General features: G+C 63.5%; 29 protein-coding genes and 1 pseudogene. 15 read left to right on the forward strand and 15 right to left on the reverse strand.

The window, feature by feature from the left end; translation table 11 throughout:
• Together ACFCU0_RS07560 and ACFCU0_RS07565 are read right to left on the reverse strand one after the other, a co-directional pair.
• Nucleotides 1–224, reverse strand: a pseudogene (locus ACFCU0_RS07560) (flavin reductase); the annotation flags it as partial.
• 260 nt (nucleotides 225–484) lie between these two features.
• Nucleotides 485–1,837: a sensor histidine kinase gene (locus ACFCU0_RS07565; protein WP_434973058.1), complete on the reverse strand. Its 1,353-nt coding sequence runs from the start codon at nucleotides 1,835–1,837 to the stop codon at nucleotides 485–487.
• Nucleotides 1,838–1,967: 130 nt separating this feature from the next.
• Here ACFCU0_RS07565 and ACFCU0_RS07570 point away from each other — a divergent pair, with 130 nt between their 5' ends.
• Nucleotides 1,968–2,336, forward strand: a complete 369-nt coding sequence (locus tag ACFCU0_RS07570) for a four helix bundle protein (RefSeq protein WP_434973086.1) — start codon at nucleotides 1,968–1,970, stop codon at nucleotides 2,334–2,336.
• Between the two features lie 30 nt (nucleotides 2,337–2,366).
• On the opposite strand, the gene ACFCU0_RS07575 is transcribed toward ACFCU0_RS07570, so the two are convergent.
• On the reverse strand, nucleotides 2,367–3,839 hold the full coding sequence (locus ACFCU0_RS07575; protein ID WP_434973059.1) for a sigma-54-dependent transcriptional regulator: 1,473 nt from the start codon (nucleotides 3,837–3,839) through the stop codon (nucleotides 2,367–2,369).
• 392 nt (nucleotides 3,840–4,231) lie between these two features.
• On the opposite strand from ACFCU0_RS07575, the gene ACFCU0_RS07580 reads away from it, so the two are divergent.
• Both ACFCU0_RS07580 and ACFCU0_RS07585 read left to right on the forward strand, forming a co-directional pair.
• Nucleotides 4,232–5,668 (forward strand): efflux RND transporter periplasmic adaptor subunit, encoded by a 1,437-nt coding sequence (locus tag ACFCU0_RS07580; RefSeq protein WP_434973060.1) that lies wholly within the window; start codon nucleotides 4,232–4,234, stop codon nucleotides 5,666–5,668.
• Nucleotides 5,669–5,724: 56 nt separating this feature from the next.
• The gene (locus ACFCU0_RS07585; protein ID WP_434973061.1) at nucleotides 5,725–8,145 is read left to right on the forward strand and encodes an ABC transporter permease; all 2,421 of its coding nucleotides are present in this window, start codon (nucleotides 5,725–5,727) and stop codon (nucleotides 8,143–8,145) included.
• A gap of 61 nt (nucleotides 8,146–8,206) precedes the next feature.
• Here ACFCU0_RS07585 and ACFCU0_RS07590 read toward each other — a convergent pair whose 3' ends face one another.
• Nucleotides 8,207–8,569 carry a four helix bundle protein gene (locus ACFCU0_RS07590; protein ID WP_434973062.1) on the reverse strand — a complete coding sequence of 121 codons (363 nt, stop codon included), beginning with the start codon at nucleotides 8,567–8,569 and terminating at the stop codon, nucleotides 8,207–8,209.
• Nucleotides 8,570–8,630: 61 nt separating this feature from the next.
• Between ACFCU0_RS07590 and ACFCU0_RS07595 the strand changes: the two genes are divergently transcribed.
• The 6 genes from ACFCU0_RS07595 to ACFCU0_RS07620 all read left to right on the forward strand — a co-directional run bounded on the left by ACFCU0_RS07595 (nucleotide 8,631) and on the right by ACFCU0_RS07620 (nucleotide 16,322).
• Nucleotides 8,631–9,332: an ABC transporter ATP-binding protein gene (locus ACFCU0_RS07595; protein WP_434973063.1), complete on the forward strand. Its 702-nt coding sequence runs from the start codon at nucleotides 8,631–8,633 to the stop codon at nucleotides 9,330–9,332.
• 220 nt (nucleotides 9,333–9,552) lie between these two features.
• The gene (locus ACFCU0_RS07600) at nucleotides 9,553–10,263 is read left to right on the forward strand and encodes a DUF4097 family beta strand repeat-containing protein (RefSeq protein WP_434973064.1); all 711 of its coding nucleotides are present in this window, start codon (nucleotides 9,553–9,555) and stop codon (nucleotides 10,261–10,263) included.
• Between the two features lie 219 nt (nucleotides 10,264–10,482).
• Nucleotides 10,483–12,900 (forward strand): FtsX-like permease family protein, encoded by a 2,418-nt coding sequence (locus ACFCU0_RS07605; RefSeq protein WP_434973065.1) that lies wholly within the window; start codon nucleotides 10,483–10,485, stop codon nucleotides 12,898–12,900.
• Nucleotides 12,901–13,112: 212 nt separating this feature from the next.
• Nucleotides 13,113–14,504, forward strand: a complete 1,392-nt coding sequence (locus tag ACFCU0_RS07610) for a nicotinate phosphoribosyltransferase (RefSeq protein WP_434973066.1) — start codon at nucleotides 13,113–13,115, stop codon at nucleotides 14,502–14,504.
• A 187-nt stretch (nucleotides 14,505–14,691) separates the two neighbouring features.
• The gene (locus ACFCU0_RS07615; protein ID WP_434973067.1) at nucleotides 14,692–15,696 is read left to right on the forward strand and encodes a Gfo/Idh/MocA family protein; all 1,005 of its coding nucleotides are present in this window, start codon (nucleotides 14,692–14,694) and stop codon (nucleotides 15,694–15,696) included.
• Nucleotides 15,697–16,046: 350 nt separating this feature from the next.
• Nucleotides 16,047–16,322 carry a hypothetical protein gene (locus ACFCU0_RS07620; protein ID WP_434973068.1) on the forward strand — a complete coding sequence of 92 codons (276 nt, stop codon included), beginning with the start codon at nucleotides 16,047–16,049 and terminating at the stop codon, nucleotides 16,320–16,322.
• A 163-nt stretch (nucleotides 16,323–16,485) separates the two neighbouring features.
• Here ACFCU0_RS07620 and gghA read toward each other — a convergent pair whose 3' ends face one another.
• The 7 genes from gghA to ACFCU0_RS07655 form a co-directional block, all read right to left on the reverse strand.
• On the reverse strand, nucleotides 16,486–18,861 hold the full coding sequence (gghA, locus tag ACFCU0_RS07625; RefSeq protein WP_434973069.1) for a glucosylglycerol hydrolase: 2,376 nt from the start codon (nucleotides 18,859–18,861) through the stop codon (nucleotides 16,486–16,488).
• Nucleotides 18,862–19,071: 210 nt separating this feature from the next.
• Nucleotides 19,072–20,691, reverse strand: coding sequence for a sodium:solute symporter (locus ACFCU0_RS07630; RefSeq protein ID WP_434973070.1), 1,620 nt, complete (start codon nucleotides 20,689–20,691; stop codon nucleotides 19,072–19,074).
• 282 nt (nucleotides 20,692–20,973) lie between these two features.
• The gene (locus tag ACFCU0_RS07635) at nucleotides 20,974–24,048 is read right to left on the reverse strand and encodes a TonB-dependent receptor domain-containing protein (RefSeq protein WP_434973071.1); all 3,075 of its coding nucleotides are present in this window, start codon (nucleotides 24,046–24,048) and stop codon (nucleotides 20,974–20,976) included.
• A gap of 234 nt (nucleotides 24,049–24,282) precedes the next feature.
• Nucleotides 24,283–25,431: a FecR family protein gene (locus tag ACFCU0_RS07640; protein ID WP_434973072.1), complete on the reverse strand. Its 1,149-nt coding sequence runs from the start codon at nucleotides 25,429–25,431 to the stop codon at nucleotides 24,283–24,285.
• Nucleotides 25,432–25,755: 324 nt separating this feature from the next.
• Complete coding sequence (locus ACFCU0_RS07645) at nucleotides 25,756–26,367, reverse strand: RNA polymerase sigma factor (RefSeq protein WP_434973073.1); 612 nt, start codon at nucleotides 26,365–26,367, stop codon at nucleotides 25,756–25,758.
• A 160-nt stretch (nucleotides 26,368–26,527) separates the two neighbouring features.
• Nucleotides 26,528–29,410, reverse strand: coding sequence for a PAS domain S-box protein (locus ACFCU0_RS07650; RefSeq protein ID WP_434973074.1), 2,883 nt, complete (start codon nucleotides 29,408–29,410; stop codon nucleotides 26,528–26,530).
• A gap of 379 nt (nucleotides 29,411–29,789) precedes the next feature.
• Nucleotides 29,790–30,107: an ArsR/SmtB family transcription factor gene (locus ACFCU0_RS07655; RefSeq protein ID WP_434973075.1), complete on the reverse strand. Its 318-nt coding sequence runs from the start codon at nucleotides 30,105–30,107 to the stop codon at nucleotides 29,790–29,792.
• Between the two features lie 361 nt (nucleotides 30,108–30,468).
• On the opposite strand from ACFCU0_RS07655, the gene ACFCU0_RS07660 reads away from it, so the two are divergent.
• From ACFCU0_RS07660 to ACFCU0_RS07685, 6 genes are all read left to right on the forward strand, one after another.
• Nucleotides 30,469–30,690: a hypothetical protein gene (locus ACFCU0_RS07660; RefSeq protein ID WP_434973076.1), complete on the forward strand. Its 222-nt coding sequence runs from the start codon at nucleotides 30,469–30,471 to the stop codon at nucleotides 30,688–30,690.
• 50 nt (nucleotides 30,691–30,740) lie between these two features.
• The gene (locus ACFCU0_RS07665; protein WP_434973077.1) at nucleotides 30,741–30,962 is read left to right on the forward strand and encodes a hypothetical protein; all 222 of its coding nucleotides are present in this window, start codon (nucleotides 30,741–30,743) and stop codon (nucleotides 30,960–30,962) included.
• 48 nt (nucleotides 30,963–31,010) lie between these two features.
• Nucleotides 31,011–32,564 (forward strand): cbb3-type cytochrome c oxidase subunit I, encoded by a 1,554-nt coding sequence (locus ACFCU0_RS07670; protein WP_434973078.1) that lies wholly within the window; start codon nucleotides 31,011–31,013, stop codon nucleotides 32,562–32,564.
• Between the two features lie 103 nt (nucleotides 32,565–32,667).
• A complete protein-coding gene (locus ACFCU0_RS07675) occupies nucleotides 32,668–33,264 on the forward strand; it encodes a cbb3-type cytochrome c oxidase subunit II (protein ID WP_434973079.1) in 597 nt (198 codons plus the stop codon).
• A 51-nt stretch (nucleotides 33,265–33,315) separates the two neighbouring features.
• Nucleotides 33,316–34,119: a c-type cytochrome gene (locus ACFCU0_RS07680; RefSeq protein WP_434973080.1), complete on the forward strand. Its 804-nt coding sequence runs from the start codon at nucleotides 33,316–33,318 to the stop codon at nucleotides 34,117–34,119.
• A gap of 53 nt (nucleotides 34,120–34,172) precedes the next feature.
• The gene (locus ACFCU0_RS07685; RefSeq protein ID WP_434973081.1) at nucleotides 34,173–36,323 is read left to right on the forward strand and encodes a heavy metal translocating P-type ATPase; all 2,151 of its coding nucleotides are present in this window, start codon (nucleotides 34,173–34,175) and stop codon (nucleotides 36,321–36,323) included.
• 52 nt (nucleotides 36,324–36,375) lie between these two features.
• Here ACFCU0_RS07685 and ACFCU0_RS07690 read toward each other — a convergent pair whose 3' ends face one another.
• The 4 genes from ACFCU0_RS07690 to proS form a co-directional block, all read right to left on the reverse strand.
• Nucleotides 36,376–38,880, reverse strand: coding sequence for a TonB-dependent receptor (locus ACFCU0_RS07690; protein WP_434973082.1), 2,505 nt, complete (start codon nucleotides 38,878–38,880; stop codon nucleotides 36,376–36,378).
• Between the two features lie 272 nt (nucleotides 38,881–39,152).
• The gene (locus tag ACFCU0_RS07695; protein WP_434973083.1) at nucleotides 39,153–40,733 is read right to left on the reverse strand and encodes a DUF3667 domain-containing protein; all 1,581 of its coding nucleotides are present in this window, start codon (nucleotides 40,731–40,733) and stop codon (nucleotides 39,153–39,155) included.
• 161 nt (nucleotides 40,734–40,894) lie between these two features.
• The gene (locus ACFCU0_RS07700) at nucleotides 40,895–41,785 is read right to left on the reverse strand and encodes a DUF3667 domain-containing protein (RefSeq protein WP_434973084.1); all 891 of its coding nucleotides are present in this window, start codon (nucleotides 41,783–41,785) and stop codon (nucleotides 40,895–40,897) included.
• Nucleotides 41,786–42,119: 334 nt separating this feature from the next.
• Complete coding sequence (proS, locus tag ACFCU0_RS07705) at nucleotides 42,120–43,592, reverse strand: proline--tRNA ligase (protein ID WP_434973085.1); 1,473 nt, start codon at nucleotides 43,590–43,592, stop codon at nucleotides 42,120–42,122.
• Nucleotides 43,593–43,626: the final 34 nt, after the last annotated feature.

A 43,626-nucleotide genomic window follows, 5' to 3' on the forward strand; every position in this document is an offset into this window, starting at 1 on the left:
GTGTGCTTGGCGTTTCGCATCGTCTTGTGCCGCGGCGTGCAGACGAAACCGAAGTAGTCGCGCCACCCCATCGGCATCGCCATGTGCTTCGGCGCGAGATTGACGGTGCCCTCCTCGTCCGTCGTGCCGATCACGACGAGTGGGGCCACCATGTGAAATCGATCCCAGAACGGCTGCTCCGGATCGAGCGTGACAATCGAATCGCGGGTCGAAGGCGTGTCCATGAGGCCAGCGGTTGATGAGGCGAAAACGGAAAGAGTGAAACGCCGGGTGCGTCGTCCTGGTCCGGACGTGGGGGTAAGGGGAGAAAGGACGAGAGGGAGAAAGGGAGAAGGGGAGACTGGACGATTGCCCGGTTCCTCAACGTCCGGCATGACCGTGACGACCGGCCGACCGCCCCATCCTCAATGCGCAATCCCCAATCCGTAAAACCCAACGAACCAACGATGCAACGAACAAACGATCCAACGAACCAACGAACAACCTAAAACCGAAGCGTGAAGGCGGTTTCGACGTCAGGCTCTGAGCGAACGGTGAGGGTGCCGCCGTGGAGGCGCATGATCTGCCGGGAAAGGCTGAGGCCGATGCCGGAGCCGTCCTCTTTGGTGGTGAAGAAGGGGACGAAGATGCGTTCCTGAACGTCTGGTGCAATCCCGGGGCCGTTGTCGGCGATCTGGAGGACCGGTCGGGAGCGTCGGTCGATCCGCGCCCTCATCTCAATCCGCGCGCCGTCGCGGCCCTCTACGGCTTGCATCGCGTTCAGGGTCAGGTTGATCAGCACCTGCTCGATCAGCTCCGGGTCGGCCGTGAACTCCAGCGGGTCGGGATGGACCTGAATGTCGCATTCCAGGTCATGCTCCTCGATCTGGACGCGAAGGAGGCGTCGCACGTTTTCGAACATGTCTCCCGCTTCCAGCACCTCGAAGGTCGGGTTCGGGATCTTGGTGAAGCTGCGGTAGGAGTCGACGAACGAGATAAGTCCTTTGGAGCGGCGCTCGATCGTTTCGACGGCTTCTCGTGCGTCCGCGGTCACCTCCCCCGGTTGGTCCTCTGGGTCGGCCCCGTCTCCGGCAGGCACATCGGCGAGCAGCCGGTGTGCGGTGGAGGCAAGGGAGGAGATCGGTGCGACGGAGTTCATGATCTCGTGCGTGAGGACACGCGTGAGCTGCTGCCACGCTTCCATTTCCTTCTCTTCGAGCTCGTTACGCAGGTCCTGGATGGTGGCGATCGCGTGGGCTTCGTCGCGCAGCCGGAAGCGACTGACGCTCACCGACAGCTGCATCGTCCGGTCGTCCTCCGTCACCCGCACCATCGCCTGCCGACCGGGCTCCAGCGTCCGCAGATGATCGACCAGCTTGGGGCTCAGGTCCGTCAGCGCGTCCACGTTGCGAATGGGCCCGGTGCGGAGGAGGCGACGTGCCGCCCGGTTCATGAGCTCGACCGTTCCATCGTCGCGAAACGAGATCAGCGGGATGCCGATGTGCTGGACCACGTTCTCGAGGTAGCGCACCTGTTCCTCCTTCTCGGCCCGGATCCGCCGAAACTCCCCAGTCACGTCCCGGAAGGCATCGCGCAGGTGGTCAAACAGCGGTCCGCGCCCGTCCGAGGTGAAGCCCTGCGAGAAATCCGCATAGCGCACCGATTCCAGAAAGCGCGTCAGGTCCCGCGCCATTTTTTCCACGTACCGGATGAGCCGCCAGGCCAGGTACACCGCCGTCAGCACCGCCACGAGCGCCAGCTCATACACCTGCGCCTCGACCGCCAGCCAATACGCCCCCCCGAGCACCACCACAATCGCCACCAGCCGGACGATGATTTGAAGTCGGAAGCGTTTCATGGCGGCGAGGTTTGAGGTTTGGGGTTCGTGGTCAGGGTCAGCGAAAAGTGGTGCTCGATTGGAATATTTATTTGTAATATTGTATACTTACACTTATAAATTCGACAGTGACTGTGTAATTTAAGGTGTGATGTGCAATCGTAAAATTGCGAGCTACCGTGATCTGGATGTTTGGAAGCGAGGGATGAGGCTCGTTTCAGACATCTATCATCTGACGGTATCATTTCCACAACCAGAGAAATACGGCCTTGTATCCCAGATGCGGCGGTCAGTCGTCTCCGTGCCTTCCAATATCGCGGAAGGGTGGGGTCAAAAAACGGCACGTCACTACGTCCACCATCTCCGATTGGCACGGTCGTCCGTTTTTGAAACCGAGACTCAGGTCCTCATTTCGATGCACCTTGGATATATTGAGCACGCAGTAGGAGAAAAGATTCTCCGCGATACAGATATCGAGAGCCGAATGCTCATGAACCTTATAAAGTCGATCGAGTCGTAACCCCAAACCCCACTACCCAAACCCCGAACCTCACAGCCCGTACTTCTCGATCCGGCGGTAGAGGGCTTTGCGGGAGATGCCGAGTTCTTCGGCGGCGCGGCTGATGTTGCCGCCGTGCTTGGAGAGGGCCTTCCGGACGGCGGCCTGCTCGATGTCGTCGAGGTTGAGCGTGTCGACGCCGAGGGTGGCGCTGGACGGGCGCGGACTGTTGGGGGCGCTGAAGACGATGTCGGACGGCGCGAGGATGCGTCCCTCGGACATGATCACGGCACGCTCCATGGTGTGCTTGAGCTCGCGAACGTTGCCGGGCCAATGGTAGCCCTTGAGTTTCTGGCACGCCCGGTCGTTCACGCCGTCCACGTCGGTGTCGTAGCGGTCGGCATATTCCTCGAGATAGTGTCGGGCCAGAAGGACGATGTCGTCACCACGGTCTCGAAGCGGGGGAAGCTGAATTTCCACCGTGTTGATCCGGTACAGCAGGTCCTGCCGGAAGTCGCCGTTCTGGGTATCCTCGTAGATGGGCTGGTTGGTAGCTGAGATCAGACGAATGTCGACGCTGCGCGGGTCCGTTTCACCCACCCGCGTGATCTCCCGGCGCTGGAGTGCGGTCAATAGCTTCGCCTGGAGCGGCATCGGGATGTTGCCGATCTCATCGAGAAAGAGCGTGCCGCCGTCGGCCGCTTCAAAGCGTCCGGTGCGGTCCTCATCGGCCCCCGTGAAGGAGCCTTTCACGTGTCCGAACAGCTCGGACTCGAACAGGCTCTCGCTGAGTGCCCCGAGGTCGGTGCTGACGAACGCACCGTCTTTCCGCGGCGAGCGGCGATGAACCGCCCGGGCGACGAGCTCCTTCCCCGTCCCATTCTCGCCAAGAACCAGCACGTTGGCATCCGTTCGTGCCACCTTCTCAATGGTCCGGTACACCTCCTGCATGGCCGGGCTGTCCCCGATGATCTCGTCAAAGTCGCCCGGAGACGGTTCGTCGACAGCATCCCGTTGCGTGCCCCGTTTAGGCTTACGTGTCTTTGTCGGGGGATCATCTTGCGCTTCCTGCCGGCGGGCGGCATCGCGGGAACGGCGCAGCTTGATGGCGGCCTGCACGCTGGCGACCAGGTCGGCGTCGTTCCAGGGCTTGACGATGAAGTCGGCCGCTCCCTCTTTCATGGCGCGGACGGCCTTCTCGACGCCCCCATACGCGGTGATCATGACGACGACCGCACCGGGGTCTTTCTGGAGAATGCGCTGAAGCCAGAGAAAGCCCTCGCGCCCGCTGGAGGCGTCCTGCGTAAAGTTCATGTCGAGCAGGATCGTGTCGTAGGTCTGCTCCTCGAGCATGGCGGGGATGGCGCCGGGATCCGTGGCGGTGTGCACCTCTGACACGAACGTTTTGAGCAGAAGCCGGAGGGCGGTCAGGACGTCGCGCTTGTCATCGACGATCAGGATGCGGCCCTGGTCGGTCTCGGTGCGTGGGGTGGACGCGTCGGAGGGCATGACGGAGGAAGGCATGGGCGGACGTACAGTACAGTGCAGGGAGCCCGGGAAATGGGCGGGAGACGTTGCGGGACGTCTCGCGCTCTATCGCTTGCGATCCCGCGCGTGTGTTATGATACAGACAGTGTACAGAACGAAAAGCATTCCAGCGCAATCGAATGGGACGGAAGGTCGCCGAGGCCGCGTGAGCAGCGGTACGGGCGGGACGCGACCCACGTGAACGGGCGCTAACGCACGTACACTGTGCGCAATCGCACAGTCGGAACCGCCGCACCCGTGATCAGACTCCATGAACGGTGGTGTCGTGGCGTGGAACTCCCTTTGCAATTCCATTTCGCGACCATCCGAACGAGACCTCGCCGCCTCGAGATGCCCGGCGCCTCGTCTCTCACAAACCGCTTCGTTCCATGACCGATACGTCGTCTTCTGAATCGTCCGGGTCGCCGGACCGCCGTAATAGCCCGCTGTTGAGCACCGGCCGCCGCACGCAGGAAAGCGGCGATGGGGGCTCGGGCGACGGTGCCCCGAACAACGGGCCTGCCGACCCTACTCCGTCCGGGTCCGGGGGCACCACGGGGGAAGGCGTGGATCGGCGGATCGAGAAGAAACTCATCACCCCGCGTCGTGTCGTTCTGGCGACGATAGCGCTACTGGCAGTCGCCGGTCTGGCCTACCTGGTCTGGACGACGGCAACGGGCGGTCAGGCGTTGAACGTGGACCGCGAGAAGATCACGATTTCGGCCGTGGAGCGTGGACCCTTCCAGGAGTTCATCAGCGTGACGGCGACGGTCCGTCCCGAGCGAACCGTGTACCTGGATGCCGTCGAGGGCGGGCGCGTGGAAGAACTGTACGTGCGGGAGGGCGCCATGGTCGAAGCCGGCCAGCCCATTCTCCGCCTGTCCAACAACGATTTACGGCTCAGCGTCTTGAACAGCGAGGCGCAGGTAGCGGAGCAGCAGAGCAATATGGAGCAGCTGAAGCTGCAGATGGAACAGCAAAGCCTCTCCCTCCAGCAACAGCTCGCCCAGATGGAGTATCAGATCAGCCGTCTATCCCGAGAGTTTGCCCGTCAGGAGCGGCTGTATGGGAAAAACCTGATCTCTCAGGAGGAATACCTGAATACGAAGGACGAGCTGAATTATCAGCAGCGCCGGCTGGACCTGACCCGTTCCGCCTACGTGCAGGACTCGCTGGCACAGCAAAGTCGTCTGGCGAACATGCGACAGACGGAGCAACGGTTGCAGCGCAACTACGACGTGCTGCGCGAGTCGATGAGCAATTTGCGGGTGACGGCGCCGATCAGCGGGCAGCTTACGGCCCTGGACGCTGAAATCGGCCAGATCATCAATTCCGGTGCACGACTCGGGCAGGTCGACAAGGTCGACAGCTACAAGCTTCGAGCGCAGATCGATGAGTTTTATATCGAGCGGGTGCGTCGCGGCCAGGTGGCGACGACGCAGGCGATTGGTGGAACCGAGTACGCGATGGAAGTCACACGCGTCTATCCCGAGGTCGAAAGCGGTCAGTTTGAAGTGGACCTTCGGTTTACCGAGAACGCGCCCTCGAATGCGGTCCGCCGCGGCCAGTCGATCCGCCTCAAGCTGGAACTGGGCAGTCCGGAAGAGGCGATCCTGCTGTCACGCGGCGGCTTCTACCAGTCGACCGGGGGCAACTGGGCCTTCGTGTTGACGGAGGGCGGGGACGAGGCCGTACGCCGCGAGATCCGTCTCGGCCGACAGAACCCCAATCACTTCGAGGTCCAGAGCGGCCTCCAGCCCGGCGATCGCGTCGTCACCTCCAGCTACGATACCTTCGGGGAGGCCGATCGCCTCGTGCTCGACTAAGTTCTGTCGCCCTCATTGCCCCCTGTTTTCTCATCGCCTCAATCCGCCCGCCTCCCATGCTTAGGAGCTACTTCCTCGTCGCCGTACGATCACTGCGCCGGCACGCCGGCTTTACGACGCTGAACGTACTCGGCCTCGCTGCCGGACTTGCATGCGCCATTCTCATCGGATTGTGGGTGGACGACGAGCTCTCCTACGACGACTTTCACCCGAAGGCCGAACGTACCTACCGGGTTCTCAACACGTTCGACATGCCGCAGGTGAAAGCGACCCTCGCCCACGGGCCGGCCACTCTGGCCCCGACGCTGGCTTCCGGATACACACGCGTAGAGAACGTTGTACGCCTGAACGCTCGCGAAATGACCGTGGGCGTCGACGACCGGGAGGTGATTCAACCGGACATCCTCTTCGCCGACCACGACTTCTTCGAGGTGTTCGGGATGTCGGTCACCCGCGGGTCTGCCCGGCTGGACGCCCCCCGTACCGTCCTGCTTACGCCCAGCGCGGTGAAAGCGTATTTCCCGGACGACCCCGACCCGATCGGGCAAACGATCCGGATCGACGGAACGCCGGTGGAGGTGACCGGCATGGTGGAAGCCGCTCCGAAAAACACGCATCTCGACTACGCGCTGATCGTGTCCACGACCACGCTGTCGTTACGGGAGAACAGCTGGGGGTACAACGACTGGGTCACGTACGTCACCCTGCAACCAGGAATATCGGAGGCTGATTTTGAGCGAACCCTCCGACAGGTGTCCATCGAACACCTTCCAACCCTCGCCGCCCTTGAAGCCCCAAAGGCTGCTGACGACCTGCCGCAGTACTTCCACCTTCAGCCGCTGACAGGCATCCACCTGGGTGTTGGGGCGCCAGCCCTCGAGACCGGCGGCGGGACCGGCAACGTGACCTACGTTTACCTGTTCGTCGCCCTCGCCGTCTTCGTACTTCTGCTGGCCTGCATCAATTTTATGAATCTGTCGACGGCTCGGTCAAGCGAGCGTGCCAACGAGGTCGGCGTTCGCAAGTCGATGGGCGCCGGGCGCTCGCAACTGGCGGGACAATTTCTCGGGGAGTCGTTGCTGACGAGTGCCGCGGCCCTCGCGGTCGCGCTCGGCCTCTGCAGCCTGGTGCTTCCCCTCTTCGGCGATCTGGCGGGCAAGTCCCTTCCGATGTCGGCGCTCTTCGCTCCGTCGCACGTGGTCGTATACGTTGGTATGGTATTGATCGTCGGTCTCGTGGCCGGCGCGTACCCGGCGATCGTTCTGAGCAACTACAAACCCGTGGAAACGCTGCGGGGGCACGCGAAGAGCTCCCACGGGAGCTCGATGCTACGTAAAGCCCTCGTCGTTTTTCAGTTCACCATCTCCATCGCGCTCATCGCCGGGACGGCGACCGTGCATCGGCAGGTCGCGTTTCTCCAAACCAAAGGGCTTGGGTTCGACGAGGAGAACGTGATGATTGTAGAGCAAGCTCGCGGACTTGCGGGACCGATGCGCACGCCGGCCGACAACGATGCCTTCCAACGGCGCCTCGACAGCTTTCAACGGGAAATTGACCAGCTTGTAGGGGTTGAGACCGCCACCGCCAGTTACTCGCTGCCCGGCACGTTTTTCTTAAACTCGCTCTTCCCGCTCGACGCACCCGAAGCGGAAGGCCGCAATTTGGATTACAGCTTCGTTGGGTACGACTACGTGGAAACGCTTGACCTATCGATGGCGGCTGGACGCGACTTCTCGCGGGACGTCGCGACAGACACCGCCGCTGTGATGATCAACGAGGCAGGGGCGAGAAGGTACGGATTCTCACCGGCAAACGCTGTCGGGAGATCCATCCGCTACGGCGATCGATCCTTGGAAATCGTCGGCGTCGTGGAAGACTTCCACTATGAGTCGCTCCACACCGACATCTATCCGCTACTTCTCTTTCACCGGTCGATCCGCGCGCCGCAGTACATCGCCGTGCGCGTCGCCGCCGGAGACGAAGCGGCCACGGTGAACGCGGTGCGGCAGACGTGGCAGTCGTTCTCGGATCATCCGTTCGAATACTCGTTCCTCGCCGATGACCTTGCGGCGCAGTACGAGAGCGAGGCGCGGCTGGGGCGGCTGTTTCTCGGATTCGCCGGTCTCTCGATCTTGATCGCTTCCCTCGGACTGTTTGGGCTCGCTGCTTATGCGACGCGTCAGCGGACCCGAGAAGTCGGCATTCGAAAAGCTCTGGGCGCGAGCGGTCGGTCGATCGTCGCGCTACTCTCACGCGACTTCCTTCTTCTCGTCGGACTGGCGTTTCTACTGGCCGCTCCGGTGGCCTACCTCGGCATGGACCGATGGCTGCAAACGTTTGCCTACCGAACCGACGTCGGTATCGTCCTCCTCGGCTTCGCCGGCGGCCTCGCCATGCTCATCGCGATACTCACCGTAAGTACCCAGGCCTGGCGCGCCGCCAGAACGAACCCGGCGACAGCGCTGAGGATGGAGTAGGGGGTTAATTTCGTGGGTCGCCCGTGGTCGGTTGTTGGTTGGATAGGAGCGACCGTTTCCGCTAACCGACCGAGCGCAGATAGGCGTTTAGCATCGGTGGCAGCTTCTCCATTAGGGGTTTCAACGCATCAACATCTTCTGAACGCAGCAATCCCCGGTGATGGCAGCGATGAATCCAGTACTTTGTCTCATACAGCGAGCCACGCGCGATGTAGATGAACCGGCGGTTATCGGCCTCAGACCCTCTACCCGCGCCTTCCGCAAGATTCGCCCCGATGCTATCAACCGACCGAACGAGTTGCCGCCCCATGGTCTGTCGCTCAAACCGGGGCCAGCGTTTCACGAGGTCCCAGGCAATATCCGAAAGCTCTACAGCGAGCTGATACACCACCAGGTTTTCGAAACCTGTTTTCGTGCGATTCATCGCGCCACCGTAAACACGTCATAATCCGACACACTACAACCTACATACAACAAACAAAATAATGATCAAAACAGAAGGACTGAAGAAGATATACCGCGCCGAGGAAGTCGAAACCATCGCCCTGAACGGTGTTGGGCTTCACATTGAGTCGGGCGAGTTCGTGTCGATTATGGGTCCGTCCGGCTGCGGGAAGTCGACCCTGCTGAACATTCTCGGACTGCTGGATACGCCGAGCGAAGGATCGCACGTCTTCGATGGCGAGGACGTCTCCGGATTTTCGGAGCGGCAGCGTGCCAAGCGCCGCAAGGGCAACATCGGGTTCGTGTTTCAGAGCTTTAACCTGATCGACGAGTTGACGGTCTACGAGAACGTGGAACTCCCGCTGCTCTACCTGAACACGCCGTCCGCCGAGCGACGGGAGCGCGTGGAGGCCGCCCTCGACCGTGTCCAGATGACGCACCGGAAGGGGCATTTCCCGCAGCAGTTGTCCGGGGGGCAGCAGCAGCGCGTCGCCGTTGCCCGCGCGGTCGTCGCCGACCCCAAGCTGATCCTCGCCGATGAGCCGACCGGGAACCTCGATTCCACGAACGGAACGCAGGTGATGAATCTGCTCGCCGACCTCAACGAGGCCGGTACGACCATTGTGATGGTGACGCACTCGCCGGCCGACGCCGAGTACAGCGGACGCACCATCCATCTCTTCGACGGCAAGGTCGTGAGCGAGAACTTTATCGCGCAGGAGTACGCGGCCCATACGCAGTGACGCTCGCCGTCGTGCGGTATCGCCCGCCGGTGTGCGTTCCCGCACGCCCCGATCCTGCCCTCATCGCCATCAGACGCCGTTCGCGGGCACCGTCCGGTCCGGCATATGGATTGAGTTGGGTGCCAATGAATATCGCAAACGATCTTTCGGCAGCACGCTCCTCCCGCCGCGGCGGTGCACGCCTCGTTCACGGAATTCCTCCTCGTTTCCCAGCCGATCCATGACGCGCATTCCCGCCTTCATCGTCGCCGTTCTTGCTCTGTCGCTGTGCCTCTTCTCTGAGGCTGTCGCACAACCGATCACAGCAGATCAGGAGGAGACGTGCGAACCGACCGACGCCTCCAACTTTTACTACCCGAACGACGGGGAAGAGGCCGCGTGCATAACGCGGACGTATACGCAGCCTGCGCCGGACACGCTCCTTTTCCGCCAGACGGCCTACGACGATGTTGTCGTGGGGGCCGGAGACGGAGAGCAGATGACCATCACGATGGACGCGGTGACGCGCAATGCGTCGAAATCTGACGCGGTAGCGGATCTGGCCGAGGTGGGCCTGAAGCACGTCGACGGTGTCTACCAGCCCACAGGGCCGGACGGTGATGCGGCCGGCTGGTGGTCCGCCAGGTTCACCATCCAGGTCCCGCCTCAGACCTCCCTCGCCATCGAGTCGAAGAATGGCGCTATCGTCGTCCGCGGCGTGCAGGGTGGCCATCACCTTCAGTCGAAAGACGGTGACATTATTTTCGACCTGCCCAGAGCGGCCAACATTGAGCTTCTCGCGCAAACGGACCATGGGGACCTCAGCATTGGCTTTCCCGTGGTGGTCGAAGGATCCGTCAACAACCGGATCCAGACGTCAGTGGGTAACGGCGGCCCCACCGTTCGCCTGATCAGTAAGAATGGCGATGTTAAGATCGATCGCATAGAGTGAGGTGGCAACCGCTCCTGGACTGCTCCGACGAGATCGGTCGCCATTCGGACGTCGCGGCCGCAGGAATAGTCACAGTCGGCCGGCATGCTCCCCCCTTCGGACGGATTGACAATCTGTGGACGTACCCACGTGTCCGTAACTACGCGTTGCCGGTTTGCGTGATGAAATCCCTGCGCCGACGTGGCAACGGCGCTCCGTTCTCTGATCCGAGGTCTCCTCATGTTGCGCAACTATTTAAAGATTGCCGGCCGGGCGGTACAGCGGCGGCCGGGGCCGACGCTCATCAACGTTTTTGGACTCACGGTTGGGCTGGCGGTCTGCCTCCTGATCGGGCTCTGGGTAAACCAAGAGCTGAGCTACGACCGCTTCCACCCGAACGCGGAGAGGATCTATCGTCTTGGCCTGGATCTGAAAATGCAGGATCAAGAGCTGAAGGGACCGATCACCGCCGCCCCCCTCGGCCCCGCGCTGCTGGACAACGTGCCGGAGGTGCAGAAGGCGACGCGGTTCATTTACGATGCCGATGTGGGATTCCAGGTGGAGGCCGACGAATTTCCCGACACGCGCGTCATCTGGGCCGATACGTCGTTTTTCGACGTATTCGCCGGCTTCGACGTCCTGCATGGATCCCTCGATCGTGCCCTCGATGGGGACGAAGTGATCGTTCTCACGGCCGAAACGGCTCGCCGTCTGTACGGGCGAACGGATGTTGTCGGTGAAACCGCCGATCTGAACGGTTCCGTCCAGGAGGTCACGGCGGTCATCCGGGATCCTCCACGAACGACGCACCTTGCGTTCGATGCGGTGGGCTCCATGGAGATCAGCGCGCAGATGCAGGACATGTGGGTGTCGAACAACTACTACACCTACATTCAGCTCACCGCCGGCGCCACCGAAGGGACGCTTCAGCCGAAGCTCGACGAGATGGTGACGACGTTCGTCGCGCCGCAGGTGAAGCAGTTCCTCGGCGTCAGCATGGAGGAGATGATTGGAGGCGGAGCACGCTACCGGTACTACACCATGCCGATGACCGACATTCATCTGCACTCGAACACGGCGTACGAATTCCGTCCCAACGGGTCGATCACCTACGTCTACACGTTTTCGGCCATTGCGCTCTTCATCCTGATTCTGGCCTGCATCAACTTCATGAATCTGGCAACCGCCCGGGCGTCGGAGCGAGCCACCGAAGTTGGGGTGCGCAAGGCGCTGGGGGCGGGCCGATCGCAGCTGGCTGCCCAGTTTCTCGGGGAGGCGATGATCATGACCACGGTGGCAACCGTCGCGGCTGTCGTTGTCGCTCTGGCCAGCCTTCCACTGTTCAACAGCATCGCAGCGACGGATCTGTACGTGTCCGACGTCCTTCAGGTAGAGGTCGTCCTCGGCAGTTTGCTGATCATCCTGGGGGTCGGGCTGTTCGCCGGCAGCTATCCCGCGTTCGCGCTGTCGCGTTTTCAGCCGGCACAGGTACTGAAAACAGACGATCGCCACAGCTCCGGCGGACACGGACGCCGGCTCCGGCAGGGACTTGTTATCCTGCAGTTCGCCGTTTCTATCGCGCTTATCGCCGGCACGCTGATCGTTCGAGATCAGTTCGACTACGTGCAGACCAAACGACTGGGGCTGGAGAAAGAGCAGGTTGCCGTCATCAATCGGGCCTGGTCGCTGCGATTCGATCAGCCTCGCTTCGTCGAGCGCGTCCGCAAGATTCCCGGGGTCGTCGCCGCCGGGGCCGGTGCAGGGATCTTTCGCACCGAAGGCACCAGCAACACACTCTTCCTTCCGGATGACGCGCCGATCAGTGAGGCGCAGACGATCAACTACATGACGGTAGGCTACGGTCTCGACGAGGCGCTCGATCTGAACGTCGTCGCCGGCCGCAGCTTCAAAGACGGACGCATGACGGATTCTTCGGCCGTTGTGATCAATCAAGCACTGGCTGGTCGGTTCGGGTGGTCGGATCCCGTGGGTCGCCGGCTGCGGGAGCCGTCGCCCGACGGCTCGGAAACGGAGTGGACGGTTATCGGCGTCGTCGAGGACTTTCACTATCAGTCGATGCACTACGAGGTGCAGCCACTCATTTTGCAGCCTCGCCGATGGGCCGAGCGCGTCTATGTCCGTCTCGCACCGGGGGATCCAGTTCCGGTCCTCGATAGATTGCGGACCTACTGGGCCGAGCTGAATCCGGAGAACCCCTTCCAGTACAGCTTCCTGGATCAGAGCTACGCCAGCTTGCACCGCGACACGCAGCGCACCGGGCGCCTGTTTACCATCTTCGCCGGCGTTGCGGTGTTGATCGCATGCCTCGGTCTTTTCGGCCTGGCGACGTACACCACGCAGCGCCGAACGCGGGAAATCGGCATTCGGAAAGCGCTGGGAGCCTCCGTCCCACAGATCGTGACGCTGCTATCGCGTGAGTTTCTCGTGCTGGTGATTCTCGCCTTCACGGTGGCGCTCCCCGTGGCGTACCTCGCGATGGATGGCTGGCTCTCCGACTTCGCCTATCGCGTCACCGTGGGGCCTTGGATATTCATTCTGTCCGGGGGTCTGGCACTGATCGTCGCGCTCATTACGGTCGGCTACCACGCCGTCCGAGCCGCTCGCGTCGAGCCGACGCAGAGTCTCCGAGGGGAGTGAAGCGAGTGGGATTGTGGGTTGCGAAATTCGAATCGTGAAGGGAATTTCTCGTTGCCGCGGCGGACTCTCTCAACCCGGCGTACTGGATCCCGACCTCTTCAACAGACGCCGCGAAGCAACGAAGTGTTGAGTTGGCGGGGAGCCGGTAAACTGGAGCCGGGGCAGGCAGTACGAGCCGGTCCACGCCCGCCCATCACGACTTCGCGACGCGTATGCCCTTCACCGATCAGTTGCGTGCCGACACGGCCCCGCTCTATACGGATCTGTACCAGTTGACGATGCTGCAGGCCTACTGGGCGGAGGAGATGCACGCCGACGCCGTGTTCGATCTCTTCGTGCGCCGGCTGAAGCACCGCAACGTTCTCCTCGCCTGCGGCCTCGAGCAGGCCCTGGAGTACCTGGAGTCGCTGTCCTTCTCGGACGAAGCCGTCGCCTACCTCGCGGATCAGGGCTCGTTCGATGACGCGTTTCTCGAATGGCTTCGCGACTTCTCGTTTACGGGTGATGTCTACGCCGTGCCGGAAGGGACGCCGGTATTTCCCGACGAGCCCATCGTGGAGGTCGTCGCCCCCATCGGGGAAGCGCAGCTTGCGGAAACCTATCTCCTAAATCAGATCACGTTTCAGACCGGAGCCGCCTCGAAGGCCCTGCGGGTGGTCCAGGCGGCGACGGCCGACGGCACGGATCGCCTTGTCGCCGACTTCGGGATGCGCCGGATGCATGGAACGGATGCAGCCATGAAAGGAGCGCGCGCTATGTACATCGCAGGCGTGGGCGCCACCTCCAACGTGGCTGCCGGGCAGGCGTACGGCATTCCCGTTACCGGGACCATGGCGCACAGTTACGTCGAAGCCCACGATGCGGAAATGGACGCCTTCCGCAACTTCACCCGGCAATACCCGGACACGATCCTCCTGGTGGACACGTACGACACCATGGAGGGCATTGAAAAGGTCGTCGAGCTGTCCCGCGAGTGGGGCGACGACTTCCAGGTCCGCGGCGTCCGTCTCGACTCCGGAGATCTCGCAGACCTCGCCCGGACGGCGCGTGAGCGCCTCGATGCGGCCGGTTTAGAGGACGTGATGATTTTCGCCAGCAGCAGCCTTGACGAGCACAGGATCGCCGAGTTGCTGGATCGCGGCGCCCCGATCGACGGGTTCGGCGTCGGCACACGCATGGGAACGATGGCGGATCAGCCCTACCTCGACAGCGCCTATAAGCTGTCCGGTTACGACGGCGAGCCGCGCATGAAGCTCGCAACCGACAAGTCGAATCTGCCCGGTCGGAAGCAGGTGATCCGGCGGTTCGAGCAGGGCCGCGCGGCCGAGGATATCATCTGCACCGCGGAAGAAGCACCGTCGACGGACGGGACACCGCTGCTGTCGCTCGTGATGAAAAACGGCACCCGCACCGACACCGGCCGCCCCTGCTCTCTGGACGACATACGCGAAGACGCCGCCCGCCAGATGTCGGCGTTTCCGGAACACATCCAGCGTATCGAGCCGAGCGAAATGCCGTATCCTGTTCGCATCAGCGAAGCGCTCGCCGATCGTCGGGATCGCGTTCGTGCATTCCTCCGGGAAAAGATGAACGTGTCGACGTAGCGTGATGGCCCTGCGAGGCCCGGACGAATGAGCGGGACGAGCGGTACACGACCCTTGCCTGCGTCGGTGAGTCGACAGCCGACGGGGGCTGAACCCGGCCGCGCGTCGAACGTTGCCACGACGCCTCGTGCACCGGGCACGAACGTGATCTCGGCTCCGCATTCTTCTCATCTCGCACACGGAACTCATGTCTGCTCCGTCATCGCCTCGCCCCGTCCGATGGGGCATTCTCGGTACCGGCGCTATCGCGCGACTCGTCGCCTCCGACCTTGCGCTCGTTCCCGGTGCCGAGATCGCGGCCGTCGGCTCTCGTCGCCAGGCCTCAGCCGACACGTTCGCGGAGGCCTACGACGTGCCGACAGCGCACGCGTCCTACGCCGCGCTCGTCAGTGATGAAGCCGTCGACGTCGTTTACATTGCAACGCCACATTCACGCCACGCCGACGACGCCGCCCTGGCGATCGATGCCGGCAAAGCGGTCCTCTGCGAGAAAGCGTTCGCCGTCAACGCCCGCGAGGCGCGCGGCATGGTCGAGGCGGCCCGTGAAGCCGGGGTCTTCCTGATGGAAGCGATGTGGACCCGCTTTCACCCGACGATGAGCCGGGTTCGGCGGATGGTGCAGGACGGCGAGCTCGGCTCTGTCCACACGGTTCTGGCAGACATCAGCACGCTGCGGCCGACGGATCCGGACGACCGTCTCTTCGCCCGCGATCTCGCCGGCGGTACGCTCCTGGATCTCGGCATTTACCCGATCGCACTCGCCTTCGACCTCTTCGGCCCGCCCGACGACGTGCTCTCCACCGCACAGATGGGGCCAACCGACGTGGACGAACAATGTGCGGGCATTTTTTCCTACGACGGCGGCCGCCAGGTCGTTTGGCAGGCCTCCTTTCGCGCAGACGCAGGTCGCGGACTCACGATCGCCGGGACGAAGGGGCGCCTCCGGAACGATCGCGACTGGTGGAAGGGGCAGCCCTTTACCTGGACACAGCGCGACGGCTCAACGTCGACCGTCGGAGCGGCGCCGGAAGGGAATGGCTATCAGTTTGAGGTGGCGCACGTCTGCAACTGCTTCCGCGACGGCCGCACAGAAAGCCCCGTGATGCCGCTCGATGAATCCATCGCCGTCATGGAAACGATGGATGCAATGCGGGAGGAATGGGGACTGACGTATCCAAACGATGAGACGTGAGCCATGAGGTGCGAGAGGCGGCCATGCCCTGCCGACAGGCCGGAACGGGCGAATGTCGAAGGGCGAATGTCGAATTGGCGTGCGGCCTATTATCGCCGATTCATGGGAGGGAGATCAGTGGTTGAAGGCGAAAAATCCACGGCACCAGCGCTTAGTTGGTAACGCTCGTGTGACGCGCTGGACTCCGGAAGCGGTTTGTTGCCAAGAAACGGTTATCAAAAGCCCTTTCAGGCGATTGGGCGTCGAACGGAGCCGCGTGAGGGGTTGTTGGAGGGCATGAGTTGTCGGAGGCGCCAGGACGGGCCTTCGTGCTCATTCGATGGTTTCCCTTCACGACCCTACAGAGCTGTATGAAGCTGTTTCGCCACCTTCGCCGGAAATATCTGGCGATCTCGGTTGGATCTTCGACCCATTTCCAGAAGCACTTCGACCACTGCCCGCATTGTGAGGAGAAGACGCCCTGGATGGCGCGCGTCATGAGTGGATATTATCGCTGCCTGCAGTGTGGCAACGATCCGCTGGTCGCTGAGTCGGAGTCTGCATCTCGTACCGACGCGGCATCGAGCGCGCCCGAAAGATCGTCCGAGGCGGGTGGGACCGGACGGGAGCGCCGCCTCTCCGCGTGATGCCCCGAGATCCGATGATCCATCCACCGACCGGCTCTGATTCATCCGAACGAAAACAGCCCCTGTTCGCCGTCGAGCGAGCCGGGGCTGTTGAGTTTCGGAGCGGATTGGCGTAGGGCTTACGCGTCTCGCACAGCAGAGACGAGACGACGCGCTCGCCCTGCTACGCGGGAGCCGTAAAGACGATACCGCAACCGTTCGGGAGGTCGACAGGGGCATCAGCCGTCGGGGCCGGTGTGATGTCCGGTGAGAGAAGTGCGATTTGCCAGTCGTGGCCGGCCGCCTCTGGGATGAAGTTCGTAGGCGTCACCGCGGTGGACGCGCCTTCCATGTTGCCGGCGAACAGCACGCTGTCTCCGGTTTCCGAATGGACGCGGTAGGCGCCGAAGAGAATCGTCCCCTCCGCGGGCTCCCGGTACCGGAGCACGTCTTCCTCGCCGAACGCCTCTCGAAGCCAATTGTGCGCGCTTCGGAAGGCTCGCACATCTCGGTTGAACGCGGTACGGTCGCGCTCCAGCCTGTCCGCGTGGTGGGTGATCGTACAGTAGTCGTGGAGGTCGTCCATCCACGCGCGAGCGACCGTCTTGAGGCCGTCGACGGACAGGTCCGGACCGTCTAGGGGCGGCGTAACGGATTTCAGGACCGGCACCATGGACGGAAGGTTGTATCCCGTCAGCCGAACGGCGTGGTCGAGCGCGTGCATGAATCGATGGAGGCCGTCGTAGCTCTGGAATCCGAGGGCCTTCAGCCGCCGGAAATGGGAGGGCTCGTCGAATCGGTCGGGGCTCACGTGCCAGTCCATGAATCGCGCCTCCTCTGACACGACCTTCACCCCGTACCGGTCATCGGTGTTGCGGATGAAACTCCAGGGCGCGCGCATGAACGCGTGGAGGAAGTCCATCGGGACGCCGGGAAGAACGGCGTACGTGAGCAGGTTGGCCGCGGGATTGTCGTAGGCGTTCCGAATGATGTCTGGTAGCTCGTCGCCGAGAAATGTGTTGATGCGCTCGGTCGGGTCGACCTGTGCCCCGCGGCGGAGCGTGTCGTGGTTCGCGCAGCCGCTGATCCAGTGATCGCCGACGTCGGCCACCTCCCGGAGGCGCCACCAGCGACTGATCCAGTAGGTGAACAGAAACGGCGTGTTGTGGGCGAAGGTCAGAGGGCCCCACTGGAAGACGTCGGGTTGCTGCTCGATGACGGCCCGATAGGTGGAGGACAGTTCCCAGTCGTCCTGCGGCCAGGGTCGGCCGTCTTCAAACACCATCCACGGGTGGTACTCGGTTCCGGCGACCTCCTGGACGAGATCGCTCATATGCTGTAGGTACGCGTCGTCGTGGTACAGCGACTGCGTCTCCGGATCCCAGTAGGTGAAGTCCTGGGCCCCGTCCGTTCGAACGCCGTCGGCGCCGAAGTTGACCTTGCGGCGCTGCATCTCCAGCAGCAGGGCCCGGACCATCGGGTTCTGATAGTCGAGATTCATACCGTACATGCCCGGCCCGGCGAAGAAGTCATCGTCCAGAAGCCCGATCGCCTGGTTGTCGACGTGACCGAAAACGACGTCGAAGATGAGTTGGATGGGTCCGGTTGGAAACGAGTGGAGCGTCGCCGCCAGATCGACGAGTTCGTCCGGGCGATTCGTCTCCAGGAGAACGGGGTTAACAGCCGACGAGGCGGAGATCGGGATGTCGTACCCCCAGTTTGTGACGTCGGGCTCCCGGAGCTCGATGGTGACGGCCTGCTCGGAGGCGTCGAAGGGCTGAGTCGTCGTCCAGAAGTCGGGCCCGTTCTCGTATTCGATCGTTGGTTCAATGGGCATGAGCTGGACGGCGTCGTAGCCGGCGAAATTCTGCTCGGCGGCCGTGAGGGGCTCATCGGCCTCCAGTTTCCGTGCAATCGAGCGGAAGGTGCGGGTGAGACCGGCGAGCGTTCCCGCCTCCGACGATGTCCCGGGGTGAATCTGCAGGATGTGCGTCGGCGGTGCCGTGTGAGGCCGGCCGTTCCGGGTTCGGCCGGTATCCAGCGCTTGGAAGTAGCCGGCATCGGCACGCCGGGCCTGCATGGCGTCGAGGTCGTAAAGCTCGGCCGGTGCGAACGCGCCGAACGGTACGGAAGCGGCGAGATAGTCCGGAACGACGTGCCAGCTTCCGTCCTCCGCGGGGACGCGGACCTGGTAGAAGACGCCCGCCATGTCCCGGGTGCCGGCACGGACGTCATTGCAGGCGACCCAGAGCGTGTCCATCGGTCCGGCGTCGAGCGCGACGGTGTCCCGCCGAAAGGAGGCCGTCGGCGGCGGGTCGCTGAGGTCCAGGTCGACCGGCGGCGTCAGGATTTCCAGCAGGGCCCGGTCCGGGGGTACGTCCAGGCGGCGGAGAGAAGGCGCCCAGAACCCGAACGTTGCCGTCCTCTCCCCGGTGACTCGTGCGCCCATGCGCTTGACGAGGCGGGACGCGACTGCAAACGCGTCCCCGTCCGTTGCAGCCTCGCGGGCCCATTCGATCAGGTCGGCGGAAGCGGCTTCGTTGCGCGTGGTGGACGTCATCGATCGGCGAGCGAGTCCAGAGAACTGAATCGGCCCGTGCGGCCGGGGGAAGAGCAAAAAGAGCCGGGAGGGCAATGCGGTGCGGGTCTGAGCGCCGTGGTGGGGCACAGAGGTCTCCCATGGCGCCGGGATTTCGGCCTGCGCGAGGCGAGGGCGGAGGCGCGGACGGTCCACATTCCGGCGTCCTCTACATCTGTCGTGTCCGTCGGTTTACCAGAAGACGACCAGCATGGCGACGGTCAGACTCAGCACAAAGGCCGCCTGGATGCGGTAGTCCTGGTAGAAGGCGAGGTCCTCGTGGATCTCGACGGCACGACCGCTCCACGTCAGATCGTCCAGTTGCTCCGCCGTCGGTTCCGTGTCGGTCATGAGGGTGACGAAGACGACCAGGCCCATGCACAGGAAGGTGAGGATGCCTGCGATGATGGTGAAGTGCAGGTCGATGGGGGCCGTCTCGAACAGAATACCATCTGTGGCGAGGAGAAAGACCGTGAGCGACAGAACGTGTCCGCCGACGAGCGTCGAGAAGGCCGCGGGACCGTTCATGCGCTGCCAGAAGATCCCGAGGAGGAAGATGGCAACGACCGGCGGGACGAGATACGCGAGCATCGACTGCAGGTAGTCCCAGAGCCCGGGAAACTCGCGGATCTGCGGCGCCCACAGAGCGGCAAAGAGCATCAGTACGATCGTCGTGATTCTGCCGATCGTCGCGGTTTGTTGCGGCGTGATATCGGGCCGCTGGGGTTTCACGAAGTCGATCACGATGAGCGTCGACGCCGAGTTGAGCGTCGAGTCAATGCTCGACATGATGGCGGCGACGAGTCCGGCGAGCACGATGCCCACGACCCCGACCGGGAGCAGGTCCGTGACGAGGGTCGGGAAGACCATGTCGCCCTGCGGCAGGTCGGGATAGAGTGTGAAGGCAAAGGCGCCCGGAAGGACCATGATGAAGAGCGGAAGCAGCTTCAGGCCGCCGCCGAGCATCGCGCCCCAGCGAGCATTTTTGAGGTCTTTCGCCCCCAGGATGCGCTGCACGATGTACTGGTTCAGCCCCCAGTAGTAAAACCCGAGGATGGGCACGCCGATCAGGGTGCCGAGCCAGGGGAGGGATTCATCATCCAGCGGCTTGATCAGGTCGAGGTGTCCCGTCGGTAGCTGTGCGGTCGCCTGCGCCCACGAGAAGTCGAACTCCGCGAAGGCGTAGTAGGTAATCATGATGGAGCCGATGATCAGGATGACGGCCTGCATGATGTCGGTGTACACGACGGCCGCGAGCCCCCCGGCGGCGGTGTAGATGCCCGCGATCAGCGCCAGGATGAAGCAGACGGTGTAAAAGTCCATCTCCGGCCCGAGTCCGGGAAAGAGTTCCGGGAAAAAGGTTTTGATGACGATCGTTCCCGCGTAGATGCCGCCGGCGGTGTCGATCAGAACGCTCGTGACGATCGTTAGCCCGGAGAAGTACTTCCGTGACTGTACGTTAAATCGCTTTTCCAGGTACTCCGGTATCGTCGAGATCTGTGAGCGGATGAAGAACGGGATCAGGAAGATCGCCATGAAGACAAGGACGACACCCGCCATCCACTCGTAGTTCGACACGGCGATGCCGTTCTGGTAAGCCGATCCCGCGAGCCCGATCAGGGTCGTGCTCGAGATGTTCGAGGCGAAAAGTGAAAACCCGATTGCTCCCCACGCGAGGCTACGTCCGGCGAGGAAGAGGTCGTCGCCGCTTTCCGTCCGCTTCGCGATGACGTAACCGATCGCGAACACGATGAGGAAGTACCCGCCGATAATGGCGAGGTCGAGTGTCGCAATGGGAAAGTTCGGAGACATACAGGGCGTGGCAGAGTCGGGCAGGGACGCGGGTGAGGGCGGTACCGCCGGGACGAGCGCCATCGGGTCGATGCGCCCGTCCCCGGAACGAGGTCATAGATCCGGATAACCGGACCGTCCGAACATACAGGACGAACGGCGGATCATCCACTACCGGGATCAGATTCTGCGTGCAAAACCGGCGCTGCGTCGGTACGCGCGCTGAAACAGCAACGCCCGGCAGCGTCTACGGGACGGCCGGGCGTGCTGTCAGCGGTGGGTCGCGCGAGGCCCGGTTGTGGGCTAGAGGCTATACGTGAGCGACACCTTGACGCGGCGCGGTAGAATCGGGCGCGCGATGAAGTACGGCTGGTCCGACGGATCGGTACCGGGCGCGAGGCGCGGATTGCCTTCCGTCAGGCCGCGACTGTTGAGCAGGTTGAACACGTTGACGCCGAGGCGCATCGTCTGCTCGTCGTCGAACTGCACCGTGTACCCGGCATCGAGGTTCACGATCGTGTAGGGATCGAGGACCTGCGTGTTGATGTCGTTTCCGAACCGCTCGCCGGTGTACTTCGCGCTCACCTGGCCGTCGAAGGTCGTGCTGCTGTACTGCAGGCCGAGCTGTCCGAGGATGTTCGGCTGCCGGCGGATTTCGTTGCCGGAGAGGTCAATGTCGTCGCCCGTACCGAGGGTCCCGTCTTCGCCCGGCTGGGTGAAGTCGGTGTACTCATGATCCTGATACGTCGCCATGTAATTGACGCGGAGGCCGTCAATCGTCGGGATCAGCACGGCGCCGCTCAGCTCGGCACCGAGCGTCTGACTACCACCGACGCGGTTGGCCACCGTACGGATCTGGCCGGTTGCCGGATCTTCGCGCTGGTCGGCGGCGAAGCGATCCTGCAGGTTGGTGTAGTAGAGCGCCAGCGAGCCGGAGATCGTCTGCGAGGCCAGCTTTACGCCGAACTCGCCCTGGTAGAACTTCTCGTTGGTCAGGTCGCCGACCGGGTCGCCGGTCGTCAATGACGCGATCTCCGGGAAGAAGTAGCCGCGGCTACCAACAGCATACAGGTTGGCGGTCTCCGTGACCTGATAGTTCAGTCCGAGCGATGCGGCCCAGTCGGTCGAGTACAGCGACGTCCGGGTGAACTCGCCATTCCCCCACTGGATATCCTGCTGGGCCAGCTCGTCGCCCGTGTCGATGGCCTCGGTGCCTTCCACGGCCCATTCGGCGCTCCGGATGCCGTAGCGGAAGCCGAGATCCACGCGCAGGTTTTCAAACTCGATCTCGTCGCCGAAGAATCCGGCAATCTTGTTCGACGTGATCTGGTTGTTGACGTAGTTGGTGGAGGCGTTGCTCAGGCCGTCCCGAGTAATGTCCTGAAGGACGACATCATCCGACGTGTCGCTCGTTCCTTGAGTGTCGACTAACTGGGCATCGAGGAAGCGGGGCTGGTCAGCAAACTCGGCGAGTGTGGAGCTGTAGATCTCCGTCTGCTCCACGTCGGTGCGGGAAAGAAAAGCCCCGAAAGTGATGTTATGCGTCGAACTGCCGACTTCAGCGGACTTGTTTATTTCAATCTGGGAGGCTACGTCCGTGTAGGGACGGCTCCAGTTCCACGCGCCCTGATTTACGATCAGGTCTGTTCGGCTGCGGCTTACACCGGGGCCGGAGCCTGAATAGGTGCCGTCGCCGAATTGGCCTTCCGTCCCTCGAGCATAGCGATACCGCACCGCCTGGTCGGGGCCGTTAATGAAATCGCTTGCGAACGCCTGCGGCGTGGTGGCGCCGAACGGGATGAAGATGTTGAAGACGTGGTCCATGCTGGTGTACCGCGCCTTGTTTTCCAGCGAGAAGCCGCTGCCAAGGTCGCGGTAGAACTCGATCATCAGGTTGCCGCCGCGAGCGGTGATGCCGTCTTCCATCTGCGATTCGAAGCGGCCGTCGGGCGTGTTGAAGTTGAAGTCGGCGGCGTCCGGTGTCGAAATCGTCGTCCACTCGGCGCCGTCGATGCCGTCGGCGGCTTCTTTCGTGGACGTGTTGTAATAGAACGGGAGGAAGAACTGGGCAGCATCGTTCATATACTTCCCGTAAATCCGGATGTATCCGTTGTCCTGCAGGTAGGTCAGATTTCCTTTGATCTGCCCGCCCTGCGTCGGCAGGCCGGTCACGACCGGTCCTTCATCGTAGCGGTAGAAGCCGCCCAGGTTGAACCGGAAGTTGTCGCCGATCGGCCCGTTCGTGTTAAAGTCGAGGCGGTACAGGTTATTCTGACCGGCCGTGGCCTTGATCGTGGTCTCCTGCGTGCTGCCGCCGGTCTTGCTGATGTAGTTGATGATGCCCGCGGGTGAGCCGACGCCGAAGAGCGCCGAGCTACCGCCGCGGACGAACTCCAGCCGCTCCACGTTCTGGTCGTAGCGGAAGAAGATATCCTGTGCGCTCGTTGTGGTCCGCGTCTCGGAGATCACGGGCATGCCGTTCTCCTCGATCGGGTTGTACTTGTACTGACCCGGGGCCGGAAGGCCGCGTACGAACACATTCGCCGCCACGGCGCCACCGCCACCCTCCGTGTGAACGCCCGGGACGGAGCGCAGAATGTCCGCCTGGCTGTTGGGCTGAATCGTTTCGAGCTCCTCAGCGCCGATCACTGAGATGGAGCTGGTCGTCTCGCGCTGCGTCCGTTCGGATCGGGTACCGGTCACGACGGCGCCCTCCATCTGCATCACGTCCTGCGTCATCGTGACGTCCTGGGTGACCGTCTCGTCTGCCTCGACGGTGATGTCGACCGTCTGCGTGGCGTAGCCGACGAACTTCGCCTGCAGCGTGTAGTCGCCCGCTGGCACTTCGGCAATCTCGTACGAGCCGTCCGGTGCCGAGACGTCGCCGCGGGTCGTCCCCTGCAGCACCACCTGGACGCCCGGAAGCGGTCCCGACTGATCGCGTACGGTTCCCTGGACGGTGCCTGTCTGCATCGGTTCGGTCGCCTCACGCGTCGCCGGCGTCATGCGCTCCTGGACGGGCACGATGGCGTACGACTGGCTGCCGACCTTCGTATGGGTCAGTCCATGCGGGGCGAGGATGCGGTCAAGCTGTCCGTCGAGCCGGGCTGGAAGCGCTTTCCGACGATGGACAACTTTTCCGGTGATCTGCTCCGGGCGGTACAGAAAGGAGACGCCGTGCAGGTTGGAGATCCGGGTCAGGGCCTCCTCCAGCGAAATCTCAGCGTTCCGCTCCTCAATCGTCGGAGACGAATTCGCGAGAAGGGATTCCTCGGTCTGCTGAGCAACGGCGGTCGTGGCACTCAGGACGAGACATCCCGCAAGCAGCCAGAGTGCGGCCTGCCAGGCGCGAGTCAGGTATCGTGTCGTCTGGTTCATAGGAAACGCAGTCGTCGTGATGGGAAAGCGAACCCGCGAGCCGTGGGTTTGTGGGGAAACGGCCCGTGGGGAAAGGTCAAGGGCCCCGGTTGGGTGTGGGGCGCGTCGTTGGGTGAGATTCGGTCAGGAATCGAGGTCGAACAGGACACGCGGCAGCAGGCCCCGTGTCGAACAGCCATGCATCGAACAGCAGAGAGTCCGTAGTGGGTGGGTCGTAGAGGGCAGAGGGGGATATCAGCGAATGACGATCCGGTCGCCCCGGCGATCGATCGGACGCTCGAGAATCTGGGAGAGGCCTTCAATCAAGACGGACAAGTCGTTTTCGACGCTTCCGCTGACCTCTCGCTCCAACACGCCCGGGTTTTCGACAACGACCGTCACGTCGTATGTCGCTTCGATCCGCTCCACGATCTCGGGTAGCGGGGTGTCGTCAAAGACGAGGACGCCGGAGGCCCAGGAGGTGTACACCTGCGGGTTGACGTTCCGCCGGGCGATCTCCCCGCTGTCCGCGTCGAACGTGACGAGATCCCCGGGGACCATGTCGAAGGTCGTGTCGCGCCGCGTGTCCGGGCTTCCGACACGGGTATCGACCGCCACGCGTCCCTCCTCCAGCACGACGCGGGTCGCGCGGTCCCGGTGCTCCACGCTGAACGTCGTGCCAAGGACGCGCACGGTGCCGTCGGGCGTCTCGACGCGAAAGGATGGATCATCCGCTGCCGGCCGCTTTGTGATGGTGAACAGGGCTTCCCCGTCGATCGTGACCTGCCGGTCGCCGTTCTCGAAGGCCCGGGGGCTGTATTCGAGCCGGGAGTGTGCATTCAGCACGATCCGGCTGTCGTCCGGGAGGGTGAGCGTCGCCTGCTCTCCAGCGTTCGTCGTTAGCACGACGGGCTGCGACTCCGTCGACTGAACCATCCAGAGCGAGAGAGCAACCACGGCGACGACGGCGGCAGCCAGTCCGAGCCGGAGCCCTGTGCGAGTGCGGTGCCGACGTCGCTTCCGGGGCGGTCGGGCTGAGGGGGAGCGGTCGTCCGGCCCGCCGGCCTCCCGATCCGGGCGAGACGGGCGGTCGTTGGGGTCCGAGCGACGGTTCTGAAGCTTGCGCCAGGCGGCGTCAACCTCGTCGCCCGAGACCGGTGTATCCTGAAACGAGACGCGTCGGATGACGCTCGACGCGGCGACGACAGCATCAGCACGCTCCGTCGGCGTCGCCTCCGCCGGTTCTGCCGCGGAGGGAGGGGGCTCCACAAATGGGTCCGTGTCGGCACCATCCATCCAGGCCGACCACGCCCGGTCTTTCTGATCCGACGCTACACCGGTGACCCAGTCCTGAAATGACGGGTCCTGTAGCAGGAACGATACGAGGTCGCGATCGGCGGTCATACGAAGGCTGCCAGAACCGTTAGAGCGGGCGAATGAAGGAATCGTTGTCCCATGCAGGTACGACTCCCTTTACAACATCACTCACCCAATAAGAGGCTTCCAATCCGCGAGTGTACGCCTCTGAAGTGAAACGAGGCTGTAACGACGAGGTGGGGCGGGGTGTGTTTTGGGTCGTGGGGGGAAAGGCAGAGCGCGGGAAAGGGAGAGCGCGGACGCTTAGATAGACGCGTCTGGGCGATGGCCCGGCCCTCTGGCGTCCGGCGTGACGGTCACGAGTGATCGGATCGCGCCGGTTAGCCCACGCCGAACCTCACGACCCAAACCTCAGGTATCGAGGGCGTCGCGCAGGTGGTTGAGGGCTTCGGAGACGTAGTTGCGCGCGGACTGGCTACGGATGTCCATCACATCGGCGACCTCTCGGTAGCGGAGTCCGTGGTAGAACCGAAGGTAGAGCGCCTCCCGGCGGCGGTCGCTGAGGGTGTCGAGGGCATCGGCGAGGGCGTCGCGCCGGTGGGCGACGACGTCATGGGCGGCGTCCACGTCGGCCGGGGAGACGGCGAAGGTCGGTTCGTCGACAACGTAGTGTTCGTTGCGGGACCGTCGCCGGTCGGCGGCCTCAAGGCGGTCGAGGATGCGGCGTCGCAGAGAGGTGAGGAGATAGCTCCGGGGATTCCGGAGGGCTGCGGCGTCGGATGATCTCTGGCAGAGCGCCAGAAACACATCCTGGATGGCGTCTTCGACGAGCTGCATGTCGTCGGTCAGCCGGCGGCCGTAGCCCCGAAGATGCGGGTAGTGCTCCCGGAAGAGGGATTCGATCGGCCCCGGAGAGGTGCGATCGTCAGCATGGCCGTTCGTCGAGGAGGACGCCGGCGAGTCGTCGCCGACGGATAGCGCCTCGATGGCGGAGATCTTCGCCTTGGAGGGAGGGGAAGACACGACGTCGGTGCCGGGAGCGTGAGGTCTGAGGGCACGAGAAACCGGCAGAGGGGGGGTGACCGGTTCACAGTTTCATCATGAAGCAAACTGGCAGATCCAGTCGCAGTTTCTCCGGTGGGTTGTCGGCTCCTTTCTCCCGGGCCCTCGGACCTGCCACCAGTTACGCTCGGTCTTGCGTTGTGGTGGGCAAGACGACGGTGAACGTGGTGCCAACGTTTTTTTCGCTATCTACGTCGATGCTTCCGCCCATAATTTCCACGAGACGGTGGACGATTGCCAGGCCCAGTCCGCTCCCCTCATAGCTGCGACGCATCCCGCCCGTCTCCTGCTTGAACGGCTCGAAGATGTGCGGCAGAAACGCTTTGTCGATGCCGACCCCGGTGTCTGTAACCGCTATGCGGACGGCATCGCGTTCCCCATTCACCTCGACGCGAGCGCTTCCCCCACGATGGGTGAACTTGATTGCGTTTCCGACCAGGTTCGTCAGGATGCGATGCAGCGCGCCCTCGTCCCATGTGGCGGAGGTCGGGGCGCTTTCCGAAATGTAAACCTGAAGGTCGATCCCGTGCGAGTCTGCCTGTGGGCGGAGGAGGTTGATCGTGTCACGGATCTCCTGGCGGATCCGGACCGGTTCGGCGTTCAGGTCGATCAGGCCGGCCTCAAGCTTGGATAGTTGAAGCACCGAGTCGAGCGTCCGCATGAGGCGCCGGCTTCCGTCGTAGATCAAGCCGGCGAAGCGCTGGTGCTCGGGCGCAACCTCGTCGCGGAGCACTTCCGCGAACCCGATGACGGACGTCAGCGGCGTCCGGATCTCGTGACTCATGTTTGCGAGCATAGCGGACTTCAGCCGGTCGGCCTCCTCCGCCTCCCGTTTTGCCCGCCGCAGCTCGCGCTGGCGCTGCACCCGCTCGCTGACGTCGCGCGAGGAGGATTGAATCCGCGTGAGCGTCCCGCCCTCGTCGTACGTTGCCTGAACGAGGGTCTCGAGCCAGACGTAGTGCCCGTCGGCATGTCGTACCCGATACGTGATCGGGCCCCGATTCGTCCCGTGCTCGAGGTCCTCGTAATGGGCAACGACTTCATCCAGGTCGTTTGGATGAATGATTTCGAACGCCGTGTACGCTCTGGCCTCTTCGGGCGTGCGACCGAGTACCTCATTGACCGACGGGCTGGCCCAGAGAGTGGCACCGTTCGCGTCGTGTAGCATCACGACGTCCTTCATGTTTTTTACGACCAGTCGGTACCGTTTTTCGCTCCGGCGAAGAGCCTCCTCGGCGGCTTTCCGATCCGTGATGTCCAGAGCGAAGGCCACGACGACGGGCTGGCCGAAGTAGGTGGCGCGCTGCAAGCGAACCTCCTTGGGGAAGACCGATCCGTCCGCTCGTTCTCCCCAGAACTCGAAGCGCTGCGGTTCGCCATCAAGGGCCCGCTGGAAGCACGTCTGCACGTGTGCGAGGTCGTTTTTGTCATCTGCGCTCACAAAGGCGGGCGTCTTTCCGATCATCTCCTCCCGCGAGTAGCCGTACATGTCGACCGCGCCGCGGCTGAGGTCGAGAAACTCGCCCTCGGCGTTTTGCACGTAAATCGCGTCGGTGGCGTGGTCGATCAGGTTGCGGTACGTCTCCTCGGACTGCTCCAGCCGGCGCTTACTGGTGTAGGCCTCGGTCACGTCGCGAACGATGCCGGCAAATCGCGGTTCGCCCCGGTCGTTGTGGACGGGCCGAAAGCTGGCTGATACCCATTGCGTCCGGCGGTCCGGGCGTCGGATGATGCGATAGTGCATGTCAAGGGGCACGTCGTCCCGGATGAGACGCTTGCAGGCTGCGCGGACGCGGTCGACGTCGTCCGGGTGGACATCGTCAAGGTACGCGTCGACGTCCTCGTAGAGGATCTCGCGCGGACGGCCCCAGACGTCTTCAAACGATGGGCTGGCATACAGCACTTCGTCGGCTGTCCGGAGCCAGAACACCTCGCGCATGCTCTCCGTCACCTGCCGGAACTGCTCGGTGCTTCGCTCCAGGGCCTCGCGGCGGCGATCTCGTTCGAGGGCGATGTGCAGGAGACGCGTTGCCAGGTCGACGCGCCGCCGGCGGAGGGGCAGGGTCCGACGGCATTCGGGCGTCAGCAGCACCAGCACGCCGAGCACGTCGGTGTCCGACTTCATGATCGGGACCGTCCAGGCCGTCGAGGCGTCCACCGCGTCGAAGCAGGGGTACCAGGCCCGGTCGATCGCCTCGCGTTTCGTGTCCTCGCCGAGGTCGTGATGAACGCGAGAGCGGGACTGAATGGCGCGCCGCGCGAGAGCACAGCCGTCGACCTCGAGTCCGTCCCGAAGCCCTTGCGTCGTCGCCGAACCGAGCGATGGGCTGGCGGTGTGCCTCAGGGTGCCGGTGTCTCCGTCGTACTGTAGGATGACGGCGGTCAGTGGGACCGGTCTGCTCTCGACAAAACGAATAATGCCGGCGGCGATCGATGAAAGCGGTGCCCCCTGGGCGATGGACTCCAGGATGTGCAGGTGTTGGTCCAGGGGCAGCCGGTCGTTCCCCCCATCGGACGCAGATCCGGCAGGCAATGAGGGGTTGTCTGTTGTGCGCCGGATGGTGAGGACGACGGATTCGCCGTTGGGACGGGCTGAAACCGATACGGTGCGTGCGCTGGTCGGAGCCTGTGCGGCCGGTAGAGCCATCGGGACCAACCGTCCGGTTACGGAGACCTCCTCGCTTCGATCGACGACCCGCTGCACGAGGCAGCGGAGTGATGTCGGGGAAGGGCCATGTTGCCCATCTGCGTGCGAGGCCGTCCGGGCCCCACCTCTCGGTGAGGACAGGGCGGGGGCGCCGGTTGGCGGGGGACCGCTCGAGGAGGGGGCGGGATGGATCGTTGCGTCGAGAAGGGCCGCCGCGCGGTCCGGGTCCGCGACCTGGTCCGCCGACGCACCGAAGAGGCGTCGCGCCGCCGCGTTGACCGACCGGACCAACCCGTCCTCATCTACGAGGATGATTCCGCAAGCAATAGCGTCGGCGATGGCGGCGAAGTCGGTCATGGGCTGAGAGACACCGGCACGTCGCGGGGATCAGGAAGGAGGGAGCGGTGCGGTGGTGAGAGCGCACGGCGATACCGCTCGGGACCGCGCTTCTGCCGATGTCCTCCTGCGGCTTTCAGTCAACTACCGTATGATTTGATATTATTGTTGGGTGCAAATATGGTGCCGGTTGGGGAGGCCACGGCGGCCGGTGGCGGTCCGAGGCTTCGGAAGCGGCGGTGGGAAGACGCGGACATCCGCGGTAGATCCGATGGGGCCCGTTCGCTCAACTTGCAACCGCAAAACAACCGTACGAAAAATGCGCGCGGCCCGGTTCGGTGGGAGCGAACGCGGGCCGCGCGTGGACTTCCGGTTCTGTGACCGAGGGATGATGGGGCGGCTACTCTACGCCGTTGGTTTCTTCACGGAGACGACCGCAGACAAGCATGCAGAGCGCCGAGAGCGTTGGATCGCTGATTTGATAGTAGACGTACAGCCCTTCTTTGCGGCGATCGAGGAGTCCTTCGCTGGCCATCAGTCCGAGGTGCTTGCTCACATTTGCCTGTCTGTGTCCTGTGGCCTCGACGAGCTCGCTAACCGTCTGCTCACCGTGGATCTGCATCTGATTCAGCAGCTCCAGGCGCACGGGCTCGCTCAATATTTTAAACCGCTGGGCCGCCCGCTCGATTTGCGTTTGCGGGACGAGTTCTTCGGTCATGGCATCGAGTTAGAGTGAACGGTAGGTGGGAAGGCGGAGAGAGAAGGAATACGTACCATACGATGAAAGCCCGTACACGTTGCGAGGTTTTCCATATTGAAAACGTACGGGACGAGTGGGATGCGCCGAGGGTACGTCGGTGTCTCGAAACGATGGCGTGAACCACCGTGAGGAGCAAGTATTTCGCCCCCGCTGTCGCTTATCATACGAACAGGTGCAATCGGGATGACGCCCCGTGCCATAGGTGCTCATCGACATTGCTCATAGAACCTGCACCTCGTCGGAGGATCTTCTCTGCCCGAGGACATTACAAACACCAGGTTGTGTTAACACGTAATCACGTATTCGGGTCCACCAGAGAATGTCCGAGTCCTCCTACAACATTGAGCGCGCGACGAACGGGCTGGTGCTTGCGCTCTTCCTCGTTTCGGCGCTGTTCCTCGGCGTGATGCTGTATTACGTCCTGGAGGACATCGACACGCGCCAGTCCGAGGCGGCGGAAGAGACGGCCGTCATGGTTGATCGACCGTCCTCCGACCGGCCGGACCCACCCGTGAATGGCCTGAATCGTCTTGCAGCGTGACGCCGCCTCAAGTTTCTCCGGACGCCGATCTGCCCACATCCCGCACGATCATGACGTACCTCCCGCTCTCGGCCATCCTGGCGCTTCTTATGACCGGAGCTGCCATCACGCTGACGATTCTGTTTCGAGCGTACCGGGCGGGCCTTTTCGACAACTTGAAGTCGGGGGCGTACGTGATCTTTGACGAGGACGAACCCGTCGGCCGGCCCCAGGATCAGCTGTTCTATCCCGACGAACATTCCGGTCCGTCCCGGGACGCCGCGTCCGAGTAGACGACGCAATAAAATCGCCACCCTGCGCCACTCACGTCTCGCCCGTTTATGCCTGCGTCCGACGCCGATCGCGAATCCGCCACGCCCGGGATGCCCCCGGGAACGACCTCGGAGACCCTGGAGGCCAACTGGCGCCGGACGGTCGACCACTCGACGCGGTGGCCTGTCATCGCGTTTGTCTCCAGTTCGGTCTTCTGGCTGCTGATCGGATCGGTGCTCGCGATCATAGCCAGCCTCAAGTTTAACATGCCGGACTGGCTTGTGCAGCAGGGCTGGCTGACGTTCGGCCGCGTTCGTCCCGCGCACCTCAACACGGTGATTTACGGGTGGATCTCGATGGCCGGCGTCGGGGTCGGGACCTGGCTCTGGGCCCGCCTGCTGAAGACCCGCCTGCGCGGCCGATGGATGATGATGGCGAGCATCGCGCTCTGGAACGTCGGCATGATCCTGGGCACGATCGGCATTCTGATCGGCCACTCCCGCGCCATCGAATGGGTGGAGATGCCGTACTACGCCTTCGCGTTCATCGTCCCGGCGATGCTTCTGGTCGTCGCCTCGTTTGTGCGCACGCTTCAGAAGCGGCGCGTAAAGCATTTATTCATCTCCGTATGGTACCTGGGCGCGTCCATGCTGTGGGGACCGTTCCTCGTCGTGGCCATCCTGCTTCCTATTTACTCCGGCGTACCGGAGGCCACCGCGAACTGGTGGTACGCCCATAACATCCTCGGCCTGTGGATCACGCCGGCTGGCCTGGCCGCAGCCTACTACTTCATTCCGAAGGTGATCGGGCGCCCCGTCTACAGCTATCACTTGTCGTACCTCGGCTTCTGGACGCTTGCCCTCTTCTATAACTGGGCCGGGGTGCATCACCTCGTCGGCGGGCCCGCACCGCAGTGGGTAGTGACGGTATCGATCGTGTTCAGCGTCATGATGATCGTGCCCGTGGTGGTCGTCGCCGTGAATCACCATATGACCGTAGTCGGGCATTTCAAAAAGCTGAAGTACAGCCCGACGCTTCGGTTTGTCGTCTTCGGTGCGATGAGCTACACGGCCGTCAGCCTGCAGGGATCGCTGCAATCGCTGCGCTCGTGGCAGGAGGTCACGCATTTCACGCACTACACGATCGCGCACTCGCACCTCGGGGTCTACGCCTTCGCGTCGATGATCATGTTCGGGGCGATGTACTACATCATGCCCCGCGTGACGAACTGGGAGTGGGAAAGTCCGCGGCTTATCAGCATCCACTTCTGGACGACTGGCCTCGGCGTCGGCGCCTACTTCACCGCCCTCACGATCGGCGGTGTCATCCAGGGCCTGCAGATGCTCGACCCGTCGATCGACTTTCTGACGATTGTGGGCGACACCAAACCGTGGCTCGTGGTCCGATCGGTGGCCGGCAGCCTCATGACGATCGGGCACTTCGTCTTCGCGTACCTGCTCTACCGGATCATCTCGAAGAGCGGCGAGCGTCGTGACGGCCCGGTCTACTTCCACCCGGCGCCCGCTGGTCTCTTCGGATCCAGCGCCGGCGACGGAAGCTCCCGGCAGGCCCCGTCGATGGACGCAGACTCGAAGGAATCGCAGGAGCGTCCCGGGCTCTAGTCAATGTCGAGTGGGGAATGCCGAGTGCCGAATTGCGGCTCTGGACGGCCCCCTCCCTCGTCATTCGAAATCCGAAATCCGTAATCCGAAATTCGTCTCTGCCATGACCCGTTCTCTCCTCATCTTTCTTGGCGCGTTCGCCGCGATCTCGATGAGCTTCACGGCGCTGGCGCTGCTGCCGGGCCTGCAGCTCTCGACGATCGAGCCCACGCCGGGGACGGACGACTATACGTTCGAAGAGCAGCGTGGACGCGAGATCTACATTCGCGACGGCTGCCTCTACTGCCACACGCAGCAGGTACGTCCGGACGGGTTCGGTGCCGACATCCAGCGCGGATGGGGCAGTCGGGGCTCGTTTCCGGGCGACTATGTATACGATGAGACGCATCAGCTCGGCACCATGCGGACAGGTCCGGACCTGCACGACATCGCCAGCCGACAGCCGAGCCGCGACTGGCATCTGGCTCACCTCTACCAGCCGCGATCCGTGAGCCCGGGCTCCGTGATGCCCGCCTACCCGTACATGTTCGAGGTGAAGTCGCGGAGCAACGTGCTGCCATCGGACGTCACGGTGCCGATCAGCCCCGAGTATGCCCCGCCCGAGGGCAAGGTCGTGGTGGCGAAAGACGAGGCGCTCTATCTCTACGACTACCTGATGACGCTCCGGCTGGAGCCGCTCGAAGAGAATCGCGGCGGCTGATCTCCAGAGCCGTTTCCGACCGGTGCCATTTCATGCTTATCCCGCTCGCTCATGCCTGACGATCCTGCAACATCTCCTGGGTCCGCCGACCGCCCCGCCGACGACGGCGCCTCCGCGCCGCAACGGGAGGAATCTTCGCCGGAACCGATCGATATGCTGGCGCCGCTCTTCCGGGAGCAGCCGCTTCCCCCGGAGGGCATGGAAGCGCCGCCGATGTGGCTGTGGATGGTGATTTTCGGGGTGATCCTCTTCAGTACCTTCTACCTGGGGAGCTACATTGGCGACTTCAGCCCGGATCCGTGGCTGCAGTCGTCCAAGCCGGTCGCCACGACCAGTGCTGTGCCGGAGGAGGTGGACGTCGACGGTGCGCAGATCTACAGCTCGCGCTGCGCGAACTGCCACCAGGCGAACGGTGAAGGCGTTAGCGGAGCCTTTCCCCCGCTGAACCGGGCCCGGTGGGTGACGGACAACAAGGGTCAGATCATCCGCATCCTCCTGCACGGGATGATCGGGGAGGTCGAGGTGCGCGGTAGCGTGTACAACGGCAACATGCCGGCGTGGGGGCAGCTCAGCGATGCACAGATCGCCGCCGTCATTACGCACGTCCGACAGAGCTGGGAAAACGACGCCTCGGAGGTCACCGCCGATGAGGTCAAGACCGTCCGCGATGCGACGGGCGGACGCGTGCAGCCGTGGACGGCGGAAGAGCTGGTGCAACCGGAAAACATGGAGATCGGCGCGGTGGCGAGCGACACGACAACAGCACTCCGCCTCATGCCGGGAACCAACCCGCGCCGGGCCCTGACCTACGCAACGCAAGCGGAGTCGCATCTGGCCGCCGCATCCGGGTTGTAGCCCCCACGCGATCGCCCGGAGCCGGGTGCTGGATTCTACGGCAGCGAGACACCATGTCAGACTACTGCGACCATTGCGGGCTGCCGGTCGGGGAGCATCCGGTATCGTCGGATGCCTCGGCGGGATCATACTGCTGCTACGGCTGCCGGATGCTGGATGAGGCCGAGGCCAGCGGGCACATGCTCGAAGACGAACGGCAGCAGGCGCTGCTGGTCCGGGTCTTCGCAGGTCTGCTGATGGCCGCGTTCGTGATGGTCCTCAGCCTCGCGATCAGCTCGGAGTACGGCTTGGGAGCCTTCCGGACGCTGCACCATGAGGTGGGCACCGCTCACTGGGTGCTCCTGCTCGTCGCCATTCCCGCTCTGCTGCTTCTCGGTCTTCCGGTCGCGCGCTCCGCCCTTGCCGATCTAAGGCGCGGGCGGCTTTCTCTGCACGTTCTGTTCGCGCTGGGAACCGGGAGCGCCGTCGCAGCCAGCGCCTTCAGTTACATCCGCGGCACGGGCCCGGTATACATCGAAACGGCCGTCATGCTGCTGGCGATTTACACGCTGGGCCGGTACCTGACGGCCCGCGCAAAGGGCCGGACGACAACCGTCCTGCGGCACCTGCTTGACGTGCCGGACGCCACGTACCGGCGGCTTCACCCCTCCGCGGGCCCCGTGGGTCCGGGCTCCATCGAGCCGGGGGACCACATCCGCGTCGCCACGGGCGACGTCATTCCGATCGACGGTGTGGTGGAAGACGGACGGGCCTACGTGGACGAAAGCAGCCTCACGGGCGAGGCGCGGCCGGCCGTGCGCGCGCCCGGGGCGTCCGTGTACGCCGGCACCGCCACGGTCGACGGCGCGCTGGTCGTGCGGGCGGTTGCGGTCGGGGAGGAGCGGCGACTCGCCAGGGTGGAGCAGATGATGCGTCGTGCCCTGGAGCGCCCACCCCGGATCCAGCAGATCACCGACCGGATCATGCGCGTGCTGATTCCGGGAGTCGTTATTCTCGCGCTTGCGACGTTTGCCGGGTGGTACGTTGCCGCAGGGTTCGAAAAAGCCCTTTACACCGCGCTCAGCGTGGTGCTCATCACCTGCCCGTGCGCTCTTGGCATCGCAATCCCGCTCACGCTCGTCGTCGGTCTCGGGGAAGGCGCGCGCGACGGCGTCCTCGTGCGAGACGGCGAGACGCTCATGGACCTCGCACGTGTCGACACGGTGGTGTTCGACAAGACCGGGACGCTTACGACCGTCGACTCACCGTCGGTGGAGGTCTACGCGGAATGCGCGGCGCCTGTGACCGGGACGAGGGCGTCAGCTATGACCGCGATGGATGGGTCGCCGTCCAAGGCGCGTGCAGCGTGGTCAGAAGACGCGATTCTGGCGCTTGCCTCCGGCCTGGAGGAAACGAGTCATCACCCGATTGGACGCGCCATCCGGGAGCGCGCGACGGACCTGCAGGCGGCAACCATCCATGACGCGGAAACCATTCCGGGCGGCGGGATCGTCGGGCGATGGCGCCACGAGTCCGGGGATGCCCTTCCGGTCGGAATCGGCAATGAGCGGGTCGTCGAGCGGCTCGCGGCTCGGGTCCCGCCGACCGTGAAGGAACGCTGGACGGAGGCGCTTAGCGATGGACGAACGCCGATGATGCTCGTTGTGGGGAATCGGGTGGTCGGGGTGATCATCGTCACGGAGCGGCTACGCGACGGAGCGTCGCAGACGCTGGACCGGCTGCGCCATCGAGGACTGCACATCGGTGTGCTAACAGGCGACCGCGAAGCGGCGGGTCGGCGACTTGAAGCGTCTCTGGAAACCGAGGTACAGGCCGGCGTCACCCCGGAAAACAAGGCCAGGTATGTCCGGCACCTTCAGGATGACGGTGCGGTCGTGGCGATGCTGGGCGACGGGATCAACGACGCTGCGGCGATTGCTGAGGCCGACGTCGGGATTGCCCGCACTGACGGCGCCGGCGTATCGATCGACGCGGCCGACATCGCGCTCTACCATCCGGACCTGCCGGTCTTTGCGGATTTGGTTGACCTCTCCCACCGAACGAGGGGCATCGTCCATCAGAACCTGGGTTGGACATTCGGCTACAACGCCGTCGGTCTGGGCCTGGCTGTGGCCGGACTACTGCATCCGATCGCGGCCGTTGTCATCATGGCGGGTAGCAGTGCCCTCGTCACGTGGAATGCATTCCGACTCAAAACGGCGTAGCCGCAGCACCGGAGCCGGCCATCGGCACCGACCGCCCGGCGCGGTGTTTTTCCTAAAAGGTGAGGCGCATCCGGGCGTTGAGCGTGCGGGGCGTGAGGCGTTTCGGCACGCGCGTCCAGTCGCCTTCCCACGAGTAGGTGACCGTGTTATCCATGTCGAACATGTTCAGCACCTCCAGGGTGAGATCGAGCTGGACGGGGGTGCGCCCGATCCCGTTCTTGACGACGGTGATTTCCTTTGTCGCGCCGATGTCTACGCGGCGGTAGGCGGTGATGCGTTCCGACATGCGGTCGCCGGGCTGCCGGGTCGGCTGCCCGTTCACATCCGGTCCCGGGACGGGCGGGGTGTAGGGAAGGCCGCTGCCGTATAGGGCGCGAAGGTGCAGCTTCCAGGTGTCGTCTCCCGGCACGTAGTCCTGAACGAACGCCGAAAACGTGTGGCGCTGATCCGTCGGGCGCGGGACGAGGCCCTGATTGAACGCATCTTGAAAGGCCGGCTTGAACCGCTCGCGCGCCATCATAAAGCTGTAGTTGAACCAGCTCTCCAGCCCGGGCACGAATTCGCCCCGGATCTGGGTGTCGAACCCGGCGACGTACCCTTCCGCGTCGTTTTCCCCGGAGTACTCGACCCGGATGTCGTCGATGCTGTAGCTGATGACGTTCGACAGGTCCTTGTAATAGGCCTCCGTGCGGACGTACAGGCGAAGCGAGGGGATGAAGTACTCGCCGCCGAGAACGAACTGCGACGACTGTTGCGACTTCAGGTCTCGGTTCAGCAGGTCGTCGATGACGCCGCCGGTGGGGACGGACGGAGAGGCCTCGGCCGAGCCGCGCAGTTCGCGATAGACGGGCTTCTGGTGGTACAGGCCCCACGAACCGGTGAGCGTAAGTTGCTCGTTCACCTTGAGCGTGGCGGACAGGCGCGGCGACACCGTCCACTCGTCGTTGAACGTATAGTAATCGGTTCGAACGCCGCCCGTGACCACGAGCTGGCCGTCGCGGGGGAGCACATCCACGGCATCCTGCACGTAGAATCCGGTCTGCATTTCGTTGAAGGAGGCCCGGTCGCTGAGGCTGTCGACCACGATCCGCCGGTAGTCGTCGCCTCGCCCGGTCTCGATGATCGTCTTCTCGTTGAGCCGGTCTGTGAAGTAGAGCGACCGGACGTGCCATCCCGCCTCGATGGCGTGGCGGGGAAGATTGTAGGTGTAGCGTCCCCGTCCGGTAAGCGTCTCCACGTCAACGCTGTTGTCGGCGAAGTTGGTGTGCTCCGAGTTGCTGAGGCGGCGATAGTTCTCCGGGTTGTTGGCGCCGGCCGTGGGATCCACCTCGTAGATGTCGGCGTCGCCGGTGATGTCAAAGTTCTCCGTCTCGGTCGTGCTGTAGTAGGCCAGCGCGTGCGTCACCTCCAGCCGGTCGGAGAGTGGCGAACGGAGCCTGGCGCCGCCGAAGCGGGTGGTGTACCCGTCCGTCCGGGCGCCGTCGAGGTCCGACCAGAGCGACCGGAACTGATTGTCGGCGACCGCCGGGTTGAGGCTGATGATGCCGAAGAAGGTCCGCCGCTCGCTGGGATTCAACTCAAACGTGTGGTCGGCATAGATGCCGAGCCCCTCCAGCTGATGGCCTCCGCCGAAGCGGTAGGTGGCCGCACCCTGCACGTCGCTGAAGCGCGGGTCGTACTCCCCCTTCAGGTCCTGCGTGCCGAAGAAGCGGCCCGGCTGGGCGTGCCGTGCACCGACCGTCCAGCTGAAGCGGTTTTCGAGTGTGGAGGAGCCTGCATGGATCGATGCGTCGAGCGTCGAAATCGACGCCGACCCCTGCAGGGGCTCGTTCTCGGGCGACTGATACTGCACGTCCAGTGCCGACGACAGCTTGCCGCCGTAGCGCGCGGGGAAACCGCCCGTGTAGAAGGTGATCGACTGCGCTAGGTCCGGGTTTAGCAGTCCGAGGCCTTCCTGCTCCCCCTGCCGCGGACGAAACGGCATGTAGACCTCGAAGCCGTTTAGAAAAATCAGGTTCTCATTGTATCCGCCGCCGCGCACGGAATACTGCTGGGATAGCTCGTTATTCGTGGCCACGCCCGGCACGACCTTGAGGGCGCGAAATCCGTCCTTGAACGGGGTCGGCATCGCCTGGACGTCCTCCGGATCGACGCTGTACACGCCCGCTTCCTCGGGGGCACGGTCTTCTTCCACCGTCACTCCGTCCATTTCTACCACGGACGTTGCGAGCGTGACATCAAGCTCGGTGGTGGCATCGCGCCGGATGACGACCGAGTCCGACCGGCTTTCGAATCCGACGGCCGAGAACCGCAGCGCATAACGCCCTTCCGGAAGCGTCATCCGGTAGTAACCGTCCTCGTTGGTCGCGGTGCCGTAGTTGGTTCCCTGGACAAGGACCGTGACGCCCGGCAGCGGCGCGTCGGTGGCGTCGCTGACCGTGCCCGCCACGAAGCCGTCGGTCTGGGCCGACGCACTGGAAGCGAGGAGAGAAAGAAGCAGTCCGGCCAGAAGGGTGACGACGGTCACCGGAGGCAGGCGATAGGACAAACGTGGCATTCCGTAGAGAAGCAGGTGCAGAACGGCGAGCGAAACCGCCGGGTCAGGTCCGGGCGGGCAGCTTCCAGCGCTACCGGAGCCGGGATCAGCCGGTCCCCGAGTAGACGGAGGTCAGTGGAGAAACGGAAGCAGTCGTATCGGTCGCGCAGATAGGCAGATGCTGTTGGAAGAAAGGCACGTCATCGTACGGGACCAGCCGGTGCCGGATCCAGCATAGCACCTGTCCTACACCGGAGCACCGGGCAATACACAGGTACCCGGCCGATGTCGGCTTAGAGAAGAAGAAAATTCGCGATGGCCAGCAGGACGAGCGCAATGGCGATCACGGTGTTGTAGATTCCGAGCAGGATCATGACCTTCACGAACGTTTTCCCCCATCCCTGCTCGTATACGTGGTGCATTGCGATGTAGAGATAGATAAAGGGAAACAGCGTGGTCCAGGCGCCGACCGCATGGAGCGTGTTCGAGTCGGTGATCAGCAGGCCCGTCGCCAGAGCGAAGACGAGGAAGGCGAGCGCGTGGAAGTGCAGCGCGAAAATCAGGTGCTGCACGTAGAGTTTGGCGCGCCGGGCATAGAGTAGCTTGAGGAGGAGCGCGAAGATCGGTAGCAGCAAGAACATCACGAACGGCGCGCGGTCGATCATGCCGCGCACGAACGAGTTGGGGTCTTCGATCGTGCGGGCGATGCGTTCACGAAGAAATGTTTGCGCCTCTGCGTTCTGCTGCGGGTCCTCGAAAATGTTAACGTCGATGTTTTCTGCGACCTTCTGAGCCATCATGGTGCGCCCTTGATCGGGGGCACGCGCAGCGTCGCCCGTGCTGCTTCGTGCCGTCTGCGTTGCCCGAGCGAGAGCCACCTGTGTCAGCGAGTCGATGGCAGCCCGGTCGGTTGCCGAGAGCGGGTTTCCCTGACCGAGGTTTTCGAGCCGGTCGAGGCTCCCGAGCCCTTCAAGGCTCTGGAGACTCTGAAGCACGGCGGTCGTATCCAGCCCCTGCGGCGACTCGGGCGTGTTGCCGTCGGTATTCGGCGCCGGGGCCGAAGGGTCTGCGCTCTGCCGTTCAAGGGCAGCACGGGCCAGGCTGTCGAGGGTCGCAGGGGACAAGTTGGCCGTGGCCGCCGCCGTGTCAGGGACGGCGGGAACGTCGGCCGTGGTGTCGATGGTGTCGACGGTAGCGAGGTCGGAGAAGGCGAGCAGCGTGAACAGAATAAAACTCGCCACCAGGTACAGCCGGAGCGGCCGCACGTATCGCACGCGCCGGCCGCGAACGTACTCCTTGGTGAGCCGTCCCGGTTTAAAGAAAAAGGTCGGCAGCGTCCGGAAGATGCGGAGGTCAAACTCGAACAGATCTTCGACCCACTCCTGCGTCATTTCGTGGAGTGGAACGATGCGCTCGGCGGCGCGCTGCCCGCACTGCGAGCAGTAGGGGCCGACCAGCGGGGCCCCGCAATTGGCGCAGGCGGACCGCGGCGGGGCGTCACCCATCGCCCTCAGGTCGTCGGCCGTCGTGGGCCCCGTCGTGCCCTGATCGGTGGGGTCGCTGACTCCGGCCGACGGTGCGATGTCCGAGGCATCCGACGCCGGCCTATCAGACGCCGACCCATCTGGTGGCTCATCCGGCGACGATTCGCCCGGCCCCGGCTCCTCTTGCGGAGACGCATCCGGCCGATCATCGATTGCTGGCGTTTCGGAAGCCGCCTTGTCCGGTGTCGGTCTCTCTGAGGCAGGTTGCTTTGCGCCATCCCTGACCGTCGGGTTGCGGGAGGCGGCATCCTCGGCACGTTCGGACCGATCGGAACCGTCCGCCGTGGAGGCGTCCGGCGGGTCGGTCGGCGATGTGGGAGGTGAACTCATGGAGCGAACGGCTGGAGACCGGGCGAACGGCAGTCAGAGCGGGTGCCCAGCGGCATGAATGCAGCCGGATTGGGCAGTCACGGACCGGTAACGTACAAAAAAGATTCGACGCCAGCACGTTTCGCGGTTGCTCTTCGGCGCATCCGTGTCTCGTTGTCGGCTCACGCCAGGATCAGGGTGCCGAACAGGTACACGACCAAGCCTGCGGCGAAGACGATGCCGTTTATTGCCAGCAGGAGACCGCCTTTCCACAGCGTCGTCCGGAATGGTTGATCGTATACTCGGCGGAGACTTCGGAAACCGTACCATAGCAGTGTCCCGACCGTGGTGAGCGCGGCAAGCGGGATCAGCACCTTTGCGGTCTGCGTCGCGTCGATCGCGCGGATAACGTACGTGACGCTCAGGTATGCGCTGGCGAGGATAAACAGGAAGGCGTGCAGGTGAAGCGCATGGATCACGTGTGCCGCATAGAAGCGGCCGCCAAACAGGAGGTGGAGGAGCCCGGCGAACGCAGGCAGCAGCATCGCAGCAAGAATCGACAGGCGCTCCTGAAAGACCCGGTTGACGCGTTCAGGGTTTTCCCCTGCTTTTGCAGCCCCATCGATGAAAACCGCCTCGACCGAGGCCGCGAGGGTTCCCCGTGCACGGACGGAATCCGCCTCAGCGCGCATTCTCTGGATCTCGTCTCCCGAAATAACGACGTTGACGGCCGGTTTGAGCATCGGCACGCCGCGCGAGTCGGTCAGGGTACGCCCGAGGCTCGTGACGAGCAGCACAAGGATGCCCGACACAACGAACAGCCGGAAGGGGCGAAGATAGGGCGCCCGCCGTCCCCCGAGATACGCCGCCGTGAGGGCGCCAGGGCGGGTCAGCAGGTGCTTGATCGTGCGGAAGAGCCGGCCGTCCACCGAGAACAGCTCGTCCAGAACGTCCGCCAGCAACTCGTGCAGGGGCCCGATCCGCTCGCCGTTCTCCTGACCGCACCGCGAACAGTACGGCCCACGCAGCGGCGACCCGCAGTTCATGCAGGACTGGTCAGCAGGCTCGGACATGAAGGGCTGAGGTGTTCGGGGGCTGAGGTTTTCGGGTGTTCCGCTACTGAGGCGTTCGGGTGCTAAGGTGTTCGATCCGCACCCGCTCGGCGAAAGGCTCCCCCCGAACTCTGAACCTTGACAACCTGTTTGGCGGACAGCCTTCGGCCATCCAACGGTACGGACCTCCCCACGGTCGGTCCTCGCGATGCTCGCGACACGAGGCCTTGTTGATCTCGCGCACCGTGTGCGAACAAAATAATCGTCAGGCCTATGAATAGGTTGAGACGGCTGCGCTTGCTTTTTTGCGATGCATCCGCCAAACAGGTTATGAACCCTGAACCTTGAACCAGACTCAGTACGCTTTTGCAAAGAGGACCCGGCCTTTCGACGGTTTGCCCGTGATCATGTCTTCGCCTTCTTCCTCCTCCTGATCGAGCGGGATGCAGCGGATCGTGGCCTTCGTCTCATCCTGAATGCGCTGTTCCGTTTCGGCGGTGCCGTCCCAGTGCGCGCGGATGAAGCCGCCCTTCTCTTCGAGGACCTCCTTGAACGTGTCATAGTCGTCCACCGTCGTCGTCATCTCCTCCTGGCGGGCGAGCGCGGTTTCATAGAGCGACGTCTGGATGTCGTCCAGCATCGTCTTGACCCGCTCCGCGATGCCTTCCTGCGGCACGATGTTCTTCTCCTTCGTATCGCGGCGGGCGACCTCCACGTTCTCGTTCTTGACGTCGCGCGGGCCGATGGCGAGGCGGACGGGGATGCCCTGCAGCTCGTACTCGGCGAATTTCCAGCCCGGCTTCTGATTGTCATCGGCATCGAGCTTCACACGGACGCCGGCGTCGGCCAGCTCCTGCTTGATCCGCTCGGCCTCCTTCAGCACCGTGGCGCGCTGATCGTCGTTGAAGTAGATCGGCACGATGACCGCCTGATCCCGCGCCAGCTTCGGCGGCAGCACGAGCCCCTGATCGTCCGAGTGCGTCATCACGAGTCCGCCGACGAGGCGCGTCGATACGCCCCAGGACGTGGCCCAGACGTGCTCGACCTCGTTGTCCTCGTTCGTGAACGTGGTGTCGAACGCTTTCGCGAAGTTCTGCCCGAGGAAGTGGCTCGTGCCCGCCTGCAGCGCCTTGCCGTCCTGCATCATCGCCTCGATACAGTAGGTGTCCACCGCGCCGGGGAAGCGCTCGCTCTCCGTCTTCCGCCCGCGAATGACCGGCATCGCCATGTACTCCTCCGCGAACGTCGCGTAGACGTCCAGCATGCGCTCGGCCTCCTCGATGGCCTCGTCCTCCGTCGCGTGCGCCGTGTGACCCTCCTGCCAGAGGAACTCGGCGGTGCGGAGGAAGAGGCGCGGCCGCATCTCCCAGCGGACGACGTTGGCCCACTGGTTATAGAGCAGCGGCAGGTCGCGGTACGACTGGATCCACTTCGAGTACGTGTCCCAGATGATCGTCTCCGAGGTCGGACGGACGATGTAGTTCTCGCCCAGCTTCGACTCCGGATCCGGGATAAGGTCGCCGTCCTCGTTCGTCGTCAGGCGCGAGTGCGTGACGACGGCGCACTCCTTCGCAAAGCCCTCCACGTGCTTGGCCTCACGGGCCATGAAGCGCTCCGGGATGAAGATCGGGAAATAGAGGTTCTCGTGGCCGGTGGCCTTGAACATCCCGTCGAGCGCCTCACGCATGTTCTCCCACAGCGCCATGCCGTTGGGACGAATGATCATGCATCCGCGGGCCGGCGAGTTTTCGGCCAGCTTCGCGTTGCGAACGACGTCGAGATACCACTGCGAATAGTCTTCTTCGCGGGGCGTAACTGCGTCTGCCATATGCGGCGGAAGGGTGAAACGATGGGAGCGAGGA

The organism is Longibacter sp. (assembly GCF_051155795.1).
GTDB lineage: Bacteria > Bacteroidota > Rhodothermia > Rhodothermales > Salinibacteraceae > Longibacter.

Coding starts and splice junctions, on each gene's coding strand:
- ACFCU0_RS07630 (WP_434973070.1), bottom strand. CDS start 20,691: ATGTCTCCGAACTTTCCCATTGCGACACTCGACCTCGCCATTATCGGC.
- ACFCU0_RS07675 (WP_434973079.1), top strand. CDS start 32,668: ATGACCCGTTCTCTCCTCATCTTTCTTGGCGCGTTCGCCGCGATCTCG.
- ACFCU0_RS07570 (WP_434973086.1), top strand. CDS start 1,968: ATGTGCAATCGTAAAATTGCGAGCTACCGTGATCTGGATGTTTGGAAG.
- ACFCU0_RS07620 (WP_434973068.1), top strand. CDS start 16,047: ATGAAGCTGTTTCGCCACCTTCGCCGGAAATATCTGGCGATCTCGGTT.
- ACFCU0_RS07615 (WP_434973067.1), top strand. CDS start 14,692: ATGTCTGCTCCGTCATCGCCTCGCCCCGTCCGATGGGGCATTCTCGGT.
- ACFCU0_RS07590 (WP_434973062.1), bottom strand. CDS start 8,569: ATGAATCGCACGAAAACAGGTTTCGAAAACCTGGTGGTGTATCAGCTC.
- ACFCU0_RS07600 (WP_434973064.1), top strand. CDS start 9,553: ATGACGCGCATTCCCGCCTTCATCGTCGCCGTTCTTGCTCTGTCGCTG.
- ACFCU0_RS07685 (WP_434973081.1), top strand. CDS start 34,173: ATGTCAGACTACTGCGACCATTGCGGGCTGCCGGTCGGGGAGCATCCG.
- ACFCU0_RS07595 (WP_434973063.1), top strand. CDS start 8,631: ATGATCAAAACAGAAGGACTGAAGAAGATATACCGCGCCGAGGAAGTC.
- ACFCU0_RS07665 (WP_434973077.1), top strand. CDS start 30,741: ATGACGTACCTCCCGCTCTCGGCCATCCTGGCGCTTCTTATGACCGGA.
- ACFCU0_RS07610 (WP_434973066.1), top strand. CDS start 13,113: ATGCCCTTCACCGATCAGTTGCGTGCCGACACGGCCCCGCTCTATACG.
- gghA (WP_434973069.1), bottom strand. CDS start 18,861: ATGACGTCCACCACGCGCAACGAAGCCGCTTCCGCCGACCTGATCGAA.
- ACFCU0_RS07640 (WP_434973072.1), bottom strand. CDS start 25,431: ATGACCGCCGATCGCGACCTCGTATCGTTCCTGCTACAGGACCCGTCA.
- ACFCU0_RS07585 (WP_434973061.1), top strand. CDS start 5,725: ATGCTTAGGAGCTACTTCCTCGTCGCCGTACGATCACTGCGCCGGCAC.
- ACFCU0_RS07565 (WP_434973058.1), bottom strand. CDS start 1,837: ATGAAACGCTTCCGACTTCAAATCATCGTCCGGCTGGTGGCGATTGTG.
- ACFCU0_RS07690 (WP_434973082.1), bottom strand. CDS start 38,880: ATGCCACGTTTGTCCTATCGCCTGCCTCCGGTGACCGTCGTCACCCTT.
- ACFCU0_RS07575 (WP_434973059.1), bottom strand. CDS start 3,839: ATGCCTTCCTCCGTCATGCCCTCCGACGCGTCCACCCCACGCACCGAG.
- ACFCU0_RS07655 (WP_434973075.1), bottom strand. CDS start 30,107: ATGACCGAAGAACTCGTCCCGCAAACGCAAATCGAGCGGGCGGCCCAG.
- proS (WP_434973085.1), bottom strand. CDS start 43,592: ATGGCAGACGCAGTTACGCCCCGCGAAGAAGACTATTCGCAGTGGTAT.
- ACFCU0_RS07670 (WP_434973078.1), top strand. CDS start 31,011: ATGCCTGCGTCCGACGCCGATCGCGAATCCGCCACGCCCGGGATGCCC.
- ACFCU0_RS07660 (WP_434973076.1), top strand. CDS start 30,469: ATGTCCGAGTCCTCCTACAACATTGAGCGCGCGACGAACGGGCTGGTG.
- ACFCU0_RS07700 (WP_434973084.1), bottom strand. CDS start 41,785: ATGTCCGAGCCTGCTGACCAGTCCTGCATGAACTGCGGGTCGCCGCTG.
- ACFCU0_RS07635 (WP_434973071.1), bottom strand. CDS start 24,048: ATGAACCAGACGACACGATACCTGACTCGCGCCTGGCAGGCCGCACTC.
- ACFCU0_RS07650 (WP_434973074.1), bottom strand. CDS start 29,410: ATGACCGACTTCGCCGCCATCGCCGACGCTATTGCTTGCGGAATCATC.
- ACFCU0_RS07695 (WP_434973083.1), bottom strand. CDS start 40,733: ATGAGTTCACCTCCCACATCGCCGACCGACCCGCCGGACGCCTCCACG.
- ACFCU0_RS07680 (WP_434973080.1), top strand. CDS start 33,316: ATGCCTGACGATCCTGCAACATCTCCTGGGTCCGCCGACCGCCCCGCC.
- ACFCU0_RS07580 (WP_434973060.1), top strand. CDS start 4,232: ATGACCGATACGTCGTCTTCTGAATCGTCCGGGTCGCCGGACCGCCGT.
- ACFCU0_RS07605 (WP_434973065.1), top strand. CDS start 10,483: ATGTTGCGCAACTATTTAAAGATTGCCGGCCGGGCGGTACAGCGGCGG.